This window comes from Streptococcus suis YS161, from assembly GCF_002760245.1.
In the GTDB taxonomy this organism is placed as follows: Bacteria; Bacillota; Bacilli; order Lactobacillales; family Streptococcaceae; genus Streptococcus; species Streptococcus suis_I.
Genome location: NZ_ASCA01000066.1, coordinates 1 through 53,208 on the forward strand (window position 1 = coordinate 1; position 53,208 = coordinate 53,208).

At 42.8% G+C, this 53,208-nt stretch carries 49 protein-coding genes and 1 pseudogene; 40 read left to right on the forward strand and 10 right to left on the reverse strand.

What is annotated here, in order from left to right; all coding sequences use genetic code 11:
* Positions 1 to 992: 992 nt before the first annotated feature.
* On the reverse strand, positions 993 to 2,348 hold the full coding sequence (locus SST111_RS09060) for an aspartate kinase (protein WP_099810825.1): 1,356 nt from the start codon (positions 2,346 to 2,348) through the stop codon (positions 993 to 995).
* 176 nt (positions 2,349 to 2,524) lie between these two features.
* On the opposite strand from SST111_RS09060, the gene SST111_RS09065 reads away from it, so the two are divergent.
* From SST111_RS09065 to SST111_RS12470, 17 genes are all read left to right on the forward strand, one after another.
* Positions 2,525 to 3,166 carry an HAD family hydrolase gene (locus tag SST111_RS09065; RefSeq protein WP_029185327.1) on the forward strand — a complete coding sequence of 214 codons (642 nt, stop codon included), beginning with the start codon at positions 2,525 to 2,527 and terminating at the stop codon, positions 3,164 to 3,166.
* A 437-nt stretch (positions 3,167 to 3,603) separates the two neighbouring features.
* Positions 3,604 to 4,395 carry an enoyl-CoA hydratase gene (locus SST111_RS09070; protein ID WP_029185328.1) on the forward strand — a complete coding sequence of 264 codons (792 nt, stop codon included), beginning with the start codon at positions 3,604 to 3,606 and terminating at the stop codon, positions 4,393 to 4,395.
* Between the two features lie 80 nt (positions 4,396 to 4,475).
* Positions 4,476 to 4,910: a fatty acid biosynthesis transcriptional regulator FabT gene (fabT, locus tag SST111_RS09075; RefSeq protein ID WP_002942505.1), complete on the forward strand. Its 435-nt coding sequence runs from the start codon at positions 4,476 to 4,478 to the stop codon at positions 4,908 to 4,910.
* On the forward strand, positions 4,907 to 5,884 hold the full coding sequence (locus SST111_RS09080) for a beta-ketoacyl-ACP synthase III (RefSeq protein ID WP_099810827.1): 978 nt from the start codon (positions 4,907 to 4,909) through the stop codon (positions 5,882 to 5,884). The genes fabT and SST111_RS09080 overlap by 4 nt, the downstream gene beginning before the upstream one ends.
* A gap of 59 nt (positions 5,885 to 5,943) precedes the next feature.
* The gene (locus tag SST111_RS09085; RefSeq protein WP_002938891.1) at positions 5,944 to 6,168 is read left to right on the forward strand and encodes an acyl carrier protein; all 225 of its coding nucleotides are present in this window, start codon (positions 5,944 to 5,946) and stop codon (positions 6,166 to 6,168) included.
* Positions 6,169 to 6,335: 167 nt separating this feature from the next.
* Positions 6,336 to 7,301: an enoyl-[acyl-carrier-protein] reductase FabK gene (fabK, locus tag SST111_RS09090; RefSeq protein ID WP_099810830.1), complete on the forward strand. Its 966-nt coding sequence runs from the start codon at positions 6,336 to 6,338 to the stop codon at positions 7,299 to 7,301.
* A gap of 1 nt (position 7,302) precedes the next feature.
* Positions 7,303 to 8,223, forward strand: a complete 921-nt coding sequence (gene fabD, locus SST111_RS09095; RefSeq protein WP_029179322.1) for an ACP S-malonyltransferase — start codon at positions 7,303 to 7,305, stop codon at positions 8,221 to 8,223.
* A 9-nt stretch (positions 8,224 to 8,232) separates the two neighbouring features.
* The gene (fabG, locus tag SST111_RS09100) at positions 8,233 to 8,967 is read left to right on the forward strand and encodes a 3-oxoacyl-[acyl-carrier-protein] reductase (RefSeq protein WP_099810833.1); all 735 of its coding nucleotides are present in this window, start codon (positions 8,233 to 8,235) and stop codon (positions 8,965 to 8,967) included.
* Between the two features lie 293 nt (positions 8,968 to 9,260).
* Positions 9,261 to 10,496, forward strand: coding sequence for a beta-ketoacyl-ACP synthase II (fabF, locus tag SST111_RS09105; RefSeq protein ID WP_099810836.1), 1,236 nt, complete (start codon positions 9,261 to 9,263; stop codon positions 10,494 to 10,496).
* Positions 10,497 to 10,973 (forward strand): acetyl-CoA carboxylase biotin carboxyl carrier protein, encoded by a 477-nt coding sequence (gene accB, locus SST111_RS09110; RefSeq protein ID WP_099810839.1) that lies wholly within the window; start codon positions 10,497 to 10,499, stop codon positions 10,971 to 10,973.
* Entirely contained in the window at positions 10,970 to 11,392 is a 423-nt protein-coding gene (gene fabZ / locus SST111_RS09115) for a 3-hydroxyacyl-ACP dehydratase FabZ (RefSeq protein WP_099810841.1), read from the forward strand. Before accB ends, fabZ begins: the two co-directional genes overlap by 4 nt.
* A 24-nt stretch (positions 11,393 to 11,416) precedes the next feature.
* On the forward strand, positions 11,417 to 12,790 hold the full coding sequence (locus tag SST111_RS09120) for an acetyl-CoA carboxylase biotin carboxylase subunit (protein ID WP_099810844.1): 1,374 nt from the start codon (positions 11,417 to 11,419) through the stop codon (positions 12,788 to 12,790).
* Between the two features lie 14 nt (positions 12,791 to 12,804).
* Positions 12,805 to 13,671 (forward strand): acetyl-CoA carboxylase, carboxyltransferase subunit beta, encoded by an 867-nt coding sequence (gene accD, locus SST111_RS09125; RefSeq protein ID WP_099810847.1) that lies wholly within the window; start codon positions 12,805 to 12,807, stop codon positions 13,669 to 13,671.
* On the forward strand, positions 13,668 to 14,441 hold the full coding sequence (locus SST111_RS09130; protein ID WP_024382873.1) for an acetyl-CoA carboxylase carboxyl transferase subunit alpha: 774 nt from the start codon (positions 13,668 to 13,670) through the stop codon (positions 14,439 to 14,441). Before accD ends, SST111_RS09130 begins: the two co-directional genes overlap by 4 nt.
* Before the next feature lie 63 nt (positions 14,442 to 14,504).
* A complete protein-coding gene (locus SST111_RS09135; protein WP_099810850.1) occupies positions 14,505 to 14,978 on the forward strand; it encodes a GNAT family N-acetyltransferase in 474 nt (157 codons plus the stop codon).
* Positions 14,971 to 15,603 (forward strand): hypothetical protein, encoded by a 633-nt coding sequence (locus SST111_RS09140; RefSeq protein ID WP_099810853.1) that lies wholly within the window; start codon positions 14,971 to 14,973, stop codon positions 15,601 to 15,603. Before SST111_RS09135 ends, SST111_RS09140 begins: the two co-directional genes overlap by 8 nt.
* A 177-nt stretch (positions 15,604 to 15,780) precedes the next feature.
* On the forward strand, positions 15,781 to 16,446 hold the full coding sequence (locus SST111_RS12470) for a CPBP family intramembrane glutamic endopeptidase (protein ID WP_257211861.1): 666 nt from the start codon (positions 15,781 to 15,783) through the stop codon (positions 16,444 to 16,446).
* A gap of 80 nt (positions 16,447 to 16,526) precedes the next feature.
* Here SST111_RS12470 and SST111_RS09155 read toward each other — a convergent pair whose 3' ends face one another.
* Positions 16,527 to 17,453, reverse strand: a complete 927-nt coding sequence (locus SST111_RS09155; protein ID WP_024398179.1) for a site-specific integrase — start codon at positions 17,451 to 17,453, stop codon at positions 16,527 to 16,529.
* Between the two features lie 120 nt (positions 17,454 to 17,573).
* Here SST111_RS09155 and SST111_RS09160 point away from each other — a divergent pair, with 120 nt between their 5' ends.
* The 6 genes and pseudogenes from SST111_RS09160 (at position 17,574) to SST111_RS09185 (ending at position 25,602) form a co-directional block, all read left to right on the forward strand.
* Complete coding sequence (locus SST111_RS09160) at positions 17,574 to 18,149, forward strand: restriction endonuclease subunit S (protein ID WP_029175736.1); 576 nt, start codon at positions 17,574 to 17,576, stop codon at positions 18,147 to 18,149.
* Entirely contained in the window at positions 18,142 to 21,348 is a 3,207-nt protein-coding gene (locus tag SST111_RS09165) for a type I restriction endonuclease subunit R (RefSeq protein ID WP_099810859.1), read from the forward strand. Before SST111_RS09160 ends, SST111_RS09165 begins: the two co-directional genes overlap by 8 nt.
* A gap of 107 nt (positions 21,349 to 21,455) precedes the next feature.
* Entirely contained in the window at positions 21,456 to 22,700 is a 1,245-nt protein-coding gene (locus SST111_RS09170; protein ID WP_099810861.1) for a restriction endonuclease subunit S, read from the forward strand.
* Between the two features lie 12 nt (positions 22,701 to 22,712).
* Entirely contained in the window at positions 22,713 to 23,381 is a 669-nt protein-coding gene (locus SST111_RS09175) for a Fic family protein (RefSeq protein WP_029179331.1), read from the forward strand.
* Between the two features lie 92 nt (positions 23,382 to 23,473).
* A pseudogene (locus SST111_RS09180) lies at positions 23,474 to 23,968 on the forward strand (restriction endonuclease subunit S); the annotation flags it as partial.
* A gap of 44 nt (positions 23,969 to 24,012) precedes the next feature.
* Entirely contained in the window at positions 24,013 to 25,602 is a 1,590-nt protein-coding gene (locus SST111_RS09185) for a type I restriction-modification system subunit M (RefSeq protein ID WP_099810862.1), read from the forward strand.
* Positions 25,603 to 25,652: 50 nt separating this feature from the next.
* On the opposite strand, the gene serS is transcribed toward SST111_RS09185, so the two are convergent.
* From serS to SST111_RS09215, 6 genes are all read right to left on the reverse strand, one after another.
* Positions 25,653 to 26,927 (reverse strand): serine--tRNA ligase, encoded by a 1,275-nt coding sequence (serS, locus tag SST111_RS09190; RefSeq protein ID WP_099810865.1) that lies wholly within the window; start codon positions 26,925 to 26,927, stop codon positions 25,653 to 25,655.
* Positions 26,928 to 27,141: 214 nt separating this feature from the next.
* Positions 27,142 to 27,513, reverse strand: a complete 372-nt coding sequence (locus SST111_RS09195; protein WP_099810867.1) for a DUF956 family protein — start codon at positions 27,511 to 27,513, stop codon at positions 27,142 to 27,144.
* Between the two features lie 59 nt (positions 27,514 to 27,572).
* Positions 27,573 to 28,484 carry a PTS system mannose/fructose/sorbose family transporter subunit IID gene (locus SST111_RS09200; protein ID WP_024399370.1) on the reverse strand — a complete coding sequence of 304 codons (912 nt, stop codon included), beginning with the start codon at positions 28,482 to 28,484 and terminating at the stop codon, positions 27,573 to 27,575.
* Positions 28,485 to 28,501: 17 nt separating this feature from the next.
* Positions 28,502 to 29,314, reverse strand: coding sequence for a PTS mannose/fructose/sorbose transporter subunit IIC (locus SST111_RS09205; RefSeq protein ID WP_002942573.1), 813 nt, complete (start codon positions 29,312 to 29,314; stop codon positions 28,502 to 28,504).
* Between the two features lie 31 nt (positions 29,315 to 29,345).
* Entirely contained in the window at positions 29,346 to 30,338 is a 993-nt protein-coding gene (locus SST111_RS09210) for a PTS sugar transporter subunit IIB (RefSeq protein WP_099810870.1), read from the reverse strand.
* A gap of 228 nt (positions 30,339 to 30,566) precedes the next feature.
* Positions 30,567 to 31,376: a Cof-type HAD-IIB family hydrolase gene (locus SST111_RS09215; protein ID WP_099810872.1), complete on the reverse strand. Its 810-nt coding sequence runs from the start codon at positions 31,374 to 31,376 to the stop codon at positions 30,567 to 30,569.
* 239 nt (positions 31,377 to 31,615) lie between these two features.
* Here SST111_RS09215 and SST111_RS09220 point away from each other — a divergent pair, with 239 nt between their 5' ends.
* Positions 31,616 to 33,076 carry an NCS2 family permease gene (locus SST111_RS09220; RefSeq protein ID WP_099810874.1) on the forward strand — a complete coding sequence of 487 codons (1,461 nt, stop codon included), beginning with the start codon at positions 31,616 to 31,618 and terminating at the stop codon, positions 33,074 to 33,076.
* Between the two features lie 510 nt (positions 33,077 to 33,586).
* Here the strand turns inward: SST111_RS09220 and metF are convergent.
* The gene (gene metF / locus SST111_RS09225) at positions 33,587 to 34,447 is read right to left on the reverse strand and encodes a methylenetetrahydrofolate reductase [NAD(P)H] (protein ID WP_029178913.1); all 861 of its coding nucleotides are present in this window, start codon (positions 34,445 to 34,447) and stop codon (positions 33,587 to 33,589) included.
* A gap of 3 nt (positions 34,448 to 34,450) precedes the next feature.
* Positions 34,451 to 36,700 (reverse strand): 5-methyltetrahydropteroyltriglutamate--homocysteine S-methyltransferase, encoded by a 2,250-nt coding sequence (gene metE, locus SST111_RS09230; protein ID WP_099810876.1) that lies wholly within the window; start codon positions 36,698 to 36,700, stop codon positions 34,451 to 34,453.
* Between the two features lie 293 nt (positions 36,701 to 36,993).
* Here metE and SST111_RS09235 point away from each other — a divergent pair, with 293 nt between their 5' ends.
* The 16 genes from SST111_RS09235 to SST111_RS09310 all read left to right on the forward strand — a co-directional run bounded on the left by SST111_RS09235 (position 36,994) and on the right by SST111_RS09310 (position 53,116).
* A complete protein-coding gene (locus SST111_RS09235; RefSeq protein WP_099810878.1) occupies positions 36,994 to 38,565 on the forward strand; it encodes an ABC transporter substrate-binding protein in 1,572 nt (523 codons plus the stop codon).
* A gap of 90 nt (positions 38,566 to 38,655) precedes the next feature.
* Positions 38,656 to 39,618, forward strand: a complete 963-nt coding sequence (locus tag SST111_RS09240) for an ABC transporter permease (protein WP_099810880.1) — start codon at positions 38,656 to 38,658, stop codon at positions 39,616 to 39,618.
* Complete coding sequence (locus tag SST111_RS09245; RefSeq protein ID WP_099810883.1) at positions 39,615 to 40,445, forward strand: ABC transporter permease; 831 nt, start codon at positions 39,615 to 39,617, stop codon at positions 40,443 to 40,445. The genes SST111_RS09240 and SST111_RS09245 overlap by 4 nt, the downstream gene beginning before the upstream one ends.
* Positions 40,445 to 41,305, forward strand: a complete 861-nt coding sequence (locus SST111_RS09250) for an ABC transporter ATP-binding protein (protein ID WP_099810885.1) — start codon at positions 40,445 to 40,447, stop codon at positions 41,303 to 41,305. The genes SST111_RS09245 and SST111_RS09250 overlap by 1 nt, the downstream gene beginning before the upstream one ends.
* The gene (locus SST111_RS09255) at positions 41,298 to 42,179 is read left to right on the forward strand and encodes an ATP-binding cassette domain-containing protein (RefSeq protein WP_099810887.1); all 882 of its coding nucleotides are present in this window, start codon (positions 41,298 to 41,300) and stop codon (positions 42,177 to 42,179) included. Before SST111_RS09250 ends, SST111_RS09255 begins: the two co-directional genes overlap by 8 nt.
* An 84-nt stretch (positions 42,180 to 42,263) precedes the next feature.
* Entirely contained in the window at positions 42,264 to 42,953 is a 690-nt protein-coding gene (locus tag SST111_RS09260) for a gamma-glutamyl-gamma-aminobutyrate hydrolase family protein (RefSeq protein ID WP_099810889.1), read from the forward strand.
* A 341-nt stretch (positions 42,954 to 43,294) separates the two neighbouring features.
* Positions 43,295 to 44,152, forward strand: a complete 858-nt coding sequence (locus SST111_RS09265; RefSeq protein WP_099810891.1) for a MetQ/NlpA family ABC transporter substrate-binding protein — start codon at positions 43,295 to 43,297, stop codon at positions 44,150 to 44,152.
* Between the two features lie 156 nt (positions 44,153 to 44,308).
* Entirely contained in the window at positions 44,309 to 45,676 is a 1,368-nt protein-coding gene (locus tag SST111_RS09270; RefSeq protein ID WP_099810893.1) for a M20/M25/M40 family metallo-hydrolase, read from the forward strand.
* Positions 45,669 to 46,733 carry a methionine ABC transporter ATP-binding protein gene (locus SST111_RS09275; RefSeq protein WP_099810896.1) on the forward strand — a complete coding sequence of 355 codons (1,065 nt, stop codon included), beginning with the start codon at positions 45,669 to 45,671 and terminating at the stop codon, positions 46,731 to 46,733. Before SST111_RS09270 ends, SST111_RS09275 begins: the two co-directional genes overlap by 8 nt.
* Complete coding sequence (locus tag SST111_RS09280) at positions 46,734 to 47,426, forward strand: methionine ABC transporter permease (RefSeq protein ID WP_099810899.1); 693 nt, start codon at positions 46,734 to 46,736, stop codon at positions 47,424 to 47,426.
* Positions 47,427 to 47,601: 175 nt separating this feature from the next.
* A complete protein-coding gene (locus tag SST111_RS09285) occupies positions 47,602 to 48,306 on the forward strand; it encodes a B3/B4 domain-containing protein (RefSeq protein WP_099810902.1) in 705 nt (234 codons plus the stop codon).
* 308 nt (positions 48,307 to 48,614) lie between these two features.
* A complete protein-coding gene (locus tag SST111_RS09290) occupies positions 48,615 to 49,376 on the forward strand; it encodes an elongation factor Tu (protein ID WP_099810904.1) in 762 nt (253 codons plus the stop codon).
* A 19-nt stretch (positions 49,377 to 49,395) separates the two neighbouring features.
* Positions 49,396 to 50,313 (forward strand): glycine--tRNA ligase subunit alpha, encoded by a 918-nt coding sequence (glyQ, locus tag SST111_RS09295; RefSeq protein ID WP_002939388.1) that lies wholly within the window; start codon positions 49,396 to 49,398, stop codon positions 50,311 to 50,313.
* Positions 50,313 to 52,349: a glycine--tRNA ligase subunit beta gene (gene glyS, locus SST111_RS09300; protein ID WP_099810906.1), complete on the forward strand. Its 2,037-nt coding sequence runs from the start codon at positions 50,313 to 50,315 to the stop codon at positions 52,347 to 52,349. Before glyQ ends, glyS begins: the two co-directional genes overlap by 1 nt.
* Before the next feature lie 9 nt (positions 52,350 to 52,358).
* Positions 52,359 to 52,616 (forward strand): DUF896 family protein, encoded by a 258-nt coding sequence (locus SST111_RS09305; protein ID WP_002939394.1) that lies wholly within the window; start codon positions 52,359 to 52,361, stop codon positions 52,614 to 52,616.
* 128 nt (positions 52,617 to 52,744) lie between these two features.
* On the forward strand, positions 52,745 to 53,116 hold the full coding sequence (locus tag SST111_RS09310) for a hypothetical protein (RefSeq protein WP_099810908.1): 372 nt from the start codon (positions 52,745 to 52,747) through the stop codon (positions 53,114 to 53,116).
* The last annotated feature ends 92 nt before the right edge of the window (positions 53,117 to 53,208 follow it).

The following is a 53,208-nucleotide window of genomic DNA, read 5'->3' on the forward strand; positions in this document are numbered from 1 at the left end:
ATCTGGCCTAATCAACTGTGCGGGGGTGGGAAGACGAACTCTTTTTATCTTGGTCGAGTTCTTTCCCACTCCCTATTTCCAACTTCAAACACTCCACTGGATTGTTTGAACTCGCCTTGCCTGATTTTGTAAAAGTGACTTGCTTTGCAAGTATTATCTCCCACCTTGCACAGTCCATTGACTGTGCAAGCAATCTGGGGGATACGAATAGTCCAGTGGACTATTCGTACCTGAGCCTGAAAACAAAAAAGCGAAGTACATCAGCTGGTCACCTAGAAATAAGAAAGCATTGAGTTACGCCTGCGGCTTTTGATGAGTCTGGGCAAAAAGTCCAGGACCACTACTCAGAGTTCGTGTCAACATCTCAGCGCAGTGGTTGATTGGCAGATTTGTTCGTGTTTTGCACTCCAAATCTGGCCTCTACGACTGATGCGAACAGAGTTCGCCTTATCTCCAACCTCAAACTGTCTCCCAGACAGTTTGAGCTGTGCGGGGGTGGGAGTGAAACAGTCTGGGGATAGACTGTTTCAGCTCAACAACTAGAAATAAAGACTTGTTGACGAACTCTTTTTATCTTGGTCGAGTTCTTTCCCACTACCTTTGTCCCCAGTCTCCAACTATCTCCCAGATAGTTGGAGCGAGTACTAAAAGTAAACTAAAAGACTATAATGAGGCTGGTCAAAAAGTCCAATACTCAATGAAAATCAAAATTATCCGTTGTCAACTTGCCTTGATGAACTCCAGTTCTATCTTCGACTCCTAGGCTACTTTTGATTTTCATTGAGTATAAAAAAATAAAAAATAGCTTAGAATTGCATCGTCAGAAACGTTGATTCTAAGCTATTTTTGTTTATTCAAATTTTAATTGGTACTCAATGAAAATTAAAATCAGACTAGCTCCAATGGAGCTTGACACTCATCAAATCAAGTCAACAACGTCTGGTTTTGATTTTCGAAGAGTATGAAGAGGGAACTGACCTACCTCGTTGTGATTATTGCTCGTTAAAAAAAGCTTCATAGAGTGCGTGCAGGGCGCGTTTCTTTTCTTCGGTTTTGACAACGAACATAACAGAAACTTCACTGGCTCCCTGTGAAATCATTGCCAAGTTGACATTTTGTTTAGAGAGGGCAGTGGTAGCGGTAGCTGTTACACCGACATGGCTCTTCATATTTTCACCAACAATCATGATAATAGATAAACCATGTTCGATTTCGGCCTTGTCAACTTCCATTTTCGTATTGAGTTGACGAAGGATCTCTTCTTCCTTGATAGGAGTCAATTCACGCTCACGGACTACGATGGATAAATCGTCAATCCCGGTCGGCATGTGCTCCCAGCGAATATTGAGATCTTCGAGAATTTGCAACACCTTGCGACCAAAACCAACTTCACGGTTCATCAAGTATTTGGACAAGTTAATGCTGACAAAACCATCGTCTGCAGCAATACCGACAACAGGAACTGTTTGCTCGGTATGTTTGTGTACAATTCGGGTACCAGGGTGAGTTGGGTTATTGGTGTTTTTGATAACCAATGGAATTCGTCCGCGATAGGCAGGAAGGAGGGCTTCATCGTGGAGGACGGAGAAACCTGCATAAGCTAATTCTCGCATTTCACGATAGGTCAATTCTTTGATTGAATGTGGATTTTTAATGATACCAGGATGGGCAGCAAAAATACCATCGACATCTGTAAAGTTTTCATAGAGGTCAGCCTTGACCCCGGCAGCAATGATGGAACCTGTAATGTCCGATCCACCTCGTGAGAAGGTACAAATCTGGTTATCAACAGTTACACCGAAGAATCCTGGAATAATGAGTACTTCATCTGTATCACGAAGCTCTTCGATTTTGTCATAACTTGAAGGCAAAATGCGAGCATTTCCTGGTTCGGAGCTGACAACAATACCAGCTTTTTTAGGATGGACATAGCGTGCAGGCAATCCTCTGTGAGTAAAATATTCGGCAATCAATTTGGCATTATTATCTTCACCAGCTGCTAAGAATGCGTCGTAAAGGAATTCGTTATCATCAATTGGTAGGCTGGCCAAAGAGATGATGCTGTCTGCGATTTTCTTCATGCTGTTAGCTGTGAAACCAAGTTCGTCAACCATTGCCTGATAACGGTTGATGATCCATTCTTGACTGGCAGTCACATCTTTTCCGTTAACATATTCTTTATAATATTTAATCAACGCATCAGTAACTTTAGTATCCTCGGCATTGCGTTTTCCAGGTGCAGACACCACAACAAAGCGACGTTCTGAATCAGATTGAACAATATTGAAAACTTTTTCTAACTGTCCAGCTGAAGCAAGTGAGCTTCCCCCAAATTTAATAACTTTCATTCTCATCTCCTTGGATATTTTTTTCTATTATAGCAGAATGATATAAAATTGTCAGTATGTTCAGACAAATCTTGCCAAGAATTTTATCGAAAAACGAACAAGAGACAAGTATGAAAATTTCAGAAAAACATTTTTTTCTTTCAACTGTGTTACAATTAAAGGAATAGGAGGCGATTATGGTAAAAGCAATTATTTTCGACATGGATGGTGTACTTTTTGACACAGAAACATTCTATTTTCAGCGTCGAGCGGATTTTTTAGCGACAAAAGGTTTGTCGGTTGATCATTTGGCTCCATCTATATTTGTCGGTGGAAGGGCTAGTCAAATTTGGCAACGGATTTTAGGGGATGATTATGATAACTGGGATGTCCCTGCCTTGGAAGAAGAATATCGTGTGTATAAAGAAAAGCGACCAACCCCTTATGCAGAGAGGATTTTTCCTGAAGTTAAAGCGGTATTGGAGAGACTAACTATCCAAGGTATTCCTGTAGTTTTGGCTTCAAATACCGACCGTTCAGAAATCGAACGTGCTCTACTAGATGCTGGTATACGCTCTCATTTTAGTCATATTTTCTCAGCGATGGATTGTGAGGCCCCAAAACCAGATCCTACAGTTTATATGAAAGCAGCTAGTGCAACAGGAGTAGCTAAATCGGACATTTTAGTATTTGAAGATAGTGCGAAAGGGATTGAAGCGGCTAAAAAAGCAGGTTTGACAGTTTGGGCTATTCGAGACCAGCATTATGGAATTGATCAGTCGAAAGCAGACAAATTGATAGACAATCTTGAAGAGGCCTTTGACTTACTGCGATTTTAAGAAATATGATATTGTAGTCCAAGTATCAGTTCTCGTGAAAAATGGTATTTCTAGCTCAGAATCCAGTTAGATTTTCCAAAAGTGTCAACGTGAAAAAATGAAAGTTGTAAATTAAACTTAGAGCCTATAATTTACAGTTCAGACTTGTATATTGAGGTTGTTTTTTCAAAATACAGTCAGTATTTCCCGCAAAAACTACTTTGATGAGTGAAAAAGCCAAGGCGCTTTGCGTGTGAATATAGGTTCTTAGACACGTTATTTTCTAGCATATCTAAATTTTATATTGCGATGATAGCCCCCATCTTTTTCGGATGTCACACTTTCCTTGCTAGAAAAAAAGTGACAATTATAAAAACTGTGTTACAATGGAAAGCAAGAATTTGAAGTTTGATATTCAAATCTTTTAATTGTCAAACTATTTTGAAGGGAGCAAGGGAATGGTCTACCAAACAATTCGTTATGAAGTAATTGATTCCGTAGCGATTCTAACTTTAAACAGACCGGAAGTGGCAAATGGTTTTAATATTCCTATGTGTGAAGAAATCTTAGAAGCAATCCGCCTTGCAGAAGGGGATGCCTCCGTCAAAATTTTACAAATTCAAGCACAGGGTTCCATTTTCTCCGTGGGTGGAGATTTAGTTGAGATGAAGCGTGCGGTTGATGATGATGATATTGCTTCTTTAGTAAAAATAGCAGAGCTGGTGAATGATATTTCGTTTGCGATGAAGAAATTGTCTAAAGTAGTCATTATGGTGACAGATGGGGCAGTGGCTGGAGCCGCGGCTAATATGGCAGTGGCAGCTGATTTTGTTATTGCCTCCAGCAAGACAAAATTCATCCAAGCCTTTGTAGGCGTTGGACTTGCGCCGGATGCGGGGGGGCTCTTTCTACTGAGTCGTGCTATTGGGGCTAATCGTGCTAGTCACTTGGCGATGACTGGAGAGGGCTTATCAGCGGATAAGGCTTTAGAATATGGGATTGTTTATAAATTGGCAGAGCCAGAAAAACTAGAAAAGACAGTTGCCCAGGTCATAAAAAAACTCTTGCGAGGCTCAGTAAACTCTTATGCAGCAATCAAACAACTGACATGGGAAAGCCAATTTAAAGACTGGGAGTCTTATCGCCGATTAGAGCTAGATTTGCAAGAAACATTGGCCTATAAAGAGGATTTTAAAGAGGGAGTTCGAGCGCATGCAGAACGACGTAGACCAGTGTTTACGGGAGATTAATTTTTAAATTAGTAAAAAAATATTTGACAATCAAAGTTTTATGGTTTATACTTTGACTATCAAAGTAAAGGAGGCCTGTTTTGGAAGATCCAAAAGTAAATGAATATCTAACGGCCATTTTTAACAATGTGTTGGTGATTGAAGAAACAAGTCTGCGTAGTAGCCGATTCAATGATATTTCGATTAAGGAAATGCACACGATTGATGTGATAGGAAGTATTGATGGAGCTACTCCGAGTGATGTTGCTCGGACTTTGATGGTAACCTTAGGTACTGTTACAACTAGCTTGAACAATTTGGAAAGAAAAGGATATGTTGAGCGTATTCGTTCGACCAAAGATCGGCGAGTTGTTCATCTCTATCTGACCAAAAAAGGTCGACTGGTCTATCGTTTACATCAACGATTTCACAATGAAATGGTGAAACAGATTACAGATGGTATGGATGATGCAGAGTATCAGGTAATGAAGAAAGGACTCATGAAACTCTATCACTTCTTGGAGGATTTGAAATGAGAAACCATGCTAAAATCAGTCAGGTGGCCCACAATCTTCCGAAGAAGATTGTGACCAATGATGATTTGGCTCAACGAATGGAGACCAGTGATGAGTGGATTCGTAGCCGTACAGGTATCGGTCAACGACACATTGTTACTGGAGAGACGACGAGTGATTTGGCTAGTCAAGTGGCTAGAAAATTACTGGAAAAGTCTCAGCTAGATGCTAGTGAAATTGATTTCATCATCGTAGCAACGATTACTCCAGATGCTTCAATGCCATCTACGGCAGCTATGGTTCAAGCGGCAATTGGCGCGAAAAAGGCTTTCGCCTATGATCTCGTTGCAGCTTGTTCAGGATTTGTTTTTGCGCTATCAACAGCGGAAAAATTACTTGCTTCAGGAGTCTATAAGAGAGGACTTGTCATTGGTGCAGAGACCCTATCTAGGTCTGTCGACTGGTCAGATCGATCAACGGCTGTTTTATTTGGAGATGGTGCTGGAGGAGTTTTGCTGGAAGCGTGTGAACAACCGAGCTTTTTAGCAGAAATCTTGCGAACGGATGGCGGTCGAGGTGCGAGTCTGACAGCAGGGATAGACCAGAAAGAGACGCCATTCTCGACACAAAGTCGTCAACAACCCTTTATCCAAATGGAGGGTAGAGCTATATTTGAATTTGCGACTAGAGATGTTACGGCAACCATGGCAGAGCTGCTAGAACAAGCTGATATGACTGTGGATTGCGTTGATTATTTCTTGCTCCACCAAGCCAATATACGTATCCTGGATAAGATGGCTCGTAAATTGGGAGTGGCGCGTGAAAAATTTCCAGCAAATATGGATAAATATGGCAATACCAGCGCAGCAAGTCTTCCTATTCTCTTATCAGAATGTGTAGAGAGCGGAATGTTGCGATTGGATGGAAGCCAGACTGTTCTCATGGCTGGTTTCGGTGGAGGCCTCACATGGGGAACTCTACTCTTACAACTTTAGTTAATCCCTTGCCCTAGGCAAGATTAAAATATTTTATTTTCCAAAAGGAGACACATATCATGGCAGTATTTGAAAAAGTACAAGAAATCATCGTTGAAGAATTGGGTAAGGATGCTGAAGAAGTAACCCTTACAACAACTTTTGAAGATTTGGACGCAGATTCATTGGATCTTTTCCAAGTTATCTCTGAAATCGAAGATGCATTCGACATCCAAATCGATACTGAAGAAGGTTTGACAACTGTAGGCGATTTGGTTGCCTACGTTGAAGAAAAAACAAAATAATGACTGTTAAGGAAAGTGCTATTTAGCATTTTTCTTAAATTAAATACTTTGATAATCAAAACGTTGAAATATCAAAGTATTTATTAAGTGAGGGCTTTGCCCTCGCTTGTTTGGCTAATTATTTGATGTTCAAATGATTAGGTAAGCAAAGAAAGATTGAGGGAAATATGAAAACAAAGATTACAGAATTATTGAACATTGATTACCCGATTTTCCAAGGTGGTATGGCCTGGGTAGCTGATGGAGATTTGGCTGGTGCTGTTTCAAATGCTGGTGGTCTGGGTATCATCGGCGGAGGAAATGCTCCAAAAGAAGTCGTTAAGGCGAATATTGACAAGGTGAAGTCTATCACAGACAAACCTTTCGGTGTCAATATCATGCTTTTGTCTCCTTTTGCGGATGACATTGTTGACTTGGTCATCGAAGAAGGTGTGAAAGTCGTTACCACAGGAGCAGGAAATCCAGGTAAGTATATGGAGCGTCTCCATGCTGCAGGGATTACAGTTATTCCTGTTGTACCAAGTGTGGCTCTTGCGAAACGCATGGAAAAATTAGGGGTAGATGCTGTTATTGCTGAAGGTATGGAAGCCGGAGGCCATGTTGGTAAATTGACCACCATGACCTTGGTTCGTCAGGTTGTTGAAGCTGTATCCATTCCTGTTATCGCAGCAGGTGGTATTGCAGATGGTGCAGGTGCAGCGGCAGCCTTTATGTTGGGAGCAGAAGCGGTGCAAGTTGGAACTCGTTTTGTAGTAGCTACAGAGTCCAACGCCCATCAGGCTTATAAGGAAAAAGTTTTAAAAGCTAAGGATATTGATACAACTGTATCTGCTTCTATTGTTGGACATCCTGTGAGAGCTATCAAGAATAAGTTGTTATCTGCTTATGCAGCTGCAGAGAAAGATTTCTTGGCAGGTAAAATTTCGGCAGATGCTATTGAAGAACTTGGTGCGGGAGCACTCCGCAATGCAGTTGTTGATGGTGATGTAATAAATGGTTCCGTGATGGCTGGTCAAATTGCTGGTCTAGTTTCTAAAGAAGAATCTTGTGAAGATATTTTGAAAGACATCTATTATGGAGCAGCCAAAGTGATTAGAGATGAGGCAAGTCGTTGGGCTTCCGTTGGAGAATAAGATGACAAAAACAGCCTTTTTATTTGTAGGTCAGGGGGCCCAGACACTTGGTATGGCCCGTGACCTCTATGAGACTTATCCCATTGTCAAGGAAACTTACGACCAGGCTAGTCAGATTCTGGGTTATGATGTGCGGGACTTGATTGACCATCGGGAAGACGAGCTCAACCAGACCCGCTATACCCAGCCTGCGATTTTGACAACCTCACTTGCCATTTATCGTTTGTTGGCAGAAAAAGGGATAAAACCCGACATGGTGGCTGGTTTGTCCTTGGGAGAATATGCAGCCTTGGTTGCCTCCGGTGCCTTGGCCTTTGAAGATGCCATTGCCTTGATTGCCAAACGGGGTGAGTTTATGGAAACGGCTGCGCCAGCAGGGACTGGTAAGATGGTCGCTGTCCTTAATGCAGATGTCAGCTTGATCGAAGAGGTCTGTTCATCTGTTACCTCTGGGATTGTTTCTCCAGCCAACTACAACACACCAGCCCAAATCGTTATCGGTGGCGAGGTGGCTGCAGTGGATGAGGCGGTTGAAGCCTTGAAGGTGACGGGAGTCAAACGCATGATTCCCCTCAATGTGTCGGGGCCTTTCCACACGGCTCTCTTGCGTCCAGCTTCGGAGCAATTGGCTCAGGCCTTGGAGCAGGTGGAATTTTCGGACTTCCAAGTAGAGTTGGTCGGTAATACGGAAGCCAAGGTCATGAAAAAAGAGGACATCAAGTCCCTCTTGACCCGTCAAGTGATGGAACCAGTCCGTTTTTATGAGTCAATCGCAACCATGCAGGAAGCTGGTGTGACCAAATTTATCGAAATCGGTCCAGGAAAGGTCTTGGCAGGCTTTATCAAGAAAATTGATAAGACAGCTGAGGTGGTGACAGTAGAAGATGTGGCAAGTCTAGAAGGCTTGTTGACTAGCCAATAAGGAGAAATCATGGAACTTACCAAAAAAAATGTGTTTGTGACAGGTTCAAGTCGTGGAATCGGCTTGGCCATTGCCCATAAGTTTGCAAGCCTTGGTGCCAATGTGGTGCTGAATGGTCGTGGTCAGCTGGGGCAGGACTTGCTGGATAGCTTTTCAAGCTACGGTGTCAAAGTGGTGGCGATTTCAGGCGATATTTCCAGCTCGGCAGATGCCAAACGAATGGTAGCTGAGGCAGTTGAGGCTCTTGGTAGCGTCGATATCTTGGTCAATAATGCAGGGATTACCAAAGACGGTATGGCCTTGCGAATGACGGAAGAAGATTTCGAGAGCGTTTTGAGTATCAATCTAACAGGGACCTTTAACATGACCCAGGCTGTTTTGAAACCGATGACCAAGGCACGTGAAGGGGCTATTATCAACCTTTCCAGTGTGGTCGGTTTGACAGGGAATGCTGGGCAGGCCAACTATGCCGCTTCTAAGGCAGGTGTGATCGGCTTTACAAAATCTATTGCCCGTGAAGTCGCTAGTCGCAATGTTCGTGTCAATGCTATCGCACCAGGCTTTATTCAGTCCGACATGACAGATGTTCTGTCTGACAAAATCAAGGATGCCATGTTGGGGAAAATTCCGATGAAACGCTTTGGCTTGACGGAAGAAGTAGCGGATGTAGCTGTGTTCTTGGCGAAGCAAGAATACCTAACTGGACAAGTGATTGCCATTGACGGCGGCTTGACCATGCAATAATCCAGTCTTCCAGTTTATCTTTTATTACTTCGACGAGCGAGGAAACTTCGTTTCCAGATTTCCAGCTTCAAACAATTTATTGGATTGTTTGAACTCGCTTTGCCGTACTAACGGAGCGGTACTTACTATCGTAAGTACGATTTCCCATCTTCAATAGTCCAGTGGACTATTGAAGATGTCTGCAGCTTGTTGAAATGAACTTTGTTCGTAGTACTAAAAGCAAACTGAAAGACTGCAATGACGCACTTTGAATTCAATATTGTTTTGTGTGTTGTTTTAAGAGAGGTTTGAAAATGACAAAATTAAATCGTGTAGTAGTAACAGGCTATGGTCTGACATCGCCAATTGGCAATACGCCAGAGGAATTCTGGGATAGCCTGGTCAATGGTAAGATTGGAATCGGAAAGATTACCAAGTTTGATACCAGTGAATACTCTGTTCATAATGCTGCGGAAATAAAGGATTTTCCTTTTGACAAATACTTTGTTAAAAAAGATACTAACCGCTATGACAATTACTCCCTCTATGCTCTCTATGCAGCTCGTGAGGCAGTAACCAATGCTGGTCTGGATACAGAAGCGGTTGACAGCGACCGTTTCGGTGTTATCTTGTCAACTGGGATCGGTGGGATTTTGGAAATCGAAGAGCAGGTTGCTCGCATGAACGAAAAAGGACCAAAACGGATTCGTCCGATGGCACTTCCAAAAGCTCTTCCAAATATGGCGGCTGGAAATATTGCCATGCAGGTTGGAGCCAATGGTGTCTGCAAGTGTGTCATCACAGCCTGTGCTTCGTCAAATGATGCCTTGGGTGAAGCCTTCCGAGAAATCAAGTTTGGCTTCCAAGATGTTATGCTGGCAGGTGGTTCAGAAGCGGCTATTACGCCTTTTGCCATCGGTGGTTTCCAGGCTTTGACAGCAATGTCGACAACTGAGGACCCAGAACGTGCTTCTATTCCCTTTGACAAGGACCGCAATGGTTTTGTCATGGGAGAAGGGGCTGCTGTCTTGGTCTTGGAAAGTTTGGAACACGCAGAAGCGCGTGAGGCAACCATCTTGGCTGAAATCGTTGGTTATGGAAATACCTGCGATGCCCACCACATGACCTCTCCACACCCAGAAGGTTTGGGGGCCATTAAAGCTATGAAATTGGCGATTTCAGAGGCCGGTTTGGAGCCAGCTGATATTGACTATATCAATGCCCATGGCACTTCGACACCGGCTAATGAAAAAGGGGAAAGCCAAGCTATCGTATCTGTCTTCGGCAAGAACACGCCAGTTTCTTCCACCAAGTCCTTTACAGGTCACTTGTTGGGGGCAGCGGGTGCCGTTGAAGCAGCAGCTGTTATTGAGGCGATGCGTCATTCTTACGCACCAAAGACAGCAGGTACGACGGAGTTGTCTGACTATATCGAGGCGGATGTCATCTTCGGTCAAGGTCGTGACATGGAAATCCGTCATGCCATTTCAAATACATTTGGCTTTGGAGGTCACAACTCGGTGATTGCTTTCAAACGTTGGGAGGCTTAAGTGAATATTACAGAAATAAAGGACTTGATGAGTCAGTTTGACCAGTCAAGTTTGCGAGAATTTTCATATAGCAATGCTGGGGAAACCTTGCATTTCAGTAAAAACCAGCAGGCGACAGCGGCTCCGAGTCCAATCGTAGAAGCTCCGCTTGCTCCAGTAGTTACAGCGAACCCAGCACCTGTACAGGCAGTTGAGACGAGTGAGGGAACTCCAGTAGAAGTTAACTCAAGTCCCGTAGCAGAGGGTGCGGTAGTGGAAAGTCCGCTTGTTGGAGTGGCCTATTTGTCACCAGCCCCTGACAAGCCAGCCTTTGTAGCAGTCGGCGATACGGTCAAAAAAGGGCAGACCCTCATGATTATCGAAGCCATGAAGGTCATGAACGAAGTGCCAGCTGATCGTGATGGTGTGGTCGCAGAGATTTTGGTGGCCAACCAGGACGTTGTAGAATTTGGACAAGGATTGGTACGCATCAAATGATTGATATTTTGAAAATTAAAGAGGCTCTTCCTCATCGCTACCCTATGCTCCTGGTCGATCGTGTCCTTGAAGTATCGGAAGATGAGATTGTCGCCCTTAAAAATGTGACCATTAACGAGCCCTTCTTCAACGGGCATTTCCCAGACTATCCTGTCATGCCAGGTGTTCTTATCATGGAGGCTTTGGCACAAACCGCAGGTGTCTTGGAGTTGTCCAAGGAAGAAAACAAGGGCAAGCTGGTCTTTTATGCCGGCATGGATAAGGTTAAATTTAAGAAGCAAGTTGTACCTGGTGACCAGTTGATTATGACAGCTAAATTTATCAAACGCCGTGGAACCATTGCGGTCGTTGAAGCAAAGGCAGAGGTGGACGGAAAACTGGCTGCGTCGGGGGTACTAACCTTTGCCATTGGAAATTAGTATCTAAAGGAGATAGGATTCATCATGTTTGAGAAGATTTTGATTGCCAATCGTGGTGAGATTGCGGTGCGGATTATTCGTGCGGCCAGAGAGCTTGGGATTGCGACCGTGGCTGTCTATTCAGAGGCTGACAAGGAAGCTCTCCACACCATGTTGGCAGATGAGGCTGTCTGTATCGGTCCGGCCCGTTCGACAGACTCCTATCTCAATATGCAGGCAGTCATCTCGGCGGCTGTTGTGACAGGTGCCCAGGCCATTCATCCTGGCTTTGGATTTTTGAGTGAAAACTCTAAATTCGCCACCCTCTGTGAAGAGGTCGGTATCAAATTTATCGGGCCTTCTGGGACGGTCATGGATACCATGGGCGATAAAATCAATGCCCGAGCAGAGATGATTAAGGCTCAAGTGCCTGTTATTCCAGGATCAGACGGTGAAGTCTTAACTAGCCAAGAAGCTCTTGCAATCGCTGAGAAAATTGGGTACCCTGTCATGCTCAAAGCATCGGCAGGAGGTGGCGGTAAGGGGATTCGTAAGGTGGAAAAAGCTGAAGACCTAGTGCCTGCCTTTGAATCAGCTTCCAGTGAGGCCAAGGCAGCCTTTGGAAACGGAGCCATGTATATGGAGCGTGTTGTCTATCCAGCCCGGCATATCGAGGTGCAGATTTTGGCGGACCAACACGGCCATGTCATCCATCTAGGAGAACGGGATTGTTCCCTTCAGCGTAACAATCAAAAGGTTTTGGAAGAAGCTCCATCTATCGCTATTGGTCAGACCATGCGGGACCGTATCGGTCAAGCAGCAGTGCGGGCTGCCCAGTCAGTTGGTTATGAAAATGCGGGGACCATTGAGTTTCTCTTGGATGAAGCCAAGGGCGAATTTTACTTCATGGAAATGAACACACGGGTGCAGGTGGAACACCCTGTTACCGAATTTGTCACTGGTGTGGATATTGTCAAGGAGCAAATCAAGATTGCGGCTGGTCAGGAACTCAGTGTCCGACAAGAAGATGTGAAGATTACTGGTCATGCCATTGAATGCCGGATCAATGCTGAAAATCCAGCCTTTAACTTTGCCCCAAGTCCAGGTAAGATTTCCAACCTCTACCTGCCAAGTGGCGGCGTTGGTCTGCGTGTGGATTCGGCAGTTTATCCAGGCTACACCATTCCGCCATATTATGATTCTATGATTGCCAAGGTTATCGTGCATGGGGAAAATCGTTTTGAAGCCCTGATGAAGATGCAGCGAGCCCTCTACGAATTGGAAATTGACGGAGTGGTGACCAATACAGACTTCCAGCTGGACTTGATTTCCGACAAGCGAGTGGTGGCAGGTGACTACGATACTGCCTACCTCATGGAAGAATTTTTACCCCGCTATCAGGAAGAATTAAAAAAGTAAATTAGGAGAATGCTATGGCTTTGTTTCGCAAAAAGGACAAATATATCCGCATCAATCCCAATCGTTCGCGGATAGAGTCAGCACCTCAAGCAAAGCCAGAGGTGCCAGATGAACTCTTTTCCAAATGCCCAGCTTGTAAGGAAATCCTCTACAAGAAGGACTTGGGACCAGAGAAAACCTGTCAACACTGTTCCTATAATTTTCGGATTACGGCCCAGGAACGCTTGGCTTTGACAGTGGATGAAGGCTCATTCGAGGAATTGTTTACAGGGATTGAAACCCAAAATCCCTTGGACTTTCCAAATTATCTCGAAAAACTGGCAGCCACCCGTCAAAAGACAGGCTTGGACGAGGCTGTTTTGACAGGAAAGGCGACCATCGGCGGACAACCAGTTGCCCTTGGAATCATGGATTCTCACTTTATCATGGCTTCAATGGGCACAGTGGTCGGTGAGAAAATCACTTGCCTCTTTGAGCTGGCTACTGAAGAGAAACTGCCAGTTGTCCTCTTTACCGCATCTGGTGGTGCTCGCATGCAGGAAGGCATTATGAGTCTGATGCAGATGGCCAAGATTTCGGCAGCCGTGAAACGCCATTCCAATGCTGGCCTCTTTTACCTGACGGTCTTGACAGACCCCACAACAGGAGGTGTGACAGCTAGTTTTGCCATGGAAGGTGATATTATCCTAGCTGAGCCGCAGACCTTGATTGGTTTCGCAGGACGACGGGTTATTGAGTCAACCGTTCGAGAAAATCTGCCAGACGACTTCCAGAAGGCTGAATTTTTACAAGAACATGGCTTTGTTGATGCTATTGTCAAACGCCAGGACTTGCCTGCGACCATCAGTCGCTTGCTGAGAATGCATGGAGGTGTTAGATGACCAGTGATGTAGCACGTATGATCCGTTTGGCACGTGACCAAGCTCGCCTGACCACCTTGGACTATGCCACACAGCTCTTTGATGACTTTATCGAATTGCACGGTGATCGGAATTTCCGTGATGACGAAGCTGTAGTGGGTGGCATCGGCTTTCTAGCAGGTCAGCCGGTGACAGTCATCGGTATCCAAAAAGGGAAGAATCTCCAAGACAACCTCAAACGCAACTTCGGTCAGCCCCACCCAGAAGGCTACCGCAAGGCCCTTCGTCTTATGAAACAGGCGGAGAAGTTCGGCCGTCCCGTTGTCACCTTTATCAATACTGCTGGAGCTTATCCCGGTGTTGGTGCCGAGGAACGTGGACAGGGTGAGGCAATTGCCCGCAACCTCATGGAGATGAGTGACCTCAAGGTGCCTATTATCGCTATTATCATCGGCGAGGGCGGCTCTGGTGGAGCTCTGGCTCTAGCGGTCGCAGACCAGGTCTGGATGCTGGAAAACTCCATGTATGCCGTCCTCAGTCCTGAAGGTTTCGCCTCTATCCTCTGGAAAGACGGCAGTCGGGCCATGGAAGCGGCAGAACTCATGAAGATTACCTCCTATGAGTTGGAGAAACTCCAAGTGGTCGATAGGGTGGTTTTGGAAAATGGCAGAGCGACCAAGGAAGTCTTGGCTGATATCAAGGAAAACCTCATCAGCCAGTTGGCTCAGTTACAAGCCTTGCCACTTGATGAGCTGCTCGAAAACCGCTATCAACGATTTAGAAAATACTAGGAAGACCTAGTATTTTTTGTGATATTTGATATAATAAATAAAATAGTTTCCAGGAGGTTTTCCATGTTAGTAAAAGCAGATCTATCAAACGCAGAAGAATTGCTACCTATTCAGCACCGAGCATTTGCAGCTTTGTATGAAACCTATCAGGACCAGTACAACCCTGCTATTGAAGCCATGGACTATTTCCAGTCACGCTTTGCACGACCAAATTGTAGCTATTACAAGATTATCGAGGAAGAGCACACAGTCGGCTTAGTACGGACAACAGTCGCTGAAGATGCAGACCAGGGCTGGCTAGGCTTGATTGGCATTGACCCAGACCACAGGGGAAAGGGCTATGGTCATAAGGCTATGTTAGAGTTAGAACAACTTTATCCAACGGTTAAGAGGTGGGTGCTCTGCACGGTCTTACAGGAAGCAAAGTTAGTTACTTTCTATGAGAGTCTAGGCTACAAGGCCATTAAAACCGAGCCTGAGCAGGAGGGTATGGATATGGTCTATATGGAGAAGTGGATAGGAGATTCAGATGCTTGAACAGTGTCGCAGATACCTGGATTATCAAGGGGTTCATTATTGCAAGCCTGAAAAAGCAGGAGCTTTGGCAGGCGATATGATAGCCTTAAGAAATGTAGCACAGGCAGCACGCAAGGAGTTTCAGACATTAAGTTTAGTCTTAGCTGAGCACGTCAGTCCCTTTGTGCCTGAGAGGGTCAGTCAATGGATGAATCAAGCCCAAATTTGCAGACCGCATTTTTGGACCTATTACCGTTTGCCCTCTGCCAGTCTAACGAACTCAGCTCTAGCTATTCGTCTGTATGGTAAGGGAACTGAGGCGGGGATTTCAGTAGAAGTCAGTTTTATTGAGCGAAAGAAAGTGGAGACCTCTCTGCTTCAGCAAAATCGTGTTCTGAACTGCTCGATTGCGGCACCACTTTATTACTGGGTGCAAGAGGGACAGGTATTTTATCGCCTAGATGGAACTGAGGAGAATAGGCAGAGCCTATTACAAGCCGTCGAAGCAGGACGCGTTCGAAAAGTACTGGTCAAGTATGATGTACCATTTAGAACCGTTACCTCCGGGGAGGAACTGCTGGAACGCTTGATTCAGGGCTTTTCTCTACTAGAACCCTACTTGAAGATGACACACCCCGCTGAATAATCAGTGGGGTGATGGCAACAAACATCGTAAGGGTGTTTGTTTTTTAGTGTATATTGACAAATTCATTGAATTTTTGTAAAATTGTATCATAACAACAGAACAGCTTGATTGACATTGCGTGAAATCCTATAATAGATTGAAGGCACTCTATATGATGGAGCGGAAGAGGAGAAGAGTATGGAGAAACTGAGTCAAGGTTTGGAATGGATTGGTCGGAAGATTTGGTTATTATTAAGGATTTTTGGTCTCTTAGTGCTTGCTGTCCTTCCAGATCTGATTTTGGAAGAGTCCAAATCGCAAGTCACCTTGGTAATAGTTGGGCTGATGACGCTTGGACTTTTGGTCTTTTTCTGGTGGCGGGCTGAAAAAAATGATCTGTCAGTCTGGGACCCTAACATTCTTACTTGGGACGGTCTGGCGATAGTTATATTAGCCTTTGCTATCATGCAGTTGACGGATATGCTTGGTTATTATTTGTTGGAATTGCAGGGGGCTACCACAACAGAAAACGATGCTTCGATTATAGAATTTTTGAAGGGAGTTCCTTTTGGGCTGGCACTCTTGACAACAGCATTTTTGCCAGCAATTGCAGAAGAGGTTATATTGCGGGGTTATTTCTTTAAGAAATTGTTTGGGTCGCAAGCAGTTGTTGGAATCATTGTTTCAAGTCTGCTTTTCGGAGCCCTTCATGGACCGACCGATTTTGCCTCTTGGCTGATTTATGGGGGAGGTGGCCTCATCTTTTGTATCCTCTATCATAAGACGGGCTACTTGATTTATCCTATTGCTGTCCATTTTATCAACAATGCTTGGTCGGTGGTGGCTTTCTATTATTTTCGATAAACACAAAGAAAAGACGATTCCGTTTGGAGTCGTCTTTTGCTATTGTCAGTACAAGCCTTGTCACGATAGAGATAGGAATGTCAACAAAGTCCTGATAGTGACCGCATAATTAAATCAACATCTTGGTTTTCCAACTCACGAATGATATGAAGATAGGTTTTCTGGGTCGTTGTTATGCTTGCATGACCAAGTCGTCTAGCAACACTTGCGATAGAGACCCCGGCAAATAATAAAATAGATGCATGGGTGTGTCGCAGGGCATGAATGGTGATGACAGGAAGGTTTGCACTTAGGCAACGCTTTTCAAGAATGGCATTGATGGTAGAGTTGTATATCCGCTCTTTCTTCACGAAAAGTAGGTCATCAGGTTGGGTGTGCTGCAATAAGTTGGCGAATTGGGTGCTGGTTTGCCAGTCGAGTTGGATTTTTCGAATTGAAGATTTATTTTTTGTAGGTAAAAATCCGCCGTCTCCTTTATAATTCCATGTTTTATCAATGGTCAATAGCTGTCGGTGAAAATCAAAATCTTGAGTAGTGAGAGCAAGGGCTTCGGAGAATCGAATACCTGTTTTAGCAATCAATAAGATGAGCCAATCCCAATTCAGCTCCTCTCCGAGACGTAATTCTTGTATCAACTGATGAAGTTCAAATTGGTTGAGGTATTTTGTCTTTTTCTTTCGAGGAAGTCTTCCTTTGATAATCACCTTACGTGTCGGGTCTCGTTCAATAATTCCTTCATCTACAGCATCTAAAATAGCTCCTTTCAACTGGTGATGAAAATCCATGGTTGTCTGTCGTTCATGTGTTTTAGCATAGCTGTTAATCAATTCTTGGTAACGAACCCGATTCAAATCTTCCAACAACAGACTAGGAGCTAGTCTGATAAGCCACTGCAATGTCATTCTATATTTCTTGAGAGTGACTTCTCGAATGGCTCCTTCCTTGTAAATCCGTAGCCAATTTGCATAATAGTGATGGAAAAGCTGTTTTTCTTTTGATAAGTTCATGGCAGAACCTCCTTTTTAATTTTTAAAAATTACATAATTTATTGACAGATTTCCGAGGAGATGCTATACTTATTTTAGCGAAAAAATGTAATTATGAAAAATTTCAAAGAAAGGAAAGTTATGAAACTAGAAGAATTGGCTCACTTTACGGGAGGTAGTTTACAGGTTCGCTTGGATACTACTAGCTGGGAAGATGCTAGAGACTATATCCTCTACAATCAGCAACATCATCAATTGGATGGTTATGAGGTGATAGAAGAAGTGATAGATAGTCGGACCGTGACGACAGATAGAGAAGTGACCTTGCTTGAGGAGGGAGACTTACTCTTTAGTTTACTATCGGGGAAGGCTGTTTTAGTGAGAGCAGAGCACGCAGGCTTACTCTATACACAGAACTATATCAAAATTGAACCCATTGCAAAGCTGGATAAGGTCTTCTTGCTGTATCTGATCAATGAATCCTCGGCTATTAGACGGCAGTTTTACCAAAGCTTACAGGGGAGTGAGGTAATGAAATATACAGTCAAGCAACTGAAAAGTTTACAGCTAGGCGCCTTGCCTCCTTTAGATAGTCAGCAAAAATTAGGAAAGATTTATTTAGATGGATTAGCTTTACGGCAGAAGCGGCAAGCTTATGCGCAAGGAGATTTTTTACGACTAACATATTTGTTAAAGGAGGTTTACGCACATGAATGAATTAGCATTTGAAACAGAATTGATTCAATATATTACGACAGGTACTATTACACAGCCGGAGCACCTAGAAGGTCTAGAATGGTCTGTTAGTGATTCTTCGCCCCTGTATGCAGTCAAATCTAAACTGTGGACTTATGAGCCGAGTATCAAGACAACGGAGCAATTATGGGAAAATTTTCGTAATATTCTCTGGCAACACAACCAACATCGATTGGACAAACCCTTGAGCGATACCGAGTTTGCTCAGGTCAAGCAGATTATTTCAGATCTGAAGACACCTTATGAGGCTGGCCAGTTTTTATATGGGATTAGCGGTGTTTCCGAATTGGAAATTACGCTTGATGATGGACGGCATACATTTCTGACAGTATTTGACCAACGTAAGATAGGTGGTGGGGATACTGTCTACCAAGTGGTGAACCAAATTCGTAGGGCTCCTAAAATCCCTGGACGACGAGAATGTATATTCGATACAACCTTGTTGATTAATGGCTTACCTATTATTCAGATTGAAGAGAAAAAGGATACGATAGATGTAGACAAGGCATTGAACCAAATGCATCAATATATCCAGGAACGGCAATATACGGATATTTTTTCTACCTTGCAGATTCTAGTCGCTATCGCCCCCAACAATGTTCGCTATATGGCCAATACCACTGCGGAGAAATTTAATAAGGACTTTGCTTTCCACTGGCAGCGTAAATCTGACGGTAGTAAGGTTCGGAATTGGAAAGAATTTGCGGATTCCATGCTCAGCATTCCTATGGCCCATCAGATGGCGACCAACTACATGATCTTAGACGGGACACCGCAGAAACAAATGCTGAAAGTCATGCGTCCCTATCAAGTTTACGCCACTCAGGCGGTCATTGAGGGGATAAAAAAAGTCGATTTTGAATTAGGCTGTAACAAGGTTGGTTACATCTGGCATACGACAGGCTCAGGGAAGACGATCACTAGTTTTAAAACGGCTTGGCTGGCAAGTCGAATGCCCAAGGTAGACAAGGTTGTCTTTCTAGTGGATCGTATCGCATTGACCAATCAGACTAAGGATGATTATCTGGCTTATGATCCAGAAGCTGGGGAGAATAGTTTTGGCAGTATTCGAGAAACTCAAAATACCACAGCCTTGGCACGGCAGTTGACTAGTAAGGATAGTGGGATTATCGTTACTTCTGTGCAAAAATTGGATACACTGGTGAAGAGAAAATCCTTCAAATCACCAGATAAGCATATCGTGTTTATCGTTGACGAAGCTCATCGCTCAACTGGTGGAGATAGTTTTGCAGGGATTCAAAAGGCTTTTAAGAAAGCGGCTTGGATTGGCTATACAGGAACTCCCAACTTAGATGATACAGGTGCTAGTCTGCGGACGCAAGATATTTTTGGCCCTCTTCTTCATGCCTACACTATTAAAAATGCCATTAGTGACCGCAATGTGCTAGGGTTTAAGGTGGATTTTGAGACAACCATTGATCAGGAAAAACTAAAAACAACTTACTTACCAGATTTTTATCGGCAAAAATATCCGAAGTGGACAAGTGCACAGATTGAAGAAAAGATTGCCAATCTAAGTCCGGATGATATGGATGATGCGGTGACTTCTAGCATCTATGACGAAAATCCAGAGCATGTTCGATTGGTAGTCGAAGATGTCTTCAAACACTGGGCAAATCGCTCTGGCAGTGGCCGTTACAATGCCTTATTCACCACCCACGTAGGTGGAGGCAGGGCCTCCACACCCATGGCTATGATGTATTTCCGAGAGTTTCAACGGATTAACCAACTGCATCGAGAGCAAGGAGGTCTGGTCTTGAAGGTGGGAGTGACCTTTGCATTGAATACTCAAAATAATGATAGCATGGTCGAGTCAAATACTGGTTTGCTTGAAGCTATTACGATCTATAACACAGAATTTGGGACGTCCTTTGGCTTGTCAGATGTTGCCTCTTATACAGAGGACCTGGTTAGTCGCCTTAATAGAACAGCCAAGGACAAGAACTACTTAGATTTGGTGATTGTCGTGGATCAGTTGTTGACAGGTTTCAATGCTCCTGAGCTCAATACTCTTTATGTTGACCGAACCCTAAAAGGAGCCAGTCTTATCCAGGCCTATTCTCGTACCAATCGTGTGGAGGATATGGATAAAAAACCTTTTGGACGGGTGGTCAATTACCGCTGGCCAGCTCATAATGAGAAATTGATGAATCAGGCCTTGGCCATCTATGCAGATGATAGTGCTGCCGATTTATCAGATGCGGAACAAAAAAATAACAATGAAAAAAATGGACTGGTGGCTAAGCCTTTCAAGGATGTATTTGCTGAAGTCAAACAAACGGTCGACCAATTGAGAGAGTTGACGGGTGATTTCAATGATATTCCGAAGTCTGAGAAAAAGCGTGAGGCTATGTTAGAATTGCTCCGTGCTTACAATCAAGGATTGTCTAAGCTGAAACAGTATCAGCCAGAGGAGGTTGATGGGGTGATTGAAGGATTTGATTACAATCAGCCGGACCGCTTTATTGAAAGTTTGGGAATGTCTGTAGAGGAAGAAAAACTTTTGACGACAGTCTTAGCCAACGAATTGAAACGAACCTTGGCGAAACAACAAAAAGTTAGCATTCACCAAATTGAACTCAAGATGACTCACATCAAGGAAGTGACAATTGACTACGATAAATTGACCGAACTGGTTGAGCTCTTGCTGAATCAGGTTCACGAAGAGAAGATGGTAGAAGCCGCAGCTACCAGGGATGAGTTGGATAGATTTGCAAGCGGTTTGGAAGACCTCAACTATGCTGACCAGATCCGTCAAACAGGGGATGCAATCTATCGAGGTGATTTTCCGACACAAGATATGAACTTTGCTTATCCAGTCAAGGGGATTGATAGTCAGAAGATTATCCAAGAAGCATCGCATGTTTACATTGACAAGAAGCTCTTTGCTTTCCGAATCCAATGGGGCTTGACGGAACATATCCGCAACCAAGAACTACGAGAGTTGTTGGCGAGACATCGATATGGTCAGAATGACTTGGATGATACCGGACACTTACGTACCTTGATAAAAGAAGCTAGTCGCGATTACCAGACCTGGGCAGAAGATGATGCTGTTAAAGGCTTGAGCAAGATTCAGTACCGCAATCAGTTGAGACAAGCACTATATGATTTGGCCGACGACTTGGTTGGTCAATAGGTTGCGATTTTGTTGGATGATAGCGTATAATAGAATGGAAATCGTCCGAAAAATTGCAAAAATAACTTTCAAAAATAAAACAAAAAGAAAGTAGAAAAGGAGGGACTATGACAAAAGAAAAATCAACCGTACCACGATTGCGCTTCCCTGGATTCACGGACGCTTGGAAACAGCGTAAGTTGGGGGAGGTTAGTAAAAGAGTTACTAGAAGAAATAAAGAATTGATTTCTAGTTTACCGCTAACTATTTCCGCACAACATGGATTAGTAGATCAAGAAGAGTTTTTTAATAAGCAAGTTGCAAGTAAAGATGTATCCAGTTACTATCTAATTAAGAAGGGTGAATTCGCCTATAATAAATCATATTCAAATGGCTATCCGTGGGGAGCAATAAAAAGATTAGATAGGTATGAAATGGGAGTGCTTTCCACACTTTATATTGTATTTAAACCGACTTCTTTGATTTGTTCTGATTATCTAGTGAGTTACTACGATACTGTAAACTGGTATAAAGAAGTATCTATGATTGCGGCTGAAGGGGCAAGAAATCATGGGTTATTGAATATAGCTCCTAATGATTTCTTCAAAACTAGATTATTCATCCCCACCCTCCCCGAACAAGAAGTCATCGGCAGCTTCTTCTCCGACCTAGATCAGCTTATTACTCTTCATCAGCGAAAATTAGATGATGTTAAAGAATTGAAGAAGGCTTTGTTACAGAAAATGTTTCCGAAAGGGAATGGAAACGATTTTCCTGAGCTAAGATTCCCAGAATTTACTGACGCTTGGAAACAGCGTAAGTTGGGGGAAGTTGCGGAAAAAATTAGTCAAAAAAATCTAGATAGACAGTATGTAGAAACTTTTACAAATTCTGCTGAATTCGGTATCATTTCTCAGAGGGATTTCTTTGAAAAAAATATCTCTAGTTTGGATAATATAAGTGGATACTATATTGTGAGTCCTGATGATTTTGTATATAATCCAAGGATTTCAAATTTAGCTCCAGTTGGTCCAATAAAGCGGAATAAATTGGGAAGAGTGGGGGTTATGTCGCCTCTTTATACTATATTTAGATTTTCAGATATACATTTGGATTTTGTAGAGAAGTATTTTGACACAACAATTTGGCATAGATATATGGAGCTGAATGGGGATAGTGGAGCTCGCTCAGATAGATTTGCCATTAAAGATTCAGTTTTCAAAGGTCTACCTATTCCCCTCCCCACCCTCCCTGAACAAGAAGCCATCGGTAGCTTCTTCTCCGACCTAGATCAGCTTATTACTCTTCATCAGCGTCAGTTGGATCATCTGAAACTGTTGAAAAAAGCCTTGTTACAGCAGATGTTTATATAGAAAGAGGTCAGTATGACATATTCGCAGGATTATTTAGATGACCTTCTGGTACGAATGGCCTATCATTCCAGCGGGATTGAGGGGAATACCATTTCTCTGCCTGAGACGGTTTCGATTATTTTGGAAAGTACGCTACCTGGCAAGCACAAGAGTATCCGTGAATTTTACGAGATTGAAAATCACAAACAAGCCTTCCGAGCTCTGCTATTTGCCTTAGATAATGGGGAAGAGCTGAGTTTGGGACTGGTTAAGGATATTCATGCCTTATTGATGGACCGCCTCCAGCATGATCGGGGGCAGTTTAAGTCGGTACAAAACGCTATTATTGGTGCGACCTTCAAGACTGCATCGCCAGAGGAAACGCCTTTTCTCATGCAACAGTGGGTGGACAATGCCAACTATCGCTTGGGGTTGCCTTTGGAAATAGCTGAGCTGTTAGAGGTGTTGGCAGATGTGCATATTCAGTTCGAGCGTATTCACCCATTTAGTGATGGGAACGGTCGGACAGGACGGCTGATTTTGATGTTCCAAAGTATGCTCAAGTTGGGAGCGCCCGTACTGATTAGTAAGGAAGATCGAGCTCTTTATATGGAGTTGTTAGCGGAACAAGATGTGACTGGATTATCCCAATTGCTCAAACGCTCCTTGGAGTTTGAACAAGAACGAAAAAACCAGTTTTAAGTCGAATTTTCAGAAAGCGGCTTTCAATCGGAACTATTATTTTTGCCTGAAAATACAATGAAAGCCCTACTTTCACAACTACTTGGAAACAGCGTAAGTTGGGGGAGGTTTTGAAAGAAAGGAATGAAAGTAGGTCTCCAAGTGCTGATGTGCCCCTAGTATCATTTACAGTAGAGAATGGGGTTACCCCAAAAACGGAACGCTATAATCGAGAATTTTTAGTTAGGGATGAGAATAAGAAGTATAAATTTACCCAATTGGATGATATTGTATATAATCCGGCAAATTTGAAATTTGGAGCTATTGCGAGAAACAAATATGGAGCTGCTGTATTTTCACCGATATATGTTACCTATGGAGTGTTGTCAGAAGCTCATCCACTCTTTGTTGAGTTGATTGTGACTTCTACCAATTTCATACAACGAGCATTACGTTATCAAGAAGGGACAGTTTACGAGAGAATGGCAGTTAAATCTTTTGATTTGCTCAGGAGCGAAATTCCCCTCCCCACCCTCCCCGAACAAGAAGCCATCGGCAGCTTCTTCTCCGACCTAGATCAGCTTATTACTCTTCATCAGCGAAAATGAGATTTCGAGTAAAAAATGAAACAACATGAAAGGATTACAAAAACATGTCAAAAACTATTCAAGCCGTTACCAATCAGATTTGGTCTATGGCCAATGAATTACGAGGAAACATGGATGCTTCGGAATATAAGAACTATATCCTAGCCTTCATGTTTTATCGCTACCTATCTGAGCATCAAGAGCGTTTCTTGGTGGAAGATGAAATTATCAGTCCTGCTCCAGGAGAAACTGTTCAGGATGCCTATGCACGAGAAGCAGTTGGGAATGACTTGGTGGAGTATTTGGAAAATACAGCTTCTCACCTTGGATACGCGATTGCACCAGAAGATACCTGGGCAAGACTGGTAGCCAAAATTGATAACAGTGAGATTGTAGCGAGTGACTACCAGACGATTTTCGATCATTTTAATGCCAATGTAGAACTCAATCAGGATGCTATGGAAGATTTCAGAGGCGTCTTTAATGACATCAATCTAGGTGACTCTCGTTTGGGCAATTCAACGGTTGCGCGTGCAAAATCCTTGAACAGTATTGTGAAGCTGATTGACAGCATTGAGTATAAAAATGATGAAGGAAAGGATATTCTGGGGGAAATCTATGAGTATCTTATTGGACAGTTTGCCGCTTCGGCAGGTAAAAAAGGCGGAGAATTTTATACCCCGCATCAAGTAAGTAAGATTTTAGCCAAGATTGTTACTTTAGGTTTGGAAAAATCAGATACTAGCTTCTCTGTTTACGATCCAACCATGGGTTCAGGGTCTTTGCTACTAACAGTGCGTAATGAACTACCTCAGGGCCAGCATATCAAATTCTATGGCCAAGAAATGAACACAACTACTTATAACTTGGCGCGGATGAACCTGATGATGCATCAGGTCGGCTACAGCAATATGATTTTGAATAATGCTGATACCTTAGAAAGTGACTGGCCGGACGGGGTCGATGAACTTGGAATCGATCAGCCACGTAGTTTTGATGCGGTCGTCGCAAACCCACCCTACTCTGCTAAATGGGACAATCGTGAGTCCAAATTGAAGGATCCACGGTTTATGGAATACGGTAAGTTAGCACCAGCCTCTAAAGCGGACTTTGCCTTTATCTTACACAGTCTTTATCATCTGAATAATACAGGGACCATGGCCATTGTTTTACCACACGGAGTGCTCTTTAGGGGAGCAGCAGAAGGTCATATTCGCAAACTGATTATTGAGAAAAATTATCTGGATGCAGTTATTGGCTTGCCAGCTAACCTGTTTTATGGCACAGGCATTCCAACCACTATTCTAGTCTTCAAAAAAAATCGTCAGACCAAGGATGTCTTCTTTATCGATGCGAGCAAGGAGTTTGAGAAAGGGAAGAACCAGAATCACCTTTCCGATGACATGGTAGAAAAAATTGTAGAGACCTATCACAATCGTCAGTCTCTTGACAAATATGCTCATTTGGCATCAATAGAAGAAATTGTAGAAAACGACTACAATCTAAATATTCCTCGTTATGTTGATACTTTTGAGGAAGAGGAAGAGATTGATCTCGGGCAAGTAACGCAGCAACTAGAACAAGATAGACTAGAAATTCGGGCTCTAGAAGATAAGATTCGTCAACAATTAAAGACTTTGGGTGTAGATTTTTAGATAAATGAAAAGAGCGAGTAGGATTTTTCCTCGCTCTTTCTTTGTATGTCTTATGGTTTAATCACATCAACCCCACCCATGTATGGACGGAGAACTTCTGGAATGGTGACAGAACCGTCTTCATTTTGATAGTTTTCAAGGATTGCCGCAACCGTACGACCTACTGCTAGACCAGATCCGTTGAGGGTGTGGAGCAATTTGACTTTGCCGTCAGCAGCATCGCGGTAGCGGATTTGGGCACGGCGAGCTTGGAAATCTTCTGTGTTGGAACAGCTGGAGATTTCACGGTAGGCATTTTGGGCTGGAATCCAGACTTCCAAGTCATAGGTTTTGGCAGCTGAGAAGCCCATATCGCCTGTACAGAGGGCTAAAACGCGGTAAGGTAAGCCTAATTTTTGAAGGATATTTTCTGCATTTGCGGTCATTTTTTCCAATTCATCATAAGACTGTTCTGGTGTGGCAAATTTGACCATTTCAACCTTGTGGAATTGGTGAAGGCGGATAAGACCACGGGTGTCACGACCAGCAGAACCAGCTTCAGAACGGAAAGATGGGCTCATGGCTGTGAAGTAGATTGGCAGGTCTTTTTCTTCCAAAATCTCGTTGCGGTAGTAGTTGGTCAATGGCACTTCAGCAGTTGGGATGAGGACGAAGTTAGTGTCTGCCAACTCAAAGGTATCTTCCTTGAACTTAGGATATTGACCAGTACCGAACATAGAGTCGTGGTTGACCATGTAAGGTGTGATGATTTCTTGGTAGCCTTCTGCGATATGCTCGTCCAACATGAAGTTGTAGAGGGCACGTTCTAAGCGAGCACCCAAGTTCTTGTAGAAGAGGAAGCGTGCACCAGTTACTTTTGCGCCACGTTCCCAGTCCAGAATATCTAGGTCTTCGCCCAAATCCCAGTGAGCTTTTGGCTCGAAGGTAAATTCACGAGGAGTGCCCCAACGGCGAACTTCCACGTTTTCTTCTTCGTCCGCACCAACAGGAACAGAATCATGTGGCGTATTTGGAAGAACTGCAAGAATGGCATTTAGTTTTTCATCAATTTCCAAGAGTTCAGCATCCAAGTTTTTTACATCGGCAGACAGTTTTTGCATGGCAGCAATCTTGTCATCAGCATTTTCCTTGTTGCGTTTTGCTTGGGCAATCTCCGCAGAAACGGTGTTGCGCTCTGCTTTGAATTCTTCTACAGTAACCAAGATTTCACGGCGTTTTGCATCCAATTCCTTGATGTCTGCCAAGGTTTCGGCAGCCACACCACGAGTAGCTAATTTGGCAGCCACTCCGTCAAAATCTGTACGAATACGTTTGATATCTAGCATAGTTGTCTCCTTTTGAATAAAAAACACAGAATGAGAGATGCTAGAGCGATATTTACCGCGGTTCCATCCAGCTTCACATTCTGTGCACTTTAAGTATGTCATTTTTAGCCAACGGTAGAATTTCATATCCCTTGTTTATCTGCTCACAGCGACCGCAGACTTTCTGAAAAACGCCTGATATTACTTATCCGTTTGTTTTATTATACTTGATTTTTTATTTTTTTGCAAATAGATTTGAGATTTTCTGTCCTAGAATTTGCAGGAGAGTTGGCAGTTTGACAACTTTCTCATTGCCAATATGTTCACGAGCAATTTTTAGAATTTTACCAGAATCTTTAGAAGCAAACAAGAATCGACTTTTTTCTGTATAAATTTCAAAATGACGGCTGATTGCTTTTCCAGAAACGTTAGCACCGATGCTAGTCATTTCTGACCAAGGAATCTGGATATAACGCTCAACGTTGCTATCTGGGTAGAACTCAAGTGCCTTGTCACCAATTAGAAATTTACCAACCTTGCCACCAAAGTCCATGTAGGAAACCCCTGTGGTTTGCAGTTCAATGCTTGTATTTTGTGATTGTGCCATATCGGCTCCTTTCTAGATAACAATTATATCATAAAACCCCGCAAGAGCGGGGTCCTTGATTACATAATGTTGAAGAAACGAGCAAGAATACCTACGATGAAGAGACCGATAATCATTGTGATTGGTGTTACTTTCTTCTTAAGCAAGTGCATGCAGAGGAAAGTAAGGAGAAGTCCCATCAAACCAGGAATCAAGCTGTCTAACTGACCTTGTAATGTTTGTGCTTGAGTTGGGTAAAGGCTAAGTCCGCTAAGGGCGTCATTCAAGATACCTTGAAGTTCAGTACCAGTTACAGTGCCTTTAGGGAAGACGATGTAAGCACCTTCTGACAATTGTTTAGCAGGAAGATTTACAGCGAAAGTAATTGATACCCAGCGTTGAACAAGAACGGCAAGGATGAACATACCAAGGATTGAAGCACCTTTAGTGATGTCTTGAAGGATACCACCAGACATGTCTTTAGTGATTTCGCTACCAGCCTTGTAACCAAATTCTTGTGTATACCATAGGAAGGCCATACGGATTGCGTTCCAACCAAAGAAGAAGATGATTGGTCCCATGATATTTCCAGATAATGCAAGTGAAGCACCCAGAGCACCAAGGATTGGGCGAACAGTAAACCAGAAGACTGGGTCACCGATACCAGCAAGAGGTCCCATCATACCGATTTTCACACCTTGGATAGCTGTGTCATCGATTTCAGCACCATTAGCACGCTCTTCTTCAAGGGCAAGAGTTACACCAAGGATTGGTGAAGCAACGTATGGGTGTGTGTTGAAGAATTCCAAGTGGCGCTCAAGAGCAGCAGCTTGATCTTCTTTTTTCGTGTAAAGTTTTTTGATAGCTGGGATCATTGCATAAGCCCAACCTAAGTTTTGCATACGCTCATAGTTCCAAGAACCTTGAAGGAAGGTTGAACGCCACCAAACTTTTTTACGATCGCTTACGGAAAGTTGAATTTTTTCTGACATGATGAATCTCCCTTCTCTTAGTAGTCTTCAAGGATATCGCCGATTGGGTCATTTGAACCAGCGTTACCACCGTTACCTGATCCGCCTTGTTTAGAGAGGTTGAGGTAAATGAAAGCAATAGCAACACCGATGGTTCCAAGTGCAATCAGTGTCAATTGGCTGATAGCTGCAAGGGCAAAACCGATTGCAAAGAATGGCCATACTTCACGAGTCGCCATCATGTTGATAACCATGGCATAACCTACGGCAACAACCATACCACCGCCGACAGCCATACCGCCTTTGAGCCATTCTGGCATTGCTTCAAGGACACCTTGAACAGCTTCGGCTGGCATTGCAAGTAGAAGAGCTGCAGGAATGGCAATACGCAACCCTTGAAGGAGAAGAGCGAACAAGTGGTAACGTTCCACAGCAGCGAAGTCTGCAGATTTTGCTGCATTGTCTGCACCGTGGACCAAACCAACTGAGATAGTACGAACGATCATTGTAAGGAAAAGACCAGCTACGGCAAGAGGAATAGCAGTTGTTGTTGCAACGGCAATACCATCAGCTGAGAAGTCGCCACCTTTGATCATGATGATTGCAGCAGCTACAGAAGCAAGAGCAGCGTCAGGAGCAACAGCTGCACCAATGTTTGCCCAACCAAGTGCAATCATTTGTAGAGAACCACCAAGCATAACACCTGCAGCCAAGTTACCAGTCACAAGACCGATAAGGGTACAAGCTACCAATGGTTGATGGAATTGGAATTCGTCAAGGATACCTTCAAGACCAGCGAAGAAGGCAACGATGACAACGAGAATTGCAGAAATAAGTGTAATATCTGACATGTTGTAATCCTTTCTATACTAACAGATCGATTTATTGAACGTTTGCCTTGTTGATAAGTTCAAACAAGTCTTTCTTCGAATCGTTTGGTACTTTACGCACATCAAATTCAACGCCCAAGTCACGCAATTTTTCAAAGGTTGCAACGTCATCTTTGTCCATTGACAATACGTTGTTAACCATTGTTTTACCAGTTGAGTGAGCCATAGAACCAACGTTTAATTCTTTGATTTCTACGCCACCTTCGATTGCTTCAAGAGCTTCCTGTGGTGTTTCGAAGAGAATCAAGGCATGTGTGTTACCAAAGCGAGGGTCTTTAGAAACCTCAATCAATTTCTTGATTGGGACAACGTTCGCTTTCACGTTACCAGGAGCAGCTTGTTTGATGAGTTGTTTGCGCAATTCATCTTTCGCAACTGTATCTGAAGCAACGATGATACGATCTGCCTTAGAAGCAGGAGTCCAACCAGTCGCCACTTGCCCATGCAAGAGACGAGTGTCGATACGAGCCAAGTTGATTTTCAATTTACCATCTCCGATGACAGTCCCTGGAGGGATTGCACCTTGTGGAGCAGTTGGTGCTGCTTCAGCTACTGGAGCAACTTCTGCGGGTTGAAGTTCTTCTGGTAGAACCTTCACACCATCCTTGGCTTCTTTGATAATGTTTGCCGCAACTTCTTCAACTCCAGCCTCGGCGTTAATCATACGCTCTGTATAGGCTTGGATCAGCATCGGCAAGTTGAGGCCTGTGATGATGGCAAACTTACGATCTGGATTTTCACCAGCTACGCGGCTTGCTTGGTTAAATGGTGATCCACTCCAAAGGTCAGCTAACACCAAAACTTCATCATCGGCATCGAATGCGTCAACAGCAGCATTGAGCTTAGCGTATAAATCATCTGGTCCTTCGCTTGGCATGAAAGTAACAACCTGTACTTTATCTTGTTCGCCAAAGATCATTGAACCTGACTGATGGATACCAGCAGCAAATTCGCCATGACTTGCAATAATGATTCCAATACTCATTATTGTTCCCCCTAAATTTTTTCTAGTTCCTTTGAAATGTAAAACTATGAATAGGCTTACATTTTTTGAACTGTTCCATTATAAACCGTTTTCAAGATATTTGTCAAGAGGAATTATGTTAAAAGTGCAAAATGTTTCCGAAACTTTTCATAATCATGTTTCAGAAAAGTGATAAAAATATGCAATGAATATGATAAAAACCTGACAGTTTATCAGGTTTTTTGATGTCTATAAAAATAGGTTTTCTAGTTCACGTGCGACACCATCTTCAAAATTAGCAAATGCTGTCAATCTGTCGGCATGTGGACGAAGTGTATCGCTACAATTTTTCATGGCATAGCTGGTACCTGCGAGTTCTAGCATTTCGACGTCATTGTGCTCATCACCAAAAGCAACTAAGTCGCTAGGACTAGCCTGGAAGAGTTCTAAGACATAGCTAAGGGCGGTTGCCTTATTGACACCTTTTGCACAAGTTTCGAGGATATTTAATGGTCCGCCCCACGTATTGATTTCTAATTCATCTTTGAAATAGGCATTCATTTCTTTGGCTAGTTGGTACTTGTCAGTTGCACGAGTCTGCATAAGGATGGAATGAGGATCACTAGTGATTAATTCAGGTTTGATGAGTGTATCTGGAGTAATCTGTTCAACCCCCATCAGAGCAGGATCGATCTTGTCTAAGTTCTTTTGAGTGATGTAGAATTTATTCTTGTATTCACCAGCAATAAAATCTGCCTCGAATGTTTCTTCTTCTTTTAGAAATTCGAGTAGGTATTTTTTGTCGATTAAAATATTTTGTTCCCATTGCCATTTCTTTCCAGGGATGTGGACTAAAGAACCGTTGAAATTAATCATGGGAGTATCCAGTTCTAATTGTTGGTAAAATTTTTCAGCCATTCTATAAGGTCGTCCTGTTGCGATGAGAACGGTATGTCCTGCCTGACTAACTTTTTTTATAGTAGAAATAGTGTAATCAGATAGTTGACTTTCAGCGTTTAACAATGTTCCGTCTAGATCAAGGGCTATTATTTTCTTCATATTCTATTCAATCTACCTTTCTAAAACTAATAATTTCCAGTATAACAAAAGGAGATAATAAAAGCAAAGAAGCGATAAATTTTGTATAGATTTTTGTAAGTCTGAAACGTTCGGTATTTACGGATGTTTTAAGTTGGAAATCAATAAAATAACGTTTTCGAGATTAAAAAACTTGAAATTAGAATGTTTTTTGATTATAATGTTTTTATCGTTCGTAAATTAAAAGGAGAAATGAAAAAATGGATCAATTTTTTAAATTGAAAGAACACGGAACGACGGTTTCTACGGAAATTATGGCAGGACTTACGACTTTCTTTGCCATGTCATATATCTTGTTTGTTAACCCGAGCGTATTGAGTGTGGCAGGTATGCCAACTCAAGCAGTCTTTTTAGCGACTATTATTGCGAGTGCTGTATCAACGCTTGTTATGGGATTATTTGCTAACGTACCTTACGCCTTGGCACCAGGTATGGGGTTGAATGCCTTCTTTACCTATACAGTGGTTATTGGTCTTGGTTTTACTTGGCAAGAAGCTTTGGCAATGGTTTTCCTCTGCGGTTTGTTTAACGTTTTTATCACCGTTACAAAGGTTCGTAAGAGCATTATCAAGGCGATTCCGATTAGCTTGCAACATGCCATCGGTGGAGGTATCGGGGTTTTCGTTGCCTATCTTGGTTTTAAAAATTCAAACCTGATTACTTTCCTGACTTCTGGCTCAGACATTATCACTGTCAATGGTGTTGCACCTGCTGAAGCGACAGCAGAAACTTTTTCAAACGGTGTTTTCTCAGTTTTAGCAGGTGGAGGTGTTGTTCCATCTATTTCAACTTTTACTGATCCAAGTGTTCTCTTGACTGTTTTCGGTCTCCTCTTGACAGCTGTTTTGGTTATTAAGAACGTGCGTGGTGCAATTTTGATTGGTATTATTGCAACGACTTTAGCTGGAATTCCAGCAGGTGTTGTAGACCTTTCTACCATCGACTTTGCAAACAATAACATCGGTACAGCCTTTGCGGAGCTTGGTACAACTTTCCTAGCGGCTTTTGATGGTCTATCTTCGCTCTTTGCTGACTCAAGCCGTCTACCACTTGTTTTGATGACTATCTTTGCATTCAGCTTGTCAGATACCTTTGATACACTTGGTACCTTTATCGGTACAGGTCGTAAGACTGGTATTTTCTCAGAAGAAGATGAGAAAGCTCTCGAAAATGGTACAGGCTTTAACTCTAAGATGGACAAGGCGCTATTTGCAGATGCGATTGGTACCTCTATCGGTGCACTATTTGGTACGTCAAATACAACAACGTATGTTGAATCGGCTGCAGGTATCTCTGCAGGTGGTCGTACTGGTCTGACAGCTGTTACAACTGCCATTCTCTTCTTACTATCAATTTTGATTTTACCATTCATTGGAATTGTACCAAATGCTGCAACAGCTCCAGCCTTGATTATCGTCGGTGTCATGATGGTTTCATCCTTCCTTGATGTTGATTGGAGCCAGTTTGAAGACGCTCTTCCAGCCTTCTTTGCCGCCTTCTTCATGGCGCTTTGCTTCTCTATCTCTTACGGTATTGCAGCAGCCTTTATCTTCTATTGCTTGGTAAAAGTTTCAACTGGTAAGGCTAAAGAAATTCATCCAATCCTTTGGGGTGCTACAGCTCTATTTATTCTGAATTTCATCATTCTAGCCATCTTGTAATCTGTTTATTATCCTTGAACTGATCTTCATTTGAAAGTCAGTTTTTTTATTTACGATTAAAATATATGGGAATCAATGTGATTCAGTTAATAAAATACTGTCTTGAATGTTGTAAATTGAAAACGGATGGAGTTTATAGTCGAATGAATTAGCTTTCAGACAAGGACCTGAGGTGCAGGTTGCTAGAACAGCCTAGAGGCTGTTCTAGGTTGGAAATAAGACTTGCGATGTAAGTCACTTTCGTTGGGTACGGCAAGCCGAAAGTGACGATGTATCAAAGTTAATTCAAATGACTATATTTTTCCATTTCGTCGCTTCTCTGTCTCCTTTTAGTGCCATTTTTACTCCTTGTGACTGTATTTTAAATGGCTGTTCGTTATTGTAAGCAAGATGTCACATACCTAGACATCTGCTGGATTAATGTCATGATGGGGTGAAAAAATTATCATGTAGTCTTTGGGAGTCACAGGGCATAGAATAACCCCTGAGCTTGGGCTCAGGGGGAGTTTTCTAACTATAATGTTTGAATAGCGAATGAGTCGCTTGATGGATGGTGCGGGCCGTTTCGGCATTGTTCATGGTATAAAGATGAACACCTGCGACATCATTGGTTACCAAATCGACAATCTGATCAACGGCGTAAGCTAGGCCTGCTGCCCGAAGAGATTCAGGATTGTGCTCGTATTTTTCCAAGATGGCCTTGAATTTACGAGGGAGGCGGATATTCTCACAGGTTTTTAAGAGTCGAAGTGCCTGATTCCTGTTGATGATAGGCATAATACCTGCGATAATAGGCACTTCGATGTCTGCTAGAGAACATTTCTCCTGAAAGTTATAAAATGCTTCGTTATCGAAGAAGAGTTGAGTTACCAAGGTTGAGCAACCGGCATCAACTTTCTTTTTCAAATTTTTGATATCTGAGACAGAATTTGGTGATTCTGGATGTACTTCTGGATAACAGGCTCCAATAATGTCAAAATGTGGGGCTTCTTCCTTGATAAAGGAAATCAAGTCAGTTGCATACTGGAAGTCCTCTTTAGGGGGAAGACCTTCAATAATATCGCCACGAAGTGCTAAAATCTGATGCACACCAATTTCATCGAGAGAATGAAGAACGGATTGGACCTTTTCTTTTGTCAAGTAAGCAGCTGGCAAATGTGCGATAGTTGGAATATGCAATTCATTGCGAACATGGTTAGCCAACTTGACAGTCGTCTCTTCTACGTTCAAATTGTTATTGCTGCATGTAACACTGATAAAATGAGGGGCCAAACCTTGCATCTCATCGAGAGTTTGGATAATCTTTTCATTGCCTACTGCTGGTTTTGGAGGAAAAATTTCAAATGAGAGACTTGGGGTTTGACCGATCATAAATTAGAGTTCCTTTCTGGCCGCCTTAGCTGCTTGAGTCAAGTGGATAAGGCTAGCTTTTGTTTCTGATTCGCCACGAGTCTTGAGTCCGCAGTCTGGGTTAATCCAAACTTTTTCTTTCGGTACTTTATCAAGGATGGCTTGAATAGTGTGTGCAATTTCATCAACGGCAGGGACACGTGGAGAGTGGATGTCATAGACACCAGGACCTACCTGAGTTTGGAAGTTTTTAGCCTTGAGTTCATCTAGAATAACAAGATTTGAACGGCTGGCTTCAAAGGAGATAACATCCGCATCCATATTGTCGATGGCAGGAATGATGTCAGTAAATTCGCTATAGCACATGTGAGTGTGAATTTGTGTATCTGGTGCAACAGTTGAGTGTACCAAACGGAAGGCAGGAATTGCCCAGTCAAGATATTCGCTGTACCAGTCGCTACGGCGGAGTGGTAATTTTTCACGAAGGGCTGCTTCGTCAATTTGGATAATCTTGATACCCGCTGCTTCAAGGTCAAGAACTTCTTCCTTGATAGCAAGGGCAATTTGAAGGGTTGATTCTTTGATAGAAATATCTTCACGTGGGAATGACCAGTTGAGGATGGTTACAGGACCTGTCAACATACCTTTAACTGGTTTGTTGGTACGGCTTTGAGCATAGCTAGACCATTTGACAGTAATTGGGTTCAAGCGTGTTATATCACCCCAGATGATTGGTGGTTTAACTCCACGCATACCGTATGATTGTACCCAACCGTTCTTACTGAAGAGGTAGCCAGACAGGTTTTCGCCGAAGTATTCTACCATGTCGTTTCGTTCAAACTCACCGTGAACTAAGACATCGAAGTCAACTTCTTCCTGCCACTTGATCCACTCATCCGTACGAGCTTCTACAAAGGCATCATACTCAGCTTCGGTAATATCTCCACGGCGGAAGGCCAAGCGTGTGCTGCGAATTTCTTTGGTTTGAGGGAAAGAGCCAATCGTTGTTGTCGGAAGAAGTGGTAGGTTTAGCTTCTCGCGTTGAATAGCTTCGCGTTCTGCAAAGACAGGCAAGCGAGTGTAGTCTGCATCTGTCAAACCTGCCAAGCGGTCTGCAAGCGCTGTGTCACGCCCCACACGTTCAAGGGCAAAGAGTTCTTTGTTAGCTGTGAGAGCAACTTCGCCTTGACCGTTACGGATGGCATCCAAATCACGCAATTCGCTCAGTTTTTCAACTGCAAAGGCGAAATGGTTAAGGATAGCTGGTTCAAATTCTTCATTGGCTGTTGTAAATGGTACATGAAGTAGTGAGCAAGAAGTTGTCAAGACAAGATTTTCAGCAGGGATAGCCTCCAAAACAGCCAGGCTCTTTTCATAATTGTTGCGCCAGATGTTCTTACCGTTGACGATACCAGCGTAGAGGGTCTTATCAGCCGGGAAGTCCGTTGCTACAAGTGCAGCTGTTTCCTTACCTTCTACAAAGTCAAGACCGATGGCATCGACTGGTAGGTTTGTCAATTCAGTGTAAATATCACGCACATCGCCGAAGTAGGTTTGGATAAGGACTTGCAAGCCTTTCTTGTCTGCCAATAGAGTTTGGTAAATATTGAGGAAAAGTGCTTTTTCTTCAGCAGTCAAATCCTTGACCAAGCTAGGTTCGTCAAGCTGGATTTTTTCAGCACCAAGCTCTGCCAATTTTTCAAAGACTTGTCCGTAGGCTGCAACTAAGCTATCAGCGAAATCAGTAGCAGTTAAACCTTCTTCAAAATCAGTTAATTGTAAGAGTGTGAATGGACCAATCAAAACTGGACGAGTTGTGATACCCAAGTCTTTTGCTTCTTGGAATTCGTCGAAAATCTTGTGACCAGCTAGTTTGATTTCTGTGTCTTTTTCAATAGCTGGAACGATATAGTGGTAGTTAGTGTTGAACCATTTTTTCATTGGTCTAGCACGAACGTCACCCTTGTCTCCTTGATAACCACGCGCCAAAGCGAAGTATTTTTCAAGGTCTGTCAAGTCAAGCTCCTGAACAGCTTTTGGCACGATGTTGAAGAGAACAGCTGCATCCAAAACATTGTCATAGTGTGAGAAGTCGTTGCTTGGGATTTCAGTAATGCCGGCTTCTTTAACAATATTCCAGTGCTTAGCACGCAAGTCTTTAGCTGCTGTCAAAAGCTCTTCTTGCGGAATTTCGTTTCTAAAGTATTTTTCAGTGATAAATTTTAGTTCACGGTGTTCTCCGATACGTGGGAAGCCGATAATAGTTGTTGTCATAGGATTTCCTCCAAAAATATTTCTATGCTCATATCCTAACAGAAAAGCAAACACTTGTATAATTGGAAAAAATTAGAGGATGTTATAGTTTTTAACTATAGCAGTTTTTTGAGAGTTTCTTTTTTAGAAATTACTTCCGTATATAGACTTCAAAAATTCTTTTTAAATCCTAGCTAATCAGCTACATTTGACTGGCTATAGTTTTTCTTAATGGCTTCATAAATTTTATATATTGGGCAAAGTTGCAAATCCTTGATAGACTAGTACTACTTTTTGAAATTGGAGGAAGTTCTATGAAAAAGAAGTGGCTAACAGGCTTACTTTCTACAGTAGCAGTATTAACCTTGGCAGCTTGTGCAAGTGGTGGCTCATCAAGTACAGCATCAAGTTCTAATGCATCAGCGGACACGGAAACATTTACCTATGCAATCAATGGTGATCCAAGTTCAACCAACCCTATCAATACAAGCGATCGTTGGGGATTGACCTTGACAAACTTTATCTACTCACCGCTCATTCGAGTAGAGGCTGATGGTACCTATGTCAATGAATTGGCGGATTCTTATGAAATTGCCGAAGACGGTCTGAGCATTACTGTAAAACTGCGTAAGGATGTTAAATGGTCTGATGGAGAAAAATTTACTGCTGACGATGTTATCTTTACCTATGAGCAAAAAATCAAGGAAGAAAATGGTGGATCTGATGGTCTATACATCAACGGTCAGCCAGTAAAAGTTGAGAAAGTAGATGATTACACTGTGAAGTTTGTTCTTCCAGCTGTTTCAGCGCCAGCTTTGGACAATATCGTGACGGAAACCTATATCATTCCTCAACATGTGTTCAAGGATGAAGCGGATTTCTCAGCAAGTCAGTTAACGGCAACACCTGTCGGAACAGGACCTTACAAATTTGTAGAATACAAGCATGGTGAATATATCAAACTTGCTGCCAATGAACATTACTATAAAGGAAAAGCTGAGATTGATAACCTTGTCTTGCGTATCATTGAAAGTGCAGATACCACTAAAGTGGCACTCCAAACTGGTGAAGTAGATGCAGCCTTTGTTCTACCTTCTGATATTCAAGATTTGAGCACGGATACTATTACCACCTATGCTTATAGTGAAAACCGTGTTGGTTACCTTGGTCTCAATACTTCAACTGAAGAATTGAAGGATGTAAAAGTTCGTCAAGCCTTGCTTTATGCCTTGAACAAAGAAGAGTTCAACCAAGCGGCCTATCTTGATAAGAAATACTATGAAACTCTGTATTCATTCTTGCCTGTTGCCAATCCATATGTGACGGAAGATGTTGAGAAATATGAGCAGAATGTTGAAAAAGCAAAACAACTCTTAGCAGAAGCAGGTGTCAGCAACCTGACTGTGAATCTTGGTTACACATCTTCAGATGCAGCCCAAACCTTGCAGGCAACCTTGATTCAACAACAATTGTCAGCGATTGGTGTGACAGTTGAATTGGCAGGTGGGGATTCTACAGCACTCTTTACAGAGTTGAAAAAAGAAGGTTCTACAGCTTATGACCTCTTCTTGGGTGGCTATATCATGGGAAATGACCCTGATCAGTATGCTCGTTTGTTCAAAACTGGCGGTGCCTCAAACTACTTTAAATTAGCATCAAGCGAGGTAGACAGTCTCTTTGACCAAGGTGCTGTTGAATTGGATCAAACAAAACGTGAACAAATCTATGATGATTTGCAAGCGACCTTGGCTGATCAAGCTGCCATCTACCCAATTGTCGATAATAAGAAAGTATTGGCTGTCAACAACCGTGTGAAAAATGTTGAAGATGCTGGCTTGATTCCAATCTACACATTTGAAGATCCGTCTAAATTAACAATTGAATAATCGTTGTGTCTGCTGGTATAACCAGCAAAGAGGAGAAGGAGTGGCAAAAGCTGGAACTCCTCCCCTCTTTTTCGCGTTTTTGGAGGATATATGTTTCGTTATATTATAAAAAGAATTTTACAGGCCATTCCCCTCTTGCTCTTGATTTCTTTTATTGTCTTTTCATTGATTCAATTAGCACCATTTGATGTCATTGATTCAATGACAACACCCAATATGAGTCAAGAACAGATTGATTTGTTAAAAGTAAAATATGGTTTGGATCAGCCATTTTTAGTTCAATATTTTGTATGGTTGAAGGGGATTGTGACTGGTGATTTAGGTTTTTCGCTATTGACTCAACATTCGATTGGGGCAGACTTGGCTGAAAAAATTCCTAACACGATTTCCTTGGTTTTACCAGCGTATGTAACGGCTCTGGTCCTTGCCATTACACTGGGTTTGGTTTCAGCTTCCCAACGTGGTAAATGGGCGGATAAGGCCAACGATGCCTTTGCATCTGTGGGCATTGCGGTACCAACTTTCTGGTTTGCCATGATTTTAATCTATTTCTTTGGTTATAAGTGGCGGGTGTTTCCATTTATCGGAATGTACACTTTGGGAAAGGAAGGAGATGTTCTTGATTTTCTAGCTCATTTTGCCTTACCATATCTTACATTGACCATGGCATTCTTACCTGAGTTGATTCGGTTTATTCGAGCGTCAGCGATTGTAGAGGTTGAAAAGGATTATGTAACCGTTCAAGAAGCATTCAAAGCCAATCGGTTTGAAATTTTTGGCAAACATGTGGCCCGCAATGTCTTAATTCCTGTCGTGACTCAAGTTGGAATGGCCTTACCGATGTTGGTAACAGGTGCTATTATCACAGAGACTATTTTTGCTTGGCCTGGTGTAGGTCCTTATTTGACTGCGGCGACGAAGAGTTTGGACTATCCAGTGATTATGGCTGTCATGCTTTTGTCTGCGACCTTAGTTATTCTAGGAAATCTCTTATCAGATATTCTTTATGCTGTCGTCGATCCACGTATTTGGAAAGGAGGAGAGGGACAATGATTCTTAAACAATTCAAGGAGACTTTGAAGAGTTCGCCGCTCTATCTTTTCTCTCTTCTTTTTATTCTTTTCTTGATTATTTTATCCCTCATTGCGCCCTTGATTCCTATTGATCCAAATGTAACGGATGTCAGTCAAATGAACCAAGGGCCTAGTGCGGAGCATTGGTTTGGAACCGATCAAGTAGGGCGTGATTACTTTATTCGTGTTATTTATGGGGGACGGATTTCTCTTTTAGTTGGCTTGTTGGCAATGGCTGCATCAGTGACCATTGGAAGCTTGGTTGGCATCACAGCAGGCTATCTGGGAGGAAAATGGGACAATGCTATTATGAGGGTGGTAGATGTGCTGTCATCCATACCTTGGTTGGTCTTGGTGATTGTTCTCAGTGTCTTTTTAAAGCCAGGTTTATCCACAATCATCATTGTGATTGGTGGTTTTTCATGGATGAGTATTGCTAGGATGTTACGAGCTGAAACCTTAAAAGCAAAGGTGGCAGATTATGTTGGCTATGCAGCTTTTATCGGTTTAAAGAAACCACGGATTATTCGGCGGCACATTTTGCCAGCAATCTTACCGACCTTGATTGTAACGGCGTCAACCAGTATTTCATCAGCCATTATGACAGAATCAGCTCTTAGTTTCTTAGGAATGGGGATTCAACAGCCCTTAGCATCTTGGGGTAGCCTTTTACAAAATGCCCAGTCTACCTTGCAAAGTGCTCCTCATATGGCGATCTTACCGGGACTTTTTATCCTATTGACCATTTATTCATTTAATAATATCGGTGATCTGATCCGTGATTGCCTTGAAAGAGAGGTGTACTAATGTCAAAGCACTTGGTAGAAATCAGTAACCTCACCATTATCAATCAAAAAAGTAAAGAGCGAACTACTCTCGTCAAAGGAATTGATCTCTCCATTCCCAAAGGAAAAATTGTTGGAATTGTTGGAGAATCTGGTTCGGGTAAGAGTTTGACAATGAAATCCTTGATGGGGATCTTACCAAAAGGCTTAGAAGCAAGCTATGATCGATTTGAAATGGATGGAAAGCAAGTTGGTAATCCAAAGGTGTTGCCTCTGTCTATGATTTTTCAAGATCCAATGACCTCTCTTAATCCCTTGCGGACAGTAGGTTATCATTTGCAGGAAGTTCTAAGACGTTTTCAACCCAAGTTGACCAAGGAAGAACGGGACAGAACTATCCATGAAATGTTGGAAAAGGTGGGAATTGAACATCCAGAACTGCGTCTCAAACAGTTTCCTTTTGAATTTTCAGGTGGTATGCGTCAAAGGATCATGATTGCCATGGCCTTGTTGACCAAGCCGGATTTGTTAATCGCAGACGAGCCAACAACTGCATTAGATGTAACCATTCAGGCTCAAATCTTGGCCTTGCTCAAAGAATTACAGGAACAGTTGGGGTTGACAGTTGTGATTGTGAGTCATGATTTCAGTGTTATTGCTGGAATCTGTGACTTGGTTTATGTCATGAGGAATGGATTGGTTGTGGAACACGGAACGGTTGATTCTATCTTTTCACAACCCTTACACGCATATACCCAGTCACTATTAAGAGCAGCTCGTTTGGAAGCCAGTCTTGGAGCGGTTTTAGCCGACTCCGAAGATAGTCAGTTGATTCAAGTTAGTCCAGGACATTGGGTTAGAAAGGAGGAGAAGAATGGATAAGGAAGTTCTAGTACAGGTTTCGGATGTGAGCAAAACTTACTCTAAGAAGAATTGGTTTGGGCAAGAGCAACGTGTCGATGCTTTGAACGGTGTAAATGTGTCTATTTATAAAGGTGAGACACTTGGTCTGGTTGGTGAATCTGGCAGTGGCAAATCGACACTTTCTAAAATTGTCTTAGGTTTGGAAAAGGCTAGTCAAGGCCGAGTTGATTTTCCTGGTTTGACATCAGAAGAATTAAATAATCAAGCCCTGCAAGTGATTTATCAAGACCCCTATTCTTCTCTCAATCCCTACCTGTCGGCCTTAGAACTGGTCAAAGAACCTCTCTACTCACTTCCTAAGAAGGAGGCGGAAGAGAAGACTCTAGCTATGCTGGAAAGGGTGGGAATTCTGGGGGATGATGTACATAAACGTCCCAAATCATTTAGTGGTGGTCAACGCCAGCGAATTGGCATTGCTCGTGCAGTTGTTTCACATCCAAAATTTATCGTCTGTGATGAACCGACCTCGGCCCTTGATGTGTCGATTCAGGCGACCATACTGGATTTGTTGAACCAGTTGCAAGAGGATTTAGGACTGACCTATCTCTTTATTTCTCATGATCTAAACTTGGTGCACCAATTCGCAGATCGTATTGCGGTCATGTACAAGGGAAGCTTGGTTGAAATAGGACCAGCACAGGATATTTTCCAAAATCCACAACATCCCTATACCCGCTACCTCTTGCAATCCAATCTGAGCCTTGATCCACAGGAGGCACGTGCTCAGTTGCAAGAGCTATCTCAAACTGGGCTTATAAAGGATTTTGTAACAGATGGTGTGTGGACTCAGGTGGATAAGGAACATTTTGTACTAAAGGCAACTGATAAATAATTTTTATCAGCCCATAAAACTTCTATATTAGACAGGCTTATTTGGTCGTGTTACAATATATAAAATCGCAGAAAGGAGTTTCTTATGGGAAAGGTGATTATTGGAATTTCAGGAAATGAGCAAGAATTTCCAACTAAATCTGGTCGCGTATATGTAACGGTAGCGCGTGAATTGGCAGACAGCGTTCGTCAGGCAGGTGGTGTGCCAATGGTTATTCCTATGGGAACTCCTGATCTAGCTAAAGACTATATCGATATGATTGACAAGTTGATTTTGTCAGGTGGTCAGCATGTGGATCCAAGTCTCTACGGTCAAAAACGCTTGATTGATAGTGATGACTACCTCTTGGAACGTGATGCATTTGAGTTAGCTTTGATTGAGGAAGCCCTTCGGCAAGGAAAACCTATTTTTGCCGTTTGCCGTGGTATGCAGTTGCTCAATGTTGCTCTAGGTGGTAGTTTAGAGCAGGAAGTGGCTGATCATTGGCAAGAGGGTATCGAGGGAACATCTCATCGTTTACAAGTGAAACCTAAAAGCCGAATCGGTCAACTGTTTGCCCAAGGGAGCCCTATTAATTCCTTCCATCAGCAACGAATCAAAGAATTGGCTCCAGGACTGGTGGCGACAGGTTTGGATCCTAGAGATGGTACGATAGAAGCTTATGAAAGTAGGGGGAACCAAGCTTTGTTTGGTATCCAATGGCATCCAGAATTTCTCTACAAAGACTGCAAGCAACATAGAGACTTGTTTCAGTATTTAGTAGATATATTTTAAGAGGGGTATCCCTCTCAGATTGAAGAAAAAGTCCATTTTGGACAATTTTCTTCAATCTTTTTTCTTTATGTTGAAAATTAAAACCTCTCAGAAACGCCGAAATATCAATGTTTCTAAGAGTTTAATAACTTGCTATCTTTCGCAAACTTCTTCAATTTTTTATATTTTTAGGAGTTTGTCTACGTTCTGAGAGGGGTATCCCTCTTTTTATTATCAATACTTATAGTTGCAAGGGTATTTGTTATAATGAAAAGTTATAACTTTCTATAAAAAAAGTCAATTAGTCAGAAAGAACATTCTGTGTTAAGATAGATACAGTTCTAATTTAAGGAGATCATTTTATGAAATTAAAAAAATTGTTTAGTTTGGCAACAGCTGCTTTATCAGTAGGTGTACTTGCTGCATGTGGGAACTCTTCTTCTAGCTCTTCATCTGATTCATCAGCAACAACTGTTCGTGTTGGTGTGATGAGCTTGAGCGACTCTGAGCAAGCTCGTTGGGACAAAATCCAAGAAATTCTTGGTGATGAGGTGAAATTGGAATTCACTCAATTTACAGACTACTCACAACCAAACAAGGCAGTAGCTGAAAATGAAGTAGACATCAACGCTTTCCAACACTATAACTTCTTGAACAACTGGAATGAAGAAAACGGTGAAGACTTGGTTGCTATTGCGGATACTTATATCGCACCAATCCGTCTTTACTCAGGTACAGCTGATGGTAAAAACAAGTACACTAAAGTGGAAGATATTCCAGATGGTGCAGAAATTGCGGTTCCAAACGACCCAACAAACGAAAGTCGTGCTCTTTACCTTCTTCAAGCAGCTGGTTTGATCAAGGTTGGTGTATCTGGTACAGAATTGGCAACGATTGCTGATATTACTGAAAATAAGAAAAACTTGAAAATTACTGAGTTGGATGCAAGCCAAACAGCAAGCTCACTTAGCTCAGTTGATGCAGCAGTTGTAAACAATACATTTGTGTTGGAAGCTGGTTTGGATTACAAGAACGCCCTTTACAAAGAGCAAAAAGATGAAAATTCAAAACAGTGGTACAACTTGATTGCAGCTCGTAGCGATTGGGAAAAATCAGAGCAAGCAGCAGCGATTAAGAAAATTATCGAAGCCTACCACACGGATGAAGTGAAAAAAGTTATTGAAGAGACTTCAGACGGTATGGATGAGCCAGTTTGGTAAAATGTAAATAGGTCGAGGACTGGACAAAGTTGTTCAGCCCTCTATCTGTTTTTATAGAGATAAGAAAAAATCTCTTAACCAAAGTCAGATATGTGGGAGAATATTTGATTTTGGTTAGTAGATTTGATTGATTTTCATTGAGTATGAGGAGAAAGTATGGCAGATAGTAAAGTTCAAGCATTTGAAAATGATGCGATTATTCAGCACTATTTTGAAAAGTTGAAGGTCTTGATTTCAAAGAGATCTATTTTTGCTCAACAGATTGGTCTCTTGGATGTAGCGACTTACTTGAAAGATATGTTTGAAGAAGCTGGTGCAGAGGTTGTTTTGGATGATAGTTATGCAGCACCTTTTGTTATGGCTAAGTTTGCAGCGACAGTCCCGAATGCCAAAACCTTGATTTTCTATAACCACTACGATACAGTGCCAGCAGATGCCGATCAGGTCTGGGAGAAGGGCAATCCTTTTGAATTGACCATTTCCGATGGCTATATCTATGGTCGCGGGGTAGATGATGATAAGGGGCATATTACAGCTCGTCTATCAGCCTTGAAAAAATACCTGACTAGACAAAACGGTCATCTACCAATCAATGTAATCTTTATTATGGAAGGGGCAGAAGAGTCAGCTTCTGTTGACTTGGACAAATACCTTTCAAAATATAAAGAACATTTGATCGGTGCTGATTTACTTGTCTGGGAACAAGGGCATCGCAATAGCCTGCATCAGCTAGAGATTGCTGGGGGAAACAAGGGAATTGTGACCTTTGATCTTCAGGTCAAATCAGCTGACTTGGATATTCATTCTTCCTATGGTGGTGTCATTGATTCGGCAAGCTGGTATTTATTATCAGCACTTCAATCCATGCGGGCTGCAGATGGAAGAATTCTGGTAGATGGCATTTACGAGCAGGTGCAAGAGCCAAATGAGCGTGAATTGGCCTTAGTGGAGGAATTTGCACTGGCGACCAGTCAGTCTATGAAAGACATTTATGGCTTGACTCTTCCAACCTTGGTAGAAGACCGTCGTGAGTTTCTGAAGCGTTTGTATTTTGAACCATCTATCACCATTGAAGGCTTGTCAACAGGCTATCTTGGTCAAGGTGTTAAGACCATTATTCCAGCTCAGGCTTCTGCAAAAATGGAAGTTCGTCTGGTGCCTGGTTTGGAGCCACACGATGTTTTGGACAAGATTCGCCAGCATTTGAATAAGCACGGATTTGACAAAGTTGAGGTTATCTTTACTTTGGGGGAAATGAGCTACCGAAGTGATATGTCCCATCCTGCCATTGTCAATGTGATTGAATTGGCTAAACAGTTGACACCAGAAGGAGTTGCTGTCTTGCCGACTTCACCGGGGACAGGACCCATGCACACCGTCTTTCATGCTCTAGGTGTGCCGATTGCAGGATTTGGATTAGGAAATGCCAACAGTCGTGACCATGCAGGTGATGAAAATGTCAGTATCGCTGACTACTATAGCCATGTTGAATTAGTAGAGGAGTTAATTGCAAGTTATGAGTAAGGAAATGATTAAGCTAGATAATATTGATGTAACTTTCCAGCAGAAAAAACGCACCATCGAAGCGGTCAAGGATGTGACCATCCATATCAATCAAGGGGATATTTACGGTATCGTAGGTTATTCTGGTGCTGGGAAATCTACCCTTGTCCGTGTCATCAATTTGTTGCAAGTGCCGACAGCAGGTAAGATTACCATTGATGAGGATGTGATTTATGAGGGAGAAAAGGTCACACTTACCCCTGCTCAACTGCGAAGCAAACGTCGTGAGATTGGGATGATTTTCCAGCATTTCAACCTGATGGCTCAGATGACGGCAGAAGAAAATGTAGCCTTTGCTCTCAAGCATTCTGGCTTGAGCAAACAGGAGAAGAAAGAAAAAGTTGCTAAGTTGTTGGACTTGGTTGGTCTTTCGGATCGTGCTGAAAACTATCCAGCTCAGTTGTCTGGTGGTCAAAAGCAACGTGTTGCCATTGCTCGTGCCTTGGCCAATGACCCTAAAATCTTGATTTCTGATGAGTCGACTTCTGCCTTGGATCCGAAAACGACTAAGCAGATTTTGGCACTCTTGCAGGAGTTGAATGAAAAACTGGGCTTGACCATTGTTATGATTACCCACGAGATGCAGATTGTAAAAGACATTTGTAACCGTGTGGCTGTTATGCAGGATGGTCGCTTGATTGAAGAGGGTTCAGTTTTGGAAATCTTCTCTCATCCAAAAGAAGAATTGACCCAGGATTTCATCAAAACAGCAACAGGAATTGATGAAGCCTTGGTGAAAATTTACCAGCAGGATATTGTTCAGAATTTGCCTGAGAACAGTATTTTGGTGCAACTCAAGTATGCGGGTTCCAATACGGATACAGCTATTGTCAATGATTTGTACAAATTCTATCAAGTATCTGCCAATATTTTGTATGGAAATATTGAGATTTTGGACCATACGCCAGTCGGTGAGATGGTAGTTATTCTCTCTGGCGAGCCTGGTCAGTTGCACAGTGCGATTGAGGCAGTGACGGAGGCGCGTGTGGAAGTGACGATTTTGAAAGGAGCAAACTAGATGTTAGAATGGATTCAAACGAATTTTCCAGATATTTATAAATTGGGCTGGGATGGTCAGACAGGTTGGTTAACACATTTTAATTTGACCCTCTATATGACCTTTGTTTCCTTTGCTTTTGGTGGCTTTATGGGCTTGGTATCTGGTTTATTCTTGGTATTGACTGGGCCTCGGGGTGTCATTGAAAATAAGACGGTTTATTGGATTTTGGATAAGGTGGCTTCTATTTTCCGTGCCATTCCGTTCATTATTTTGTTGGCGGCCATTGCTCCTTTGACAAAAATTATTGTTGGAAAAACGATTGGTACGGAGGCGGCTTTGGTTCCCCTTGCTCTTTCAGTCTTCCCCTTCTTTGCCCGTCAGGTTGAGGTGGTCTTGTCAGAATTGGACCGTGGTGTCATTGAGGCTGCTCAGGCTTCAGGAGCGACTTTCTGGGATATTGTCCTTGTCTATCTGCGGGAGGGTCTGCCTGACTTGATTCGGGTGACGACCTTTGCCCTGGTTTCCCTGGTCGGCTATACAGCCATGGCAGGAGCTATCGGAGCAGGTGGTTTGGGACAAGTTGCACTTTCCTACGGTTACTTGCGTTACAATGATGATGTGACCTTTTTAGCAACTCTTTTGATTTTAGTTATCATCTTCGTAATCCAGTTTATTGGAGATTTCTTGACGAGAAAGATTAGTCATAGATAGTTATTTGGCTGTGTTTTTTCAAATTTTGGATAGTCCTTGACTTTTTTATACAATAATGTTAATTAAATAAACACTGCCACCGGGTAGTCATGCAACAGCATTTTATGAACGTCGTTAGGTCTTAGAAGATGTTCATAGGGTGCTGATTTTTCTATAAAAGAAAAGGAGTGAGAATATGTCACAATTTGTTGTTAATTCATCTTTTTGGAGTCTATTTCCAGATGCAAAAATTGGAGTTCTATTATTGAAAGATTATAAAACGCCGGCGCAATCGCCTGATGAATTAGTGAAATTACTGGAAGAAAGCAACGGAATTGCCCAGAAATTTCTTACGGAAGATACCTTTAGTGAAAATGAGGTGATTCGCACATATCGTCAAGCCTATCAAAAGTTCAAAACTAAAAAAGGCGCGCGTTCTAGTATCGAAGCGCTTTTGAAGCGTTCTGCTAGTGACCGTCCAGTTTCAACTATCTCTCCGCTAGTGGATATCTATAATGCGGCAAGCTTGCGTTTCGGTCTTCCATGTGGTGCTGAAGATTTAGATACATTTGTAGGCGATCTTCAACTAACGGTCACTGAGGGTGGGGATGAATTCTATCTCATTGGTGATGAAACCAATAATCCAACTTTACCAGGTGAAGTTTGCTATAAGGATGATAAAGGAGCGGTCTGTCGTTGTTTCAACTGGCGAGATGGTGAGCGGACCATGATTACAGATAGTACGAAGAATGCTTTCTTGGTCATGGAGCTGGTCAATTCTGATAGAGTAGAAGATTTGGAAAATGCCCTTGATTTTATCAGTCAACAAGCAGAGAAATTCTTGGGAGTAGTACCAGAAAAATATCTACTAGATTGCGATAGGCCTGTAATAGCCTTGTAGGATTTGTCAGTGGGATTGTGTTCGGATAAATAGTGGTCTTTCTAGACAAATACTGAATTTTCTGCTACAATACTAAGCATGAAAGAAGGTTGTTTCAAAAGCCTGTCTAGCGAGCTTGGGAGAGTGAAAGCCAAGCCAGTCTTGAAATAATTGGCACTTTCCTAGTCGTGACCATATCTGACTCAATCAAAATCATACAAATGAAGTAATAAATTAGGGTGGAACCGCGTTCTCAACGCCCCTATGTCTGTTGACAGGGGAAGAGAATGTGGTTCTTTTTCTGTTTTACCAGAGAGGAAAGAGAGGATATGAAGAATTTTTATCTAGTGGATAGCCAAGAACAGCTGTTTAACTATCAGCAATTTGTCTCAAAATACGAGGCAAAATGGCATGACTATATCCATTTTCTAAGGAAGGAATATCAAGTTCGTGATTTGCCCCAAGCCCTTATCTGGGCTAATGAAGAAGCCGCAAGAAAATTACTTGGCCAAAGTCCCGTACCAGCCTACACTAATGATATCCGCATGGTCATGACACCAGACTTAGCAGTTTGGAAAAAGATTTACCAGCATCAACTAGATAGCTACGAGAACAGCCCAGACTTGCAGACATTGAGTGCTCACTACAAAGGTTTGTCGGAAAACCATCTGTTGCAAATTATCGGTCATGAGCTGGCGCATTGGTCAGACCTTTTTCTGGATGATTTTGCGGACTATGATGCAAACATCTGGTTTGAAGAGGGCATGGTCGAGTACATCAGCAGACAGTATTTTTTGACAGAAGAAGAGTTTGCTCAAGAGCGGTTCTGTAATCAGCTCTTGGTTGACCTCTTTCAAGAAAAACACGGCTGGCATTCCTTGGATGCTTTTGGAAAATCCACTTACGAAGGAGATTACGCGAGTATTTTTTACGAGTACTGGCGAAGTTTTCTCACCATTGACCAGTTAGTAGAGAAAGTAGGTTCGGTCCAAGCACTTTTTGAAACCTATCATAAATGGGCGCAGTCAGACCAAAGCATTTCGCTACTCAACTGGTTTGTGAAGGAAGAATTATTAGAAAAAGAAATTTAAAAAGAAACAGGAGTAACTTATGTCAAAAAAATTGACTTTTCAGGAAATTATCCTGACCTTACAACAATTTTGGAATGAGCAGGGCTGCTTGCTCATGCAGGCTTATGATACGGAAAAGGGTGCGGGTACCATGAGCCCCTACACTTTCTTGCGTGCTATCGGTCCTGAGCCGTGGAATGCGGCTTATGTTGAGCCAAGTCGTCGTCCTGCGGACGGTCGTTACGGGGAAAACCCAAACCGTTTGTATCAGCACCACCAATTCCAAGTGGTCATGAAACCGTCGCCTTCTAATATCCAAGAACTCTACTTGGAGTCTTTGGAGCGTTTGGGCATCAATCCTTTGGAGCACGACATTCGTTTCGTTGAGGACAACTGGGAAAACCCATCAACAGGTTCAGCTGGTTTGGGCTGGGAAGTCTGGTTGGACGGTATGGAAATCACGCAGTTTACCTATTTCCAACAGGTTGGTGGCTTGGCAACAGGTCCTGTCACAGCCGAAGTAACCTATGGTTTGGAGCGTTTGGCATCCTATATCCAAGAAGTTGACTCCGTTTACGATATTGAGTGGGCAGACGGCGTTAAATACGGTGAAATCTTTATCCAGCCAGAATATGAGCATTCAAAATATTCCTTTGAAGTATCAGACCAGGATATGCTCCTCGAAAACTTCACCAAGTTTGAAAAAGAAGCAGAGCGGGCTTTGGAAGAGGGCTTGGTTCACCCAGCCTTTGACTATGTGCTCAAATGTTCTCACACCTTTAACCTACTAGATGCACGTGGAGCTGTGTCTGTAACCGAGCGTGCAGGCTACATTGCCCGTATCCGTAACCTTGCTCGTGTCGTTGCCAAAACCTTTGTGGCAGAGCGGAAGAAACTAGGCTTCCCACTTTTAGATGAAGCAACGCGAGCAGAATTGTTGAAGGAGGACGCAGAATAATGACAAAGAATTTACTTGTTGAACTTGGCTTGGAAGAAATTCCTGCCTATATCGTAACCCCAGCTATGCACCAGTTGCGTGACCGCATGGCGACCTTTTTGACAGACAACCGTTTGGCTTTTGATAGCATCGATGTCTTTTCAACACCACGCCGTTTGGCTGTTCGTGTCCGTGGTTTGGCAGACCAGCAGACAGACCTGACCGAAGATTTCAAGGGTCCTGCTAAGAAGATTGCCTTGGACGCAGACGGAAACTTCACCAAGGCGGCGGAAGGTTTTGTCCGTGGCAAAGGCCTGACGACTGCTGACATCGAATTTCGCGAGATCAAGGGTGAAGAGTATGTCTACGTGACCAAGCACGAAGCCGGTCAGCCAGCTAAGGCAGTCTTGGCGGGCATTCCAGAGGTTTTGAAGGCTATGACCTTCCCTGTCAGCATGAACTGGGCATCCAACAAATTCGCCTACATCCGCCCTGTCCACACCCTGACCGTTCTCTTGGACGATGAGGCATTGGATATGGATTTCTTGGACATTTCATCAGCTCGCATCAGTCGTGGTCATCGTTTCCTTGGAAATGAAACTGAGATTGCAAGTGCAGATTCTTACGAGGCGGACTTGCGTGCACAGTTTGTCATTACAGACCCTGCAGAGCGTCAAAATATGATTGTCGAGCAAATCAAGGCTATCGAGGACAAACACAACGTGATAGTTGAGATTGATGAAGATTTGCTCAATGAAGTTCTCAACTTGGTCGAGTACCCAACTGCTTTTATGGGTTCCTTTGACACCAAATACTTGGAAGTACCAGAAGAAGTTTTGGTAACTTCCATGAAAAATCACCAACGTTACTTCGTGGTGCGGGATAAGTCTGGCAAACTCTTGCCAAACTTCATCTCTGTCCGCAACGGTAACGACCAGTACCTTGACAATGTCATCAAAGGAAACGAAAAAGTCTTGGTGGCACGTTTGGAAGACGGAGAGTTCTTCTGGCGTGAAGACCAAAAATTCAATATTGCTGACTTGGTGGAACGCCTCAAAGTCGTGACCTTCCATGAAAAAATCGGCTCACTTTACGAGCACATGGAACGCACCAAAGTTATCGCAGAAAAACTGGCTGACTTGGCAGGCTTGTCTGTGGATGAGAAAGCAGATGTGGCACGTGCGGCGGACATCTACAAGTTTGACCTCTTGACAGGCATGGTCGGCGAGTTTGATGAATTGCAAGGGATTATGGGTGAGAAGTACGCTCTTCTTGCAGGGGAAAAACCTGCGGTGGCAGCAGCAATCCGTGAGCACTACTTGCCAAACTCAGCAGAAGGCGAATTGCCTGAGAGCAAGGTCGGTGCGGTCTTGGCACTGGCTGACAAATTTGACACCCTTCTATCCTTCTTCTCAGTAGGTCTCATCCCGTCTGGCTCGAACGACCCTTACGCTCTTCGTCGTGCAACACAGGGTATCGTGCGGATTTTGGAAGCGTTTGGTTGGGAAATTCCATTGGATCAGTTGATTGCGGAACTCTACAGCTTGAACTTTGCCAGCTTGACTTATGACAACCAGCCAGCTGTTATGGACTTTATCCGTGCCCGCGTTGAGAAGATGATGGATAAGGCGATTCTGAAAGACATCCGTGAGGCTGTACTTGCCAGTTCAACCTTTGTCGTTAGACTGCAACTGGCAGCCAGCTCTGCTATTTTCCAAAAATCAAAAGAGGCTGACTACAAGGAAGCCGTGGAAAACTTGTCACGTGTCTTCAACTTGGCTGAAAAGGCGGAGGCGATTGCGATTGACGAGGCACTCTTTGAAAATGAACAGGAGAAAGCCCTTGCTGCAGCAGTATCTAGCTTGGAGTTGACGGAAGACATGGCAGGTAACTTGGACAAGCTCTTTGCTCTCAGCCCAGTCATCGCGGCCTTCTTCGACAACACTATGGTCATGGTAGAAGACGCGGCAGTCAAAGCCAACCGCTTGGCTCTCTTGAAAGCCTTGGCGGATAAGGCAAGTGCTGTGGCGGTCTTCAATCTCTTGAATAGCAAGTAGGAGGCAAATATGGAACAAGCAAAAATTGATCGCATCAATGAATTGGCCCGCAAGAAAAAGGCGGAAGGCTTGACAGAGGAGGAGTTGCAGGAACAGGCAGCTCTTCGTGAGGAGTACATCGAGGGCTACCGCCGTAGCGTGCGTGCCCATATCGAAGGCATCAAGGTCGTCGATGAGGACGGTAATGATGTGACGCCTGAAAAACTTCGTCAAGTCCAACGTGAAAAAGGCTTGCATGGACGTAGTTTGGATGATCCAAATTCCTAAGAGTAAAAATAAGCAAAGACTAGGTTTCCTAGTCTTTTTTTGTGCTTTTGAGAACATATATTTACTTGTTCATTCGATTCATAAATGATAAAATGTATATAGATAAATAGGCTCAGGAGGGCTTTGTCATGAAAAAACTACTCTATTTTCTCTTGTTTCTTACCTACATCGCATGTGCATACAGCACGATTTTCTTTCTGCCTTTTATGTACTTTTCTGGAATTGTTGAGGCAACAGGAGTTGGTCTGGGCCTAAGCTATTCCCTACATCAAGAAGTCAAAAAGTATCCTGAAAAACAATTGTCAGAGTATTTACCGTGGGGATCTAAGAGGGACAAGATTATGGTAGTAACCATTCTACTTTTCTCCATTTTGGTCAGTTTCATTCCAGATGTGAATTGGCATAGAGGCCTGGCAATCCTCTTAAGTATCAGCTATGTACTCCTTTGGCAAGCTATGCTTATCCAATTCCTACGAAAATATTATTTTAAAAACGCATGAGAGTTTCATGCGTTTTCTTTATGGCTTCGAGCCAGTTTTTCTCGTAGAGAAAAACAAGAAAACCACCAGCTATGCTGGTGGCTGCCAAGGCT

What these genes read in the sequence shown, in the direction of transcription:
- SST111_RS09060 (WP_099810825.1), bottom strand. Translation starts at nt 2,348, where the DNA reads ATGAAAGTTATTAAATTTGGGGGAAGCTCACTTGCTTCAGCTGGACAG.
- SST111_RS09065 (WP_029185327.1), top strand. Translation starts at nt 2,525, where the DNA reads ATGGTAAAAGCAATTATTTTCGACATGGATGGTGTACTTTTTGACACA.
- SST111_RS09070 (WP_029185328.1), top strand. Translation starts at nt 3,604, where the DNA reads ATGGTCTACCAAACAATTCGTTATGAAGTAATTGATTCCGTAGCGATT.
- SST111_RS09080 (WP_099810827.1), top strand. Translation starts at nt 4,907, where the DNA reads ATGAGAAACCATGCTAAAATCAGTCAGGTGGCCCACAATCTTCCGAAG.
- SST111_RS09085 (WP_002938891.1), top strand. Translation starts at nt 5,944, where the DNA reads ATGGCAGTATTTGAAAAAGTACAAGAAATCATCGTTGAAGAATTGGGT.
- fabK (WP_099810830.1), top strand. Translation starts at nt 6,336, where the DNA reads ATGAAAACAAAGATTACAGAATTATTGAACATTGATTACCCGATTTTC.
- fabD (WP_029179322.1), top strand. Translation starts at nt 7,303, where the DNA reads ATGACAAAAACAGCCTTTTTATTTGTAGGTCAGGGGGCCCAGACACTT.
- fabG (WP_099810833.1), top strand. Translation starts at nt 8,233, where the DNA reads ATGGAACTTACCAAAAAAAATGTGTTTGTGACAGGTTCAAGTCGTGGA.
- fabF (WP_099810836.1), top strand. Translation starts at nt 9,261, where the DNA reads ATGACAAAATTAAATCGTGTAGTAGTAACAGGCTATGGTCTGACATCG.
- fabZ (WP_099810841.1), top strand. Translation starts at nt 10,970, where the DNA reads ATGATTGATATTTTGAAAATTAAAGAGGCTCTTCCTCATCGCTACCCT.
- SST111_RS09120 (WP_099810844.1), top strand. Translation starts at nt 11,417, where the DNA reads ATGTTTGAGAAGATTTTGATTGCCAATCGTGGTGAGATTGCGGTGCGG.
- accD (WP_099810847.1), top strand. Translation starts at nt 12,805, where the DNA reads ATGGCTTTGTTTCGCAAAAAGGACAAATATATCCGCATCAATCCCAAT.
- SST111_RS09130 (WP_024382873.1), top strand. Translation starts at nt 13,668, where the DNA reads ATGACCAGTGATGTAGCACGTATGATCCGTTTGGCACGTGACCAAGCT.
- SST111_RS09135 (WP_099810850.1), top strand. Translation starts at nt 14,505, where the DNA reads ATGTTAGTAAAAGCAGATCTATCAAACGCAGAAGAATTGCTACCTATT.
- SST111_RS09140 (WP_099810853.1), top strand. Translation starts at nt 14,971, where the DNA reads ATGCTTGAACAGTGTCGCAGATACCTGGATTATCAAGGGGTTCATTAT.
- SST111_RS12470 (WP_257211861.1), top strand. Translation starts at nt 15,781, where the DNA reads ATGGAGAAACTGAGTCAAGGTTTGGAATGGATTGGTCGGAAGATTTGG.
- SST111_RS09155 (WP_024398179.1), bottom strand. Translation starts at nt 17,453, where the DNA reads ATGAACTTATCAAAAGAAAAACAGCTTTTCCATCACTATTATGCAAAT.
- SST111_RS09160 (WP_029175736.1), top strand. Translation starts at nt 17,574, where the DNA reads ATGAAACTAGAAGAATTGGCTCACTTTACGGGAGGTAGTTTACAGGTT.
- SST111_RS09165 (WP_099810859.1), top strand. Translation starts at nt 18,142, where the DNA reads ATGAATGAATTAGCATTTGAAACAGAATTGATTCAATATATTACGACA.
- SST111_RS09170 (WP_099810861.1), top strand. Translation starts at nt 21,456, where the DNA reads ATGACAAAAGAAAAATCAACCGTACCACGATTGCGCTTCCCTGGATTC.
- SST111_RS09175 (WP_029179331.1), top strand. Translation starts at nt 22,713, where the DNA reads ATGACATATTCGCAGGATTATTTAGATGACCTTCTGGTACGAATGGCC.
- SST111_RS09185 (WP_099810862.1), top strand. Translation starts at nt 24,013, where the DNA reads ATGTCAAAAACTATTCAAGCCGTTACCAATCAGATTTGGTCTATGGCC.
- serS (WP_099810865.1), bottom strand. Translation starts at nt 26,927, where the DNA reads ATGCTAGATATCAAACGTATTCGTACAGATTTTGACGGAGTGGCTGCC.
- SST111_RS09195 (WP_099810867.1), bottom strand. Translation starts at nt 27,513, where the DNA reads ATGGCACAATCACAAAATACAAGCATTGAACTGCAAACCACAGGGGTT.
- SST111_RS09200 (WP_024399370.1), bottom strand. Translation starts at nt 28,484, where the DNA reads ATGTCAGAAAAAATTCAACTTTCCGTAAGCGATCGTAAAAAAGTTTGG.
- SST111_RS09205 (WP_002942573.1), bottom strand. Translation starts at nt 29,314, where the DNA reads ATGTCAGATATTACACTTATTTCTGCAATTCTCGTTGTCATCGTTGCC.
- SST111_RS09210 (WP_099810870.1), bottom strand. Translation starts at nt 30,338, where the DNA reads ATGAGTATTGGAATCATTATTGCAAGTCATGGCGAATTTGCTGCTGGT.
- SST111_RS09215 (WP_099810872.1), bottom strand. Translation starts at nt 31,376, where the DNA reads ATGAAGAAAATAATAGCCCTTGATCTAGACGGAACATTGTTAAACGCT.
- SST111_RS09220 (WP_099810874.1), top strand. Translation starts at nt 31,616, where the DNA reads ATGGATCAATTTTTTAAATTGAAAGAACACGGAACGACGGTTTCTACG.
- metF (WP_029178913.1), bottom strand. Translation starts at nt 34,447, where the DNA reads ATGATCGGTCAAACCCCAAGTCTCTCATTTGAAATTTTTCCTCCAAAA.
- metE (WP_099810876.1), bottom strand. Translation starts at nt 36,700, where the DNA reads ATGACAACAACTATTATCGGCTTCCCACGTATCGGAGAACACCGTGAA.
- SST111_RS09235 (WP_099810878.1), top strand. Translation starts at nt 36,994, where the DNA reads ATGAAAAAGAAGTGGCTAACAGGCTTACTTTCTACAGTAGCAGTATTA.
- SST111_RS09240 (WP_099810880.1), top strand. Translation starts at nt 38,656, where the DNA reads ATGTTTCGTTATATTATAAAAAGAATTTTACAGGCCATTCCCCTCTTG.
- SST111_RS09245 (WP_099810883.1), top strand. Translation starts at nt 39,615, where the DNA reads ATGATTCTTAAACAATTCAAGGAGACTTTGAAGAGTTCGCCGCTCTAT.
- SST111_RS09250 (WP_099810885.1), top strand. Translation starts at nt 40,445, where the DNA reads ATGTCAAAGCACTTGGTAGAAATCAGTAACCTCACCATTATCAATCAA.
- SST111_RS09255 (WP_099810887.1), top strand. Translation starts at nt 41,298, where the DNA reads ATGGATAAGGAAGTTCTAGTACAGGTTTCGGATGTGAGCAAAACTTAC.
- SST111_RS09260 (WP_099810889.1), top strand. Translation starts at nt 42,264, where the DNA reads ATGGGAAAGGTGATTATTGGAATTTCAGGAAATGAGCAAGAATTTCCA.
- SST111_RS09265 (WP_099810891.1), top strand. Translation starts at nt 43,295, where the DNA reads ATGAAATTAAAAAAATTGTTTAGTTTGGCAACAGCTGCTTTATCAGTA.
- SST111_RS09270 (WP_099810893.1), top strand. Translation starts at nt 44,309, where the DNA reads ATGGCAGATAGTAAAGTTCAAGCATTTGAAAATGATGCGATTATTCAG.
- SST111_RS09275 (WP_099810896.1), top strand. Translation starts at nt 45,669, where the DNA reads ATGAGTAAGGAAATGATTAAGCTAGATAATATTGATGTAACTTTCCAG.
- SST111_RS09280 (WP_099810899.1), top strand. Translation starts at nt 46,734, where the DNA reads ATGTTAGAATGGATTCAAACGAATTTTCCAGATATTTATAAATTGGGC.
- SST111_RS09285 (WP_099810902.1), top strand. Translation starts at nt 47,602, where the DNA reads ATGTCACAATTTGTTGTTAATTCATCTTTTTGGAGTCTATTTCCAGAT.
- SST111_RS09290 (WP_099810904.1), top strand. Translation starts at nt 48,615, where the DNA reads ATGAAGAATTTTTATCTAGTGGATAGCCAAGAACAGCTGTTTAACTAT.
- glyQ (WP_002939388.1), top strand. Translation starts at nt 49,396, where the DNA reads ATGTCAAAAAAATTGACTTTTCAGGAAATTATCCTGACCTTACAACAA.
- glyS (WP_099810906.1), top strand. Translation starts at nt 50,313, where the DNA reads ATGACAAAGAATTTACTTGTTGAACTTGGCTTGGAAGAAATTCCTGCC.
- SST111_RS09305 (WP_002939394.1), top strand. Translation starts at nt 52,359, where the DNA reads ATGGAACAAGCAAAAATTGATCGCATCAATGAATTGGCCCGCAAGAAA.
- SST111_RS09310 (WP_099810908.1), top strand. Translation starts at nt 52,745, where the DNA reads ATGAAAAAACTACTCTATTTTCTCTTGTTTCTTACCTACATCGCATGT.